At 62.0% G+C, this 57,671-nt stretch carries 47 protein-coding genes and 1 tRNA gene (1 of these 48 running past the window's edge); 27 read left to right on the forward strand and 21 right to left on the reverse strand.

Going from position 1 to position 57,671, the window contains the following annotated elements; all coding sequences use genetic code 11:
- Positions 1 to 254 precede the first annotated feature (254 nt).
- Positions 255 to 569 (forward strand): hypothetical protein, encoded by a 315-nt coding sequence (locus K0F86_RS24340; RefSeq protein ID WP_219136722.1) that lies wholly within the window; start codon positions 255 to 257, stop codon positions 567 to 569.
- Positions 570 to 731: 162 nt separating this feature from the next.
- On the opposite strand, the gene K0F86_RS24345 is transcribed toward K0F86_RS24340, so the two are convergent.
- The 5 genes from K0F86_RS24345 to K0F86_RS24365 all read right to left on the reverse strand — a co-directional run bounded on the left by K0F86_RS24345 (position 732) and on the right by K0F86_RS24365 (position 3,271).
- Positions 732 to 1,058 (reverse strand): hypothetical protein, encoded by a 327-nt coding sequence (locus K0F86_RS24345; protein WP_219136723.1) that lies wholly within the window; start codon positions 1,056 to 1,058, stop codon positions 732 to 734.
- 45 nt (positions 1,059 to 1,103) lie between these two features.
- A tRNA-Val gene (locus K0F86_RS24350) sits at positions 1,104 to 1,178 on the reverse strand.
- A gap of 82 nt (positions 1,179 to 1,260) precedes the next feature.
- Complete coding sequence (dnaQ, locus tag K0F86_RS24355) at positions 1,261 to 1,977, reverse strand: DNA polymerase III subunit epsilon (protein ID WP_219136724.1); 717 nt, start codon at positions 1,975 to 1,977, stop codon at positions 1,261 to 1,263.
- Positions 1,978 to 2,064: 87 nt separating this feature from the next.
- Positions 2,065 to 2,502: a ribonuclease HI gene (gene rnhA, locus K0F86_RS24360; protein WP_071076881.1), complete on the reverse strand. Its 438-nt coding sequence runs from the start codon at positions 2,500 to 2,502 to the stop codon at positions 2,065 to 2,067.
- Positions 2,495 to 3,271: a class I SAM-dependent methyltransferase gene (locus K0F86_RS24365; protein WP_219136725.1), complete on the reverse strand. Its 777-nt coding sequence runs from the start codon at positions 3,269 to 3,271 to the stop codon at positions 2,495 to 2,497. Before K0F86_RS24365 ends, rnhA begins: the two co-directional genes overlap by 8 nt.
- A gap of 19 nt (positions 3,272 to 3,290) precedes the next feature.
- Here K0F86_RS24365 and gloB point away from each other — a divergent pair, with 19 nt between their 5' ends.
- The gene (gloB, locus tag K0F86_RS24370; protein ID WP_219136726.1) at positions 3,291 to 4,100 is read left to right on the forward strand and encodes a hydroxyacylglutathione hydrolase; all 810 of its coding nucleotides are present in this window, start codon (positions 3,291 to 3,293) and stop codon (positions 4,098 to 4,100) included.
- A 79-nt stretch (positions 4,101 to 4,179) separates the two neighbouring features.
- Here the strand turns inward: gloB and aceB are convergent, their stop codons facing one another.
- Positions 4,180 to 5,778, reverse strand: a complete 1,599-nt coding sequence (gene aceB / locus K0F86_RS24375; protein WP_219136727.1) for a malate synthase A — start codon at positions 5,776 to 5,778, stop codon at positions 4,180 to 4,182.
- A 216-nt stretch (positions 5,779 to 5,994) separates the two neighbouring features.
- Between aceB and K0F86_RS24380 the strand changes: the two genes are divergently transcribed.
- Entirely contained in the window at positions 5,995 to 6,906 is a 912-nt protein-coding gene (locus K0F86_RS24380) for a LysR family transcriptional regulator (RefSeq protein WP_035819455.1), read from the forward strand.
- Positions 6,907 to 7,159: 253 nt separating this feature from the next.
- Here the strand turns inward: K0F86_RS24380 and K0F86_RS24385 are convergent, their stop codons facing one another.
- The 4 genes from K0F86_RS24385 to K0F86_RS24400 form a co-directional block, all read right to left on the reverse strand.
- Positions 7,160 to 7,363 (reverse strand): cold-shock protein, encoded by a 204-nt coding sequence (locus K0F86_RS24385; RefSeq protein ID WP_010398811.1) that lies wholly within the window; start codon positions 7,361 to 7,363, stop codon positions 7,160 to 7,162.
- Between the two features lie 298 nt (positions 7,364 to 7,661).
- The gene (locus K0F86_RS24390) at positions 7,662 to 8,024 is read right to left on the reverse strand and encodes an Hpt domain-containing protein (RefSeq protein WP_219136728.1); all 363 of its coding nucleotides are present in this window, start codon (positions 8,022 to 8,024) and stop codon (positions 7,662 to 7,664) included.
- A gap of 20 nt (positions 8,025 to 8,044) precedes the next feature.
- Entirely contained in the window at positions 8,045 to 8,695 is a 651-nt protein-coding gene (gene upp / locus K0F86_RS24395) for a uracil phosphoribosyltransferase (RefSeq protein ID WP_219136729.1), read from the reverse strand.
- Positions 8,696 to 8,839: 144 nt separating this feature from the next.
- The gene (locus K0F86_RS24400; RefSeq protein ID WP_219136730.1) at positions 8,840 to 10,522 is read right to left on the reverse strand and encodes an isovaleryl-CoA dehydrogenase; all 1,683 of its coding nucleotides are present in this window, start codon (positions 10,520 to 10,522) and stop codon (positions 8,840 to 8,842) included.
- Positions 10,523 to 10,918: 396 nt separating this feature from the next.
- Between K0F86_RS24400 and K0F86_RS24405 the strand changes: the two genes are divergently transcribed.
- Both K0F86_RS24405 and K0F86_RS24410 read left to right on the forward strand, forming a co-directional pair.
- Positions 10,919 to 12,658 carry a bifunctional diguanylate cyclase/phosphodiesterase gene (locus K0F86_RS24405; RefSeq protein WP_219136731.1) on the forward strand — a complete coding sequence of 580 codons (1,740 nt, stop codon included), beginning with the start codon at positions 10,919 to 10,921 and terminating at the stop codon, positions 12,656 to 12,658.
- Positions 12,655 to 14,151 carry an HDOD domain-containing protein gene (locus tag K0F86_RS24410; RefSeq protein ID WP_219136732.1) on the forward strand — a complete coding sequence of 499 codons (1,497 nt, stop codon included), beginning with the start codon at positions 12,655 to 12,657 and terminating at the stop codon, positions 14,149 to 14,151. Before K0F86_RS24405 ends, K0F86_RS24410 begins: the two co-directional genes overlap by 4 nt.
- 127 nt (positions 14,152 to 14,278) lie before the next feature.
- Here K0F86_RS24410 and aroC read toward each other — a convergent pair whose 3' ends face one another.
- Positions 14,279 to 15,373, reverse strand: a complete 1,095-nt coding sequence (gene aroC, locus K0F86_RS24415) for a chorismate synthase (protein WP_219136733.1) — start codon at positions 15,371 to 15,373, stop codon at positions 14,279 to 14,281.
- Between the two features lie 416 nt (positions 15,374 to 15,789).
- Between aroC and K0F86_RS24420 the strand changes: the two genes are divergently transcribed.
- Positions 15,790 to 18,051, forward strand: a complete 2,262-nt coding sequence (locus K0F86_RS24420; RefSeq protein ID WP_219136734.1) for a bifunctional diguanylate cyclase/phosphodiesterase — start codon at positions 15,790 to 15,792, stop codon at positions 18,049 to 18,051.
- Between the two features lie 32 nt (positions 18,052 to 18,083).
- Positions 18,084 to 20,510 (forward strand): SIR2 family protein, encoded by a 2,427-nt coding sequence (locus tag K0F86_RS24425; RefSeq protein ID WP_219136735.1) that lies wholly within the window; start codon positions 18,084 to 18,086, stop codon positions 20,508 to 20,510.
- A gap of 65 nt (positions 20,511 to 20,575) precedes the next feature.
- On the opposite strand, the gene K0F86_RS24430 is transcribed toward K0F86_RS24425, so the two are convergent.
- Positions 20,576 to 21,022, reverse strand: coding sequence for a CBS domain-containing protein (locus K0F86_RS24430; RefSeq protein WP_010398828.1), 447 nt, complete (start codon positions 21,020 to 21,022; stop codon positions 20,576 to 20,578).
- Positions 21,023 to 21,246: 224 nt separating this feature from the next.
- A complete protein-coding gene (locus K0F86_RS24435; protein WP_219136736.1) occupies positions 21,247 to 21,870 on the reverse strand; it encodes a 2OG-Fe(II) oxygenase in 624 nt (207 codons plus the stop codon).
- Between the two features lie 281 nt (positions 21,871 to 22,151).
- Between K0F86_RS24435 and K0F86_RS24440 the strand changes: the two genes are divergently transcribed.
- Genes K0F86_RS24440 through K0F86_RS24460 form a run of 5 tightly spaced genes read left to right on the forward strand, consistent with a single transcriptional unit; the run spans position 22,152 to position 28,081 of the window.
- Entirely contained in the window at positions 22,152 to 23,462 is a 1,311-nt protein-coding gene (locus tag K0F86_RS24440; protein ID WP_219136737.1) for an O-acetylhomoserine aminocarboxypropyltransferase, read from the forward strand.
- Between the two features lies 1 nt (position 23,463).
- The gene (locus tag K0F86_RS24445) at positions 23,464 to 24,276 is read left to right on the forward strand and encodes an alpha/beta fold hydrolase (RefSeq protein WP_219136738.1); all 813 of its coding nucleotides are present in this window, start codon (positions 23,464 to 23,466) and stop codon (positions 24,274 to 24,276) included.
- A 34-nt stretch (positions 24,277 to 24,310) separates the two neighbouring features.
- Positions 24,311 to 25,717: a PoNe immunity protein domain-containing protein gene (locus tag K0F86_RS24450; protein WP_219136739.1), complete on the forward strand. Its 1,407-nt coding sequence runs from the start codon at positions 24,311 to 24,313 to the stop codon at positions 25,715 to 25,717.
- Between the two features lie 30 nt (positions 25,718 to 25,747).
- Positions 25,748 to 27,745 (forward strand): WG repeat-containing protein, encoded by a 1,998-nt coding sequence (locus K0F86_RS24455; RefSeq protein WP_219136740.1) that lies wholly within the window; start codon positions 25,748 to 25,750, stop codon positions 27,743 to 27,745.
- A 21-nt stretch (positions 27,746 to 27,766) separates the two neighbouring features.
- The gene (locus tag K0F86_RS24460) at positions 27,767 to 28,081 is read left to right on the forward strand and encodes a hypothetical protein (protein WP_219136741.1); all 315 of its coding nucleotides are present in this window, start codon (positions 27,767 to 27,769) and stop codon (positions 28,079 to 28,081) included.
- 7 nt (positions 28,082 to 28,088) lie between these two features.
- On the opposite strand, the gene K0F86_RS24465 is transcribed toward K0F86_RS24460, so the two are convergent.
- Entirely contained in the window at positions 28,089 to 29,465 is a 1,377-nt protein-coding gene (locus tag K0F86_RS24465) for a YihY family inner membrane protein (RefSeq protein WP_257572343.1), read from the reverse strand.
- Between the two features lie 67 nt (positions 29,466 to 29,532).
- Between K0F86_RS24465 and wrbA the strand changes: the two genes are divergently transcribed.
- From wrbA to K0F86_RS24510, 9 genes are read left to right on the forward strand one after another with little or no spacing between them, the layout of a single operon-like run.
- On the forward strand, positions 29,533 to 30,141 hold the full coding sequence (wrbA, locus tag K0F86_RS24470; protein WP_219136742.1) for an NAD(P)H:quinone oxidoreductase: 609 nt from the start codon (positions 29,533 to 29,535) through the stop codon (positions 30,139 to 30,141).
- Complete coding sequence (locus tag K0F86_RS24475) at positions 30,141 to 30,551, forward strand: DUF2069 domain-containing protein (RefSeq protein ID WP_219136774.1); 411 nt, start codon at positions 30,141 to 30,143, stop codon at positions 30,549 to 30,551. The genes wrbA and K0F86_RS24475 overlap by 1 nt, the downstream gene beginning before the upstream one ends.
- Positions 30,548 to 31,963, forward strand: coding sequence for an FAD-binding oxidoreductase (locus K0F86_RS24480; RefSeq protein ID WP_219136743.1), 1,416 nt, complete (start codon positions 30,548 to 30,550; stop codon positions 31,961 to 31,963). The genes K0F86_RS24475 and K0F86_RS24480 overlap by 4 nt, the downstream gene beginning before the upstream one ends.
- Positions 31,960 to 32,382, forward strand: a complete 423-nt coding sequence (locus tag K0F86_RS24485; RefSeq protein ID WP_219136744.1) for a DUF4124 domain-containing protein — start codon at positions 31,960 to 31,962, stop codon at positions 32,380 to 32,382. Before K0F86_RS24480 ends, K0F86_RS24485 begins: the two co-directional genes overlap by 4 nt.
- Positions 32,370 to 34,967 (forward strand): FtsX-like permease family protein, encoded by a 2,598-nt coding sequence (locus K0F86_RS24490; protein ID WP_219136745.1) that lies wholly within the window; start codon positions 32,370 to 32,372, stop codon positions 34,965 to 34,967. Before K0F86_RS24485 ends, K0F86_RS24490 begins: the two co-directional genes overlap by 13 nt.
- A complete protein-coding gene (locus K0F86_RS24495) occupies positions 34,967 to 36,043 on the forward strand; it encodes a carotenoid 1,2-hydratase (protein ID WP_219136746.1) in 1,077 nt (358 codons plus the stop codon). Before K0F86_RS24490 ends, K0F86_RS24495 begins: the two co-directional genes overlap by 1 nt.
- 39 nt (positions 36,044 to 36,082) lie before the next feature.
- Complete coding sequence (locus K0F86_RS24500) at positions 36,083 to 37,945, forward strand: ABC transporter transmembrane domain-containing protein (RefSeq protein WP_219136747.1); 1,863 nt, start codon at positions 36,083 to 36,085, stop codon at positions 37,943 to 37,945.
- 2 nt (positions 37,946 to 37,947) lie between these two features.
- On the forward strand, positions 37,948 to 38,622 hold the full coding sequence (gene leuE, locus K0F86_RS24505) for a leucine efflux protein LeuE (protein ID WP_219136748.1): 675 nt from the start codon (positions 37,948 to 37,950) through the stop codon (positions 38,620 to 38,622).
- Between the two features lie 9 nt (positions 38,623 to 38,631).
- Positions 38,632 to 39,723 (forward strand): low specificity L-threonine aldolase, encoded by a 1,092-nt coding sequence (locus K0F86_RS24510; protein WP_219136749.1) that lies wholly within the window; start codon positions 38,632 to 38,634, stop codon positions 39,721 to 39,723.
- A gap of 138 nt (positions 39,724 to 39,861) precedes the next feature.
- On the opposite strand, the gene K0F86_RS24515 is transcribed toward K0F86_RS24510, so the two are convergent.
- Together K0F86_RS24515 and K0F86_RS24520 are read right to left on the reverse strand one after the other, a co-directional pair.
- A complete protein-coding gene (locus K0F86_RS24515) occupies positions 39,862 to 41,292 on the reverse strand; it encodes an OmpP1/FadL family transporter (protein ID WP_219136750.1) in 1,431 nt (476 codons plus the stop codon).
- Positions 41,293 to 41,480: 188 nt separating this feature from the next.
- Complete coding sequence (locus tag K0F86_RS24520) at positions 41,481 to 44,225, reverse strand: EAL domain-containing protein (RefSeq protein ID WP_257572344.1); 2,745 nt, start codon at positions 44,223 to 44,225, stop codon at positions 41,481 to 41,483.
- 175 nt (positions 44,226 to 44,400) lie between these two features.
- Between K0F86_RS24520 and K0F86_RS24525 the strand changes: the two genes are divergently transcribed.
- The gene (locus K0F86_RS24525; RefSeq protein ID WP_219136752.1) at positions 44,401 to 45,375 is read left to right on the forward strand and encodes a thymidylate synthase; all 975 of its coding nucleotides are present in this window, start codon (positions 44,401 to 44,403) and stop codon (positions 45,373 to 45,375) included.
- A complete protein-coding gene (locus K0F86_RS24530; RefSeq protein WP_219136753.1) occupies positions 45,375 to 46,418 on the forward strand; it encodes an SMI1/KNR4 family protein in 1,044 nt (347 codons plus the stop codon). Before K0F86_RS24525 ends, K0F86_RS24530 begins: the two co-directional genes overlap by 1 nt.
- On the opposite strand, the gene K0F86_RS24535 is transcribed toward K0F86_RS24530, so the two are convergent.
- From K0F86_RS24535 to K0F86_RS24550, 4 genes are all read right to left on the reverse strand, one after another.
- Complete coding sequence (locus K0F86_RS24535; RefSeq protein ID WP_219136754.1) at positions 46,415 to 48,691, reverse strand: outer membrane beta-barrel family protein; 2,277 nt, start codon at positions 48,689 to 48,691, stop codon at positions 46,415 to 46,417. The genes K0F86_RS24530 and K0F86_RS24535 overlap by 4 nt on opposite strands.
- A 187-nt stretch (positions 48,692 to 48,878) precedes the next feature.
- Positions 48,879 to 50,204, reverse strand: coding sequence for a VWA domain-containing protein (locus tag K0F86_RS24540; protein WP_219136755.1), 1,326 nt, complete (start codon positions 50,202 to 50,204; stop codon positions 48,879 to 48,881).
- Between the two features lie 9 nt (positions 50,205 to 50,213).
- A complete protein-coding gene (locus K0F86_RS24545; RefSeq protein WP_219136756.1) occupies positions 50,214 to 51,467 on the reverse strand; it encodes a TerD family protein in 1,254 nt (417 codons plus the stop codon).
- Between the two features lie 98 nt (positions 51,468 to 51,565).
- Entirely contained in the window at positions 51,566 to 52,141 is a 576-nt protein-coding gene (locus K0F86_RS24550) for a TerD family protein (protein ID WP_219136757.1), read from the reverse strand.
- Between the two features lie 220 nt (positions 52,142 to 52,361).
- On the opposite strand from K0F86_RS24550, the gene K0F86_RS24555 reads away from it, so the two are divergent.
- From K0F86_RS24555 to K0F86_RS24570, 4 genes are all read left to right on the forward strand, one after another.
- A complete protein-coding gene (locus K0F86_RS24555; RefSeq protein ID WP_257572345.1) occupies positions 52,362 to 53,114 on the forward strand; it encodes an alpha/beta fold hydrolase in 753 nt (250 codons plus the stop codon).
- Positions 53,115 to 53,122: 8 nt separating this feature from the next.
- A complete protein-coding gene (locus K0F86_RS24560) occupies positions 53,123 to 53,608 on the forward strand; it encodes a dihydrofolate reductase (RefSeq protein ID WP_219136759.1) in 486 nt (161 codons plus the stop codon).
- 243 nt (positions 53,609 to 53,851) lie between these two features.
- Complete coding sequence (locus K0F86_RS24565) at positions 53,852 to 56,116, forward strand: arginine/lysine/ornithine decarboxylase (protein ID WP_071076848.1); 2,265 nt, start codon at positions 53,852 to 53,854, stop codon at positions 56,114 to 56,116.
- 159 nt (positions 56,117 to 56,275) lie between these two features.
- Positions 56,276 to 57,664, forward strand: a complete 1,389-nt coding sequence (locus K0F86_RS24570) for a sigma-54 dependent transcriptional regulator (RefSeq protein ID WP_257572346.1) — start codon at positions 56,276 to 56,278, stop codon at positions 57,662 to 57,664.
- Here K0F86_RS24570 and K0F86_RS24575 read toward each other — a convergent pair.
- Positions 57,624 to 57,671, reverse strand: partial view of an amidohydrolase family protein gene (locus K0F86_RS24575; RefSeq protein WP_257572347.1) — the end only. Its footprint extends 687 nt past the window's final position; the window shows 48 of its 735 coding nt (coding positions 688-735); its start codon lies off the right edge, out of view; the stop codon is at positions 57,624 to 57,626. The two genes, K0F86_RS24570 and K0F86_RS24575, sit on opposite strands and share 41 nt — an antisense overlap.

The raw sequence follows: 57,671 nt of genomic DNA on the forward strand, positions 1-57,671 counted from the left end.
CTACAGAGGATTGCACGCACACGCCTATATGCTCAGCAGAAATACTCGCTATCTCGAAAAAGACATAGAAAGCAGCGCCACCCACAGGCTCCATGCCGACACCCCGGCCTTGCGGCTTACCGCGTGACGGTACAGCAGGGAGCGAGCTGGGTTGACAGCTTACTCGTCAAGCAACACCAGTCCGATCGCAGCATGACACCGCCACCAAGCGCCACCAGGCGACTCGACCGCCACAACACACTAAGGAGAACACTATGCACTCTTTGACAGCGGTACCTGCCGCCTTGCTGGTGCTGGGCTTGTGCACCCCGGCATCAGCGGATTTCCACATGGAATACGAAGACATCATTGCCTCGATCGATGCTCATGCTGTCGTTTGCAGCGAATTGGATGAGGAAAGCGTTCGTAGAACCCAGGTGACATTGGAAAAAAAACTCACCGAAGAGCAACTGCAAAACCTTCCCTGCGTCCGTAAGACAGATATCTACAAAAGAACTTTCCAGCATGAATACAACTGGCTCATGTCCCTCACCACTAAAGAGCGGCAAAAGGCCTGCCACCACGGGTGATAAAAGTAATTATCCGCGCTGGCGTCAGCAGACGGGCCACAGAAATGACATCGCCACAGTGGCCAGCGCCAAGGCTAACAAAACTGACTTATGGAGATAACAACATGAACTCGATTACAAGCATGGCAACGGTCCTATTGATGCTGGGCGTGTGCACAACCCTTATCGGCTGATTTCGAGCGCGATTATGAAGAAATCATTGCCGCCCTGGACGCTCATGTTGCCGCCTGCAGCGAACTGGAACCAGCCAGAGTAAAAATGGCCCAATTCCTGCTGGAATCGGTTATGAGCAAGGAGAAGTTGCAAGATATAGACTGCATCCGCAAGACCGAGATCTACAAGAAATACTTCGAGATAGAATACGGCATACTCAGGACAAGCAGCACCGAAGTCAGGCAACGCCTCTGCCAGCAAGAACTCAGTGACCGCAAGCCTGCGGATCAGTAAATGAGATTGCGATACGACCGGCAATAAAAAAGCCGACTTCATGATGAGTCGGCTTTAATATAAATACTTGATTGTATTGCGAATTCTTGGTGGGAAGTGCAAGTTTCGAACTTGCGACCCCTGCAGTGTGAATGCAGTGCTCTACCCCTGAGCTAACCTCCCGAAGCGAGGCGAATTATCGCATAGGTGTTGCGGCATCTGCAAGGGCTGGCGACAGGAAATTTAGCATGTCACGCTTTTTTTCTCAGGCGGCCGCTGGTGGCGCCAGGACGGCGGTCCAGATGCACTGGCCTTTGGCGGCCTTGTCGAGGCCGGCGATGGTGGCTGCGTGGGCGGCCAGTTCGTCGGCCGTGGCGCTCTGGAAGATGACTTCGGCCAGGGGCACGATTTCCAGGGCGGCGCCGTCGGCGGCCACTTCCACTTCTTCTTCCATGCTCAGGCTATTCTGGCCCCGTGTCATGGCCAGGTAGACGTCGGCCAGCAATTCCGAGTCGAGCAGCGCGCCGTGCAGCTTGCGGTGGGCGTTCGAGACGCCGTAGCGGTCGCACAGGGCGTCGAGCGAGTTGCGCTTACCCGGATGCATTTCCTTTGCCTGCACCAGGGTGTCGATCACGCCATGCACTTGCTCATGCACGGGCGGCAGGTTCAGGCGCTTGAATTCCGCGTTGAGGAAGCCGATATCGAACGGGGCGTTGTGGATGATCAATTCGGCGCCGGCGATAAATGTGCGGAATTCTTCCGCGATTTCCGCGAATTTCGGCTTGTCGCTAAGGAATTCCGTCGTCAATCCGTGGACGGCCAGCGCGCCCTCTTCCGAGTCGCGCTCGGGATTGATGTAATGGTGGAAATTATTCCCCGTCAACATGCGGTTGCTCAATTCGACCGCCCCGATCTCCAGGATGCGGTCGCCCGTGCGCGGATTCAGGCCGGTGGTTTCAGTATCGAGAACAATTTGACGCATGGCGGATTCATTCGTAAAAGCAAAAAGCGAAGGGCACAGTATAGCAAACCTGTGCCCTTCGATGACAACCGGCGACGCCAGGCATTCTTACGCGCGCACGGTTTCCACGCCCAGATTGGCCAGCTCATCGGCCCGCTCGTTGCCCGGATGGCCATTGTGGCCGCGCACCCAGCGCCATTCCACTTCATGAACGGCCTGAGCCGTATCGAGGGCTTGCCACAGGTCGACGTTTTTCACGGGCGCCTTGGCCGCCGTTTTCCAGCCGCGTGCTTTCCAGCCGTGGATCCATTCGCTGATACCCTTCTGGACATACTGGCTATCGGTATACAACACCACCTGGCACGGGCGTTTGAGCGCCGTCAAGGCTTCGATCACGGCCTTCAATTCCATGCGGTTATTCGTCGTATTCAGTTCCCCGCCGTAAATTTCTTTCTTGGCACCATCGGCCACCATCAGTGCGCCCCAGCCGCCCGTACCGGGATTGCCCTTGCATGCGCCATCGGCGTAAATCTCAACCTTATCCATCTTGCTGTTCCCGCCTTTTATTCGTGACCGGTGCGCCTGCGGGCGCCGTCGCCGGTTTCTTGGTCCACGCCGGACCGATCAAACGCATCCCTTTGACGCGCTTGATCGCCTGCACTATATACACTGCGCCCAGATATGGCCACCAGCGCGCACCGGCCTTGTCCATGAAGGCGTTGCGACGCAGCCATTTTTCTGTCTTGCAGGCAGGTGCGTAGCAGCCGAAGTGGCTTTGGCTGACGCCCATGTTCAGCAATTTTAACCAGTCTTTCATGCGCGGCATAGAGATCAGCTCGCCCGCCTGCGGCAGGTAATGGCGTCCCGTGACTCTTCCGAGGCCCTGGCGCATGCCCCACAGGCTGGCCGGATTGAAGCCGCAGACGATCACGCGCCCCTCGGGGATCAGTACGCGCTCCACTTCGCGCAAGACCTGGTGCGGCTCGGCGGCAAATTCGAGTACGTGCGGCAAGACCACCAGATCCAGGCTTTGCGAGTCGAACGGCAGCTCGTCGAAAGCCGACACCAGAGTCAGGCGGCGCTCCTGCGGTGGGCGTGGCGGCAGGCGCGCATCGAGCAGCCATTTGTTCGGCATGCGGTTGGCCGCCAGCGCATCGAGCTGCGGCAAGCCGATTTGCACGGCGTTGTAACCGAAGATATCGACGGTCAGGCTGTCGAGGCATTGCTGCTCCCAGGCGCGCACGTAGAGACCGGCCGGGGTCTGCAACCAGCCGTCAAGCGCTATAATGGATTTTTCGGATGCCACACTGTCCATTCAGTTTTCTCTTTTGCTCATGACACATTCCCCTGAACACGCTTTATCGGTACTTGCCGTGCCCGCCTTTGCCGACAACTATCTGTGGCTGATCCATGACGGCCGCCACGCCGCCGTGGTCGACCCTGGCGATGCCATGGCCATCCTCGATGCGCTGCAAGCACATCAGCTGACCTTGTCCGCCATTTTACTCACGCACCACCACGCCGACCACACGGGTGGCGTCCCTGAATTGTTGCAGCATTTCGCCGTGCCCGTCTTCGGCCCGCGCAATGAGGCTATCACAGCCATCACGCAAGCGCTTGGCGAAGGCGATGTCGCCTATGTGCCAGAGCTGGGTTTGCAGATGACCGTCATCGACGTGCCCGGCCATACCAAGGGGCATATCGCCTATGTGCGCCAGCGCTCGGAGCAAGGCGATGCACCATGGCTGTTTTCCGGCGACACCCTGTTTGCCGGCGGCTGCGGCCGCCTGTTCGAAGGCACGCCGGGCCAGATGGCCGACTCGCTGGGCAAGCTGGCCGCCCTGCCCGACGATACCGAGGTATTTTGCGCGCATGAGTACACCTTGTCCAATCTGCGCTTCGCCAACGCCGTCGAACCAGGCAACCTTGCCCTGCAGGAACGCATCGCCATCGACACGGAAAAACGCCAGCAGGGTTTATCGACCGTGCCGTCGACCATTGCTCTTGAGAAAGCCACGAACCCCTTCCTGCGTTACCGTGAACCGGCGATTCTGACCAGCCTGAAGGTGGAAGGCAAGCTGGCCAGCGATGCTTCGCCCGTGGAAGCATTTGCCGCACTACGTATGTGGAAAAACAATTTTTAAGCTTCTGTTTCTAAAAAGAAAAATCCCGGCGATACCATCAAGCATCGCCGGGATTTTTTATCGATCTATTTGATCTGGATCAGATTTCTTCGTACAGCGGCAAGGTCAGGAATTCGGCGAACGATTCCGACGTCGACATTTCCTCGAAAATCTGGCCGGCGCGCACATAGGTCGGACCGTTGCCGCCTGGCGCATCGCGCTGCACCTTGGCCAGTTCTTCCGGAATCATGGCGCGCACCATATCGGCCGTGACCTTGCGACCATCTTCCAGCACGCCCTTGCTGGAACGAATCCATTGCCACACTTGCGAGCGGCTGATCTCGGCCGTGGCCGCATCTTCCATCAGGTTGTGGATAGGCACGCAACCGTTGCCGGCCAGCCAGCTGCCCAGGTAATGGATGCCCACATTGATGTTGTAACGCAAGCCTGCTTCCGTGATCGGCGCTTCCGGCTGGAAGTTCAGCAGATCCGACGCTTTCACATCGATGTCGGGACGCTGTTTCTCGATCTGGTTCGGCTTGTCGCCCAGCACTTTGGTGAACTCGCCCATGGCCAGCTCGACCAGACCCGGATGGGCAACCCAGCCGCCGTCGTAGCCGTCGGTGGCATCGCGCGCCTTGTCGTTGCGCACGCCGCCCATGGCGATGTCGTTCTTTTCGGGATCGTTCTTGATCGGGATCAAGGCTGCCATGCCGCCGATGGCTGGCGCACCGCGTTTGTGGCAGGTTTTCAGCAGCAGCAAGGCGTAGGCGCGCATGAACGGCGCCGTCATGGTGACCTTGGCGCGGTCGGCCAGGCAGAAATCCTTGTCCAGCTTGAATTTCTTGATGCACGAGAAGATGTAATCCCAGCGGCCCGCGTTCAGGCCCGAGCTGTGTTCTTTCAGTTCGTACAGGATTTCATCCATCTCGAAGGCAGCCAGGATGGTTTCGATCAGCACGGTCGCCTTGATCGTGCCTTGTGGCAAGCCCAATTCGTTTTGCGTCATGACGAAAATATCGTTCCACAGACGCGCTTCCAGGTGCGATTCCATCTTCGGCAGGTAGAAGTACGGGCCGGCGCCGCGTGCCAGCTGTTCCTTGGCGTTATGGAACATGAACAGGGCGAAATCGAAAATGCCGCCGGAGATGCGCTTGCCGTCAACCAGCACGTGCTTTTCATCGAGGTGCCAGCCACGCGGACGCACGACGAGGGTGGCGATCTTGTCGTTCAGCTTGTACGACTTGCCATTTTGCTCCAACGAAATCGTCTTGCGCACGGCGTCGAACATATTGATCTGGCCCGTCAGCTGGTTATCCCAGTTCGGCGTGTTCGAATCCTCGAAGTCCGTCATGTAGCTATCCGCGCCGGAATTGAAGGCGTTGATGACCATCTTGCGCTCGACGGGGCCGGTGATTTCCACGCGGCGGCATTCCAGCGCCTTCGGAATCGGCGCGATCTTCCAGTCGCCGTCGCGGATATGCGCGGTTTCTGGCAGGAAATCAGGACGCTCGCCCGCGTCGAGGCGCTTGGCCCGTTCCACGCGCACGGCCAGCAACTCCTGGCGGCGCGGCTCGAATGCGCGCGTCAGCTTGGCCACCAGCGCCAGCGCTGCCGGCGTCAAAATCTGTTCGTAGCCGGGCTGGATTTCACCCGTGATTTGCATGCCTTCGGGAAGTGTGATCGTGTTCTGCGTCATGAAGTTCTCCGGTTTTTAATAAATATAAGCAAAGGTAATCTGGTGATCCAAGTATAAGCGGAATGACTGCGCGGACAAGCGGGACAAAGGCGTAAAAACACTCTGCCGGGCGGCGCGTTTGTTCTATAGTATTGCACTATAAGGCATGGAAACGAGATTAAAAATCACTTCATCTATGCGTTTTTATCACAAGTGACGAGATAGCGAGCACAGCATATGGGCCAGTTCAGACAAATATCGACCTTCGTGGAAGTGGTGGCCAAGGGCAGCCTGTCGGCGGCCGCGCGCGCGGAAGGCATCGCCCCGGCCATGATAGGCCGGCGCCTCGATGCGCTGGAGCAACGTCTGGGCGTCAAATTGCTGCAGCGCACGACGCGCAAGCTGGCCTTGACGAATGAAGGCGCCGCCTTCCTGGAAGATTGCCAGCGCATCCTGGGAGAATTGGAAGAGGCGGAAGCGGCCGTGGCCGAGCGCAGCGTGAAGGCCAGCGGCCATTTGCTCATTTCCGCACCGGCCGGCTTCGGACGCCAGCACGTGGCGCCATTGATCCCCTCGTTTGTGGCCGAGCACCGCGACGTGACGGTGTCGCTGAACCTGAACGACCGCCTCGTCGACCTGATCGGCGAAGGCATCGACGTGGCCATCCGCATCGCCAGTCTGTCCGATTCCTCGCTCGTGAGTACGAAACTGGCCGACAACCAGCGCGTGCTGGTCGGTTCGCCCGCCTATTTGAAACGGGCGGGCACGCCGCGCATCCCGGCCGACCTGGCGAAACATAATTGCCTGGCGATCAGCAGCGAAGGCAGCCAGCGCGGCTGGACCTTCCGCGAAAACGGCAAGAATGTCATTTTGAAGGTGGCCGGCAATATGGTCTGCAACGATGGCGAAGTGCTGCACGACTGGGCCTTGGCCGGCAAGGGCCTGGCGTGGCGCTCGATGTGGGAGGTCGGTGCGGAAATCGCCTCTGGCCAATTGGTGACGGTACTGGACCAGTTCGCCGCGCCGGGCAATGATATTTATGCCGTGTTCGCCCAGCGCCGCCACTTGCCGCTGCGCATACGGGCGTTCGTGGATTTTTTGCGGCATAGCTATTCGCAACCCGACTACTGGCGTGAACGGGCTATCTAGATAGCGCCCAAGCCTAGACGTGGGTGCGCAGGTCGGCGCAGGTCGGCTTAGCGCAGCGTAAGCCGACACCAGCCCATACATCTTGCCAGCACCACCATTGTCGGCTTACGCGCAAGCGCTAAGCCGACCTACCAGGCGACGCAAGCACACCAAAAAGTGCGCGCACCCACGCAAAACCCCTGCCTCACAGAAATTCAGGCGAAAAAAAATCCTCGGAGACCGAGGATTTCTTTATTTCGTTTGATCCAGCGTATTAGATTGGCTGAATGTTCGAAGCTTGCTTGCCTTTAGGGCCAGCAGTCACTTCAAAAGAAACGCGTTGGTTCTCTTGCAGGGACTTGAAGCCGTTCGACTGGATAGCCGAGAAGTGAGCGAACAGATCTTCGCCGCCTTCGTCAGGGGTAATAAAGCCGAAGCCCTTCGAATCATTGAACCATTTTACGATGCCAGTTGCCATTACAATTTCCTATTTCAGTTAAGTTGGGCTTGCGCCCGTTATATCGTTTGAAGCAAGAAAGAAATGACAGACAAACTGCACTACTACCTCGAATCCAACGATGCCCAATTATACCAACAAAACTGAGAAAAACCATTCTTTCGCAAAATAAACTTGCGAACACTACTTTAATAGCCAAATCCCCGTCTTGCGGCGCCCTGTACCAGCGGCATGCAGACACTATATCCTAATCTGCGCCGCCGACGCTTTGCGTTGCATCAAATGAATCATTGCAACCACATCTCTATGGTGCTGTCACTTACACGCTGAAATGGGTGGCGCCCGCATCGCGCGCGGCCCAGTGCAGCAGCGCCTCCACCTGCGCCCGCACGGCGGGCCATTCCGCCACCGCCTGCGCCGGCGCGTTGAGCATGGCGCGCACCTGCTGTTCGATGCGCCGGCATTCCTGGCCCAGCGCGGCAAAGCCGAAGGTGGCGGCCGAGCCGGCGACCGCGTGCAGCGCGCAGTGCAACTGCGTCAGCGGCTCCAGACGGGGGCCTTCGCTGTCGCAGCGGCCGCTGGCCTGCGTGATCGCTTGCATCAGGGCCGGCACGCTGGCCGCATATTTTTCGTTCAGGGCGCGCAAACGCGCGCGAAAATCCGGGTCGATCAAGGTTGCCATCGCAATACTCGCGGATTGGCTTACTTGGTGCCAAAGATGCGGTCGCCGGCATCGCCCAGGCCCGGTACGATGTAGGCATGCTCATCCAGGTGCGAATCGAGCGAAGCGCAGTACATCTTGACCTTCGGATGCGCGTTCTGGAACACGGTCACGCCTTCCGGTGCGGCCACCAGGGCCAGGAAGATGATCTGCTCGTCCGTCACGCCGCGTTTCTTCAGCACGTCGACGGCGTACACGGCCGAATTGCCGGTGGCGACCATCGGGTCGCACAGGATGAAGGTGCGCTCGTTCAGGTCGGGCAGGCGCACCAGGTATTCCACAGGCATGTGGGTGGTGGGATCGCGGTACACGCCGATGTGGCCCACGCGGGCCGATGGCACCAGGTTCAGCAAGCCATCGCTCATGCCGATGCCGGCGCGCAGGATGGGCACGATAGCCAGTTTCTTGCCAGCAATGACTGGCGCATCGATGGTCACCAGCGGGGTCTTGATTTCGCGCGTGGTCAGCGGCAGGTCGCGCGTGATTTCATAGCCCATCAGCAAAGTGATTTCCTTGAGCAATTCGCGGAAGGTGCGCGTCGACGTGTCGTGCTCGCGCATGTGGCTCAGTTTGTGCTGGATCAAAGGGTGATCGGTAATGAACAAATTCGGGAAGCGTGGATCTTGTTTCATATTGTTGTTCTTTCTCTGCTCTGGCGCGGCGGCAAGCCTGGGCCGCAGGCGCGCCGTGTGTCGATAAAATGATGGATTGCCGCATTATCCCAGCCCACAGCCCGCCTGTGGCCGGAATTTTCGAAATAATCGGTTTTATTGAAATCAATCCTCGCGCAAGGCGCGCGCCAGGATGGCCGCGCAATCGGTGCCGGCCGGCAAGCGGCCATACGCGCCGCCCGGCGCTTGCGCCAGCCGCGACTGCAGGAAGGCCTGCGCAACAAAGGGCGGCGCATGGCGCAGCAGCAAGGCCGCCTGCACGGCCAGCACGATGCGCTCGGATAATTTCCTGGCGCCAAACTCGTCCGTTTGCGGCCCGTCCAGGTCGGCCAGCAGGCGCGCGCGGTACTCGGCGAAAATGGCATCGGCATCGCCAGCCAGTGCCAGCTCGCCCGCCAGGGCGTCGCGCGCGGCCGGCGACTTGCCGAAGGCGCGCAAGACGTCGAGACACATGACGTTGCCCGAACCTTCCCATATCGAATTGACGGGCAGCTCGCGATATAAACGCGCCAGCGGCGCGTCCTCCACATAACCGGTGCCGCCCAGCACTTCCATGGCTTCCGCGCCGAAACCGGGACCGCGCTTGCAGATCCAGTACTTGCCGGCCGGCGTGAGCACGCGCGCCAGCATCGCTTGCCGCGGATCGTCCTTTTCATCGAAACAGCGGGCCAGGCGCAGGGCAAAGGCCGTGGCGGCTTCCGATTCGAGCGCCAGGTCGGCCAGCACGTTCTGCATCAAGGGCTGCCCGGCCAGCGGCTTGCCGAACACGGCCCGCTGGCGCGCATGGTGCAACGCCTGCGCCAGGGCGGCGCGCATGATGCCGGCGCTGCCCAGCACGCAATCGAGGCGCGTGTGGCTGGCCATTTCCAGGATGGTGGGAATGCCCCGCCCCGCCTGCCCCACGAGCCAGCCGTAGGCATTGGTAAATTCCACTTCCGACGAGGCGTTCGAGCGGTTGCCCAATTTATCTTTCAGGCGCTGCACGCGGATGGCATTGCGGCTGCCGTCGGGCAGATAGCGGGGCAGGAAGAAGCACGATAATCCGCCCTCGTCCGCCTGCGCCAGGATCAGGTGTGCGTCGCACTGCGGCGCCGAAAAAAACCATTTGTGGCCGACGATGCGCCAGGCGCCGCCGGCCTCGTCGCCGAACAGGGCCCGCGCCTCTGCCGGCGGCACGGGCACGGCGCGCGTGGTGTTGCTGCGCACATCGGAGCCGCCCTGCTTTTCCGTCATGCCCATGCCGACCAGGGCGCCGCGCTTCTGCTCCACGGGCAGGGAGCGGGGATCGTATTCGCGCGAGAGGATTTTCGGCAGCCAGCGCGCGGCGATTTGCGGCAGATCAAGGGCCTGGCGCAAGGCCGGTACCGAGGCATACGTCATCGTCACGGGACACTGCGTGCCGTTTTCCACCTGCCCCACTAATAGATAGGCGGCCGCGCGCGCCACCTGGGCACCGGGACCGGGCGACGCCCACGGCGACGCGTGCGCACCGGCGCCCACGAGGATGTCCATCAGCGCATGCCAGGCCGGGTGGAACAGCACTTCGTCGATGCGCCGGCCGGCCCGGTCGAACTGCTGCAGCTCGGGCGTGTGGATATTGGCCAGGCGCGCCAGCGCATACGTCTCGGCGCGGCCCAGTTTCTCGCCCAGCGCGTCGAGTTCCTGCCGCGCCGCGCCGCCGCCCTCGCGCAGCAGCGCTTCGATCAGCGCCGGGTCGCAGGCGAACAGATTGACGTTTTCAAACGGCGTGGCCTGGTTGAAAACTTCATGCGTGTCAAAAGCATTCATGGGAGTCTCCCGCGATTTGTTATCATGACGCCCTTGCTGTCGCTGGCGCACCGTCAACACCGTCTGCCAGCCAGACTAGCGCAAAGCGCATGGCGGGGCAAGCGCGCCAGTGGAAGCAAGTACAGAAAAATATTTCCATGTGGAACGAAAATGCCTGCGCGTGTCGCACAGCATGATTTTTTTCATGGAAGGCAGGAATATTTACAAAACCTGAAGCAATGTTGCTCTATTTCATGTAATCGAATGCTTTTCAATGATACATTTCGTGTGGATCGCATTCCGATAGTTGCCCTCCGGCCCGCTATGGCGCGCGTCACGCACGATGCACTCTTTCCGTTGGCGCCCTGCCCTGCAGCGTGCGCCGGCACTGATAACAAAAAGGTTAAAGCCCGCACGATGTTTTCCAGCACCCCATCCGCCGCCCACCGCGAGGCACGCCACGAGTTGGACAACCTCATGGAAGAGGCCGGCGACGTCGTGTTCCGGCTCGATACGGACGGCCTGATCCTGTTCGCCAGCAAGCGCGCGGCCACCCTGTTCAGCGCGCCCTCGGGCCTGTCCGGCCACTTGCTGCTGCCGCTGGCCACCGAAGCATCGCGCGCGGCGCTGCAGGCAGCGCTGGAAGATTCCCTGGAAGAGCCGGGCCGCCTGGAAGTGCGCCTGCAAACGCCGGACCAGGAAATCTGGTTCGAGCTGCGCCTGTCTTCTTATATGAACGCAGCCGGCGTGACCGAATTGCTGGTGGTCGGGCGCGACACCTCGGCCCAGCACAACACGGAAGAACGCTTGCGCCACATGGCCACGCACGATGCGCTGACCGGGCTGCCGAACCGCCTGCTGCTGTCGGACCGCATCCGCATGGTGATCGCCCAGGCGGCCCGTTCGGGCCAGGGGTTTTCGGTCGCCACCATCGGCCTCGATGGTTTTAAAAAGGTCAACGATGGCCTGGGCCACCCCGTCGGCGACGCCGTGCTGCGCCTGGCCGCCGCGCGCCTGCGCAAGACCCTGCGCGACAGCGACACCCTGGCGCGCGTGGGCGGCGATGAATTCGTCGCCGTGCTGCCGGGCAGCGCCACCGACGCGCAGATCAAGCTGGTGACGGGCCGCCTGCTGGCTACCCTGCAGGCGCCGTTCGAAGTCGATGGCCACACGATCTACGTGGGAGCGTCCGTCGGCGTATCGATCTATCCGCTGCACGCGGAAGATGAAGTGCGCCTGGTGGCGCTGGCCGATGCGGCCATGTCGCGCGCCAAGGAAACGGGCAAGGCCCGCTGCCTGGTCTACAGCCCGCGCCTGAATGGCCCGTCGGAGCACGATATTTCGCTGGAAGCGGCCATGTTCCACGCCGTGCGCGAAGGCGAATTCCTGCTGTTTTACCAGCCCATCGTCGATGCGCACACGCGGCAGATTCAGGGCTTTGAAACCCTGATGCGCTGGAAGCACCCGACCCTGGGCCTGGTGCCGCCCGTGCGCTTCATCCCGATTGCCGAAGCCAATGGCCTGATCAACCTGCTCGGTGCATGGGCGCTGAAGGCGGCCTGCGTGCAGCTCAAGCAGTTCCAGGAAGTGGCCAGGCGGCCGCTGTACATCTCCGTCAACATCAGCCCGCGCCAGTTCCGCAACGACAAATTCCTCGACGTGCTCGATGACGCCATCGCCTTTTCGGGACTCTCGGGTGAACACCTGGTGCTGGAAATTACGGAAGGCACCCTGATGATCGATCCCGTGCATGCGGAAACCATCCTCGTCAAGATGACGGAGCGCCGCGCGCGCATCGCCATCGACGATTTCGGCACCGGCTACTCTTCGCTCGCGTATCTGAAGCGCTTCCCCATTTCCGTACTGAAGATCGACCGTACCTTCATCAAGGACTTGCCCGAATCGAGCAAGGACGCGGCCATCTGCAACACCATTCTCGACCTGGCCAAGCATTTGAATTTGTCCGTGGTGGCCGAAGGCGTGGAAACGGAGGAGCAGATGCGCTTCATGGAGTCGCGAGGCTGCCAGTATGTGCAAGGCTATTTGACGGGCAAACCGATGCCGGCCCATGCCGCGCTATCGGCCTTGAGCGAAAAAACCCATGCGGCGCTGGTGCCCACGCCGTCTGCCAATGAACAGCGCGGAGGGGTGCAATGAATCCAGGTCATTTCGCGGTACCGACACAGCTCGGCAAAAACACCCTGGACCTGCTGTGGGCGCGCACGCGCCAGCAGGGCGACATGCCCGGCTTCGCGAAAGCCATCAGCGCCATCCTGGGCGCCATGCGCGGCGAGGATGACCACGAATTCGACATCACGCAAACGGTGCTGTCCGATCCTGTCCTCACGCACAAGGTGCTGCGGCTGGCCAACAGCGGCATGTATTCGGCCTTCGGCCAGCGGGTCAACACGGTCTCGAAGGCCGTGCTGGTGCTGGGCATCGACGCCATCGGCCACCTGGCGCTGGGACTGAAGCTGATCGAGGAGCTGTCGCAGGCCTCGCCCGACTCCGTCAGCGCGCACGTGGAAATGGAAAAGGCCGTGCTGGCCGGGATGGTGGCGCAACAAGTGGCCACCAGCGCCGGCAGCCTGCAGGCGGAGCAAGCCGTCGTCTGCTCGATGCTGCACACCCTGGGCCGCATGATGGTGACGTTCTACATGACGGACTTCTGGGCGCGCATGCAGGCGCATGCGGGTCCCGGCAACGAGGCGGCCGCCGCGCGCGAAATCCTCGGCCTGTCGCTGCCGGAAGTGGGCTATGCCACGGCCGCCCACTGGGGCTTGCCGCAGCACCTGATCAACGGCATGCGTCCGATGGAGCCGTCGCCCGACAATGCGCCCGTCAGCGGCGCGGACTGGATGGCAGGACTGTCGACCATGGCGGCGCGCTGCGCCGACTCGCTGTGGCATGACGATGCGGCCGGCGCGGCGCAAGTGCACGCGCTGATCGACGACTATGCGGGCACGCTGGGCATCGCTGCCACGGACCTGGTCGTGGCGGTGGACAAGGCGAAGATGATGGCGGCGGCCGACCTGTCGATCGCCCCCCTGTCGAAACCGGCCGAACGGCGCGCGCGCCAGCTGGCCTCGACGCGCATGCGCGCCGAAGGCAACCGCATCCTGATCGGCGGCCTGGCCGACCTGCGCGGCGCCATCGGCAGCGCCAGTCCGGGCCAGATGGTCTCGATGGCGCTCGAAACGCTGCACCAGGGCTTTGATTTTTCGCGCTCGGTGGCGTTCGTGCGCAACCACCGCGATCATTTGTACTCGGCGCGCATCAGCATGGGCGAAGGCATGGCCGACCTGCAGGATCTGATGGTATTTGGCGACGCGTATGAGCCGAACGTCTTCCACGCGGCCCTCAATAGCGACCGCGTGATCTTCATCGACAATGCGCGCGACCCGAAATTTGCCGCCAAGCTGCCGCAATGGTGGAAAGCGACGTTGTCGGAAGCGCGCAGCTTCGTCGTGCTGCCCCTGTCGGCCAACGGCCACCCCACGGGCTTCCTGTACGGAGACTGGGACGACAGCTTCCCGCCGATTCAATTGAACCAGACGGAATTCAACCTGATCAACGATATCCGGGCGTTACTGGTGCAGTCGGTGGAGATGCGGCACCAGCTGGAGCTGGTGGCGAACAAGGTGGCGTGACAGAAAACGCCAACCATGTTGTCGGATTACGCGGGGCGATGCCCCGCTAATCCGACCTACGCGCAACGTATGGCGTGGGTGGTAGGTCGGATTAGGGCCGCAGGCCCGTAATCCGACAACATTCAACTCACTTCAACTTCGGCGTATTCACCGACACATCGCCGCACTGCGCGCGGTGCATCAGCGCGTGGTCGATCAGGACCAGCGCCAGCATGGCTTCGGCGATCGGCGTGGCGCGGATGCCCACGCACGGGTCGTGGCGGCCGAACGTTTCCACCATCACGGGATTGCCCTCTTTATCGATCGAGCGGCGCGGCGTGCGGATCGACGACGTCGGCTTGATAGCGATCGAGACGCTGATATCCTGTCCGGTCGAGATGCCGCCGAGTACGCCGCCGGCGTTATTGCCGATAAACCCTTCCGGCGTCAGTTCGTCGCCGTGCTGGGAACCCTTTTGCGCCACCGAATCGAAACCGGCGCCGATTTCCACGCCCTTGACGGCATTGATGCCCATCATGGCGTAGGCGATGTCGGCGTCGAGCTTGTCGTAGATGGGCTGGCCCAGTCCCACCGGCACGTTTTGCGCAATCACGTCGATGCGCGCGCCGATGGAATCGCCGTCGCGGCGCAATTGATCCATCGCCTCTTCCATGCGCGCGATCAGGTCCGCGTCGCCGCTGGCGGCAAAGAAGGGGTTCGCATGCACGTGTTCCCACGACTGAAACGGCACGGCAATGTCGCCCAGCTGGCTCATGCAGCCTTTGAAGGTGGTGCCGTACTGCTGCAGCAGCCATTTCTTGGCGATCGCCGCCGCGCCCACCACGGGCGCCGTCAGGCGCGCCGAGGAACGCCCGCCGCCGCGCGGGTCGCGCACGCCGTATTTATGCCAGTAGGTGTAATCGGCGTGGCCGGGACGGAAGCTTTCCGCGATATTGCCGTAATCCTTGCTGCGCTGGTCTTCATTGCGGATCAGCAGCGCGATGGGCGTGCCCGTCGTCACGCCCTGGTACACGCCGGAGAGGATTTCCACCGTATCCGATTCCTGGCGCTGCGTCACGTGGCGCGAAGTGCCCGGCTTGCGGCGGTCGAGCTCGGGCTGGATATCGGCTTCCGACAGGATCAATCCCGGAGGACAGCCATCGATCACGCAGCCGATGGCCGGGCCATGCGATTCGCCGAAAGTGGTAACAGTAAACAGCTTGCCAAAAGAATTGCCGGACATAGTAGGAAGTGTGAGGACTGGAAAACTCAATTCTACCAGCCTGCGGGGCAGGCCATGCCGCTAATGCCGCAGCAAGGCCCGATATTCCCGCGCGTTATCCCCATTTTTAAATCCCGTGTTTTTTTTCATACAAAAAACACCAAATATGAGTTGCAATCATGCAATACAAGAAATATTGCTCTACGGAATAGGCTTAAAAAAACATTTTGCTTATTAAATCGCTATATACTTGGATCAAAGCGCGCTACACAATGCATGTTCAAGGCTGCGCCGAGAGCACGTCACAAATGCCCAGGGCTAGGCGTCGTTGCCGAAGACGGTACGCAAGTACAAGTACGGTAAGGGCAACGCAACAACGCCATGGGCTTTTGCGACGCGCTCGTAAAAAATATCGAGTCATCCTGGAGAAGCTATACATGCCCGCACCGATCATCCCCCTTGACGCCAACAAGGACGATCACGACGACCTGGTATTCCTCGATGAGCAACCAGTGCCGCCGCTGGCCGTCGCACCGCGCAGCGTCTGGCGGGTGATGATCATCGACGACGATGAAGACGTCCACTCCACCACCACTTTCGCCCTGGGCAACCTGGAAATGCAGCACCGCCCGCTGGAATTCGTGCATGCGTATTCGGCCGGCCAGGCACGCGAACTGCTCAAGCATGAAGACGACATCGCCGTCATCCTGCTCGACGTGGTGATGGAACAGGATGACGCGGGCCTGCACCTGGTGCGCTACATCCGCGAAACCCTGAAAATGACGGATGTGCGCATCATCCTGCGCACGGGCCAGCCCGGCTATGCGCCGGAAATCGACGCCATCCGCGATTTCGACATCAACGACTACAAGACCAAGTCCGAACTGACGCGCATCAAGCTGTTTACCACGGTGACGGCCGCCATCCGCTCATACGAACAGATACGCTCGATCAGCAACAGCCGACGCGGCCTGGACCAGATCGTCCACGCCAGCACGCAGCTGATGGCGCTGCACGGCGTGCAAAACTTCTCGGCCGGCGTACTGGCGCAGATCGCCGACCTGCTGGACATCCGCGCCGATGGCCTGCTGTGCGTACAGGACTTGCAGGACAGCGGCGCCAGGGAGCTGCTCGTGTCGGCCTGCACGGGCAGCTTTTCCAGCTTGCCGCACAGCGCCCTGTGCGGCCTGCAAAACCCGCGCGTGATGGCGGCCATCGAGCACACGCTGGCGCAGCGGCGCAATGTCTACGCGCACGACTACGCCACTCTGTACTTCGCGGGCAAGGCCAGCCGCGATGCGGCCGCCTACCTGGTCCTGCCGCGCCCCCTCTCGGCCATCGATGAAAGCCTGCTGGAAGTGTTTTGCAGCAACGTCGCCGTGGGCCTGGACAACGTCGAACTGGTATCGCACCTGCACAACGCCGCCTTCTATGACCAATTGTCGAAGCTGCCGAACCGCACGCGCCTGGTGGAAATCCTCGACGCCGCCCTGGCCGGGCCCGCGCGCGACGACGCCACCCTGGCGCTGGTCGACCTCGACCATTTTGCCGAGACCAACGATGCGCTGGGGCACCAGTTCGGCGACGCCCTGCTGATCGCCGTGGCGGGCCGATTGCAAACCCAGCTGGGTCCCCAGCTGACGGTGGCGCGCCTGGGCGGCGACATCTTTTGCGTGCTGGGCGACTCGTCGCAAGTCAACCCGAGCAAGATCCTGGCCCTGTTCCAGGCGCCGTTCTGCATCGACGGGCAAGATGTACAGCTGTCCGCCACCCTGGGCCTGGTGCGGCTGGGCGAACATGCGGGCACGGGCGCCGATGCGCTGAAGGATGCCGATATCGCCCTGAAACGGGCAAAAAGCCAGCAGCGCGCCGGGCACTTCTATTTTTCGCGCAGCATGGGCATCGAAATCCGCGAAAGAGTGCGCATGATGCACGCGCTGCGCACGGCCTTCAGCCAGGACCAGCTGTTTGTCGTGTATCAACCGCAGATCGACCTGACCACGCGCCGCCCCGTGGGCGCCGAAGCGCTGCTGCGCTGGCAGACGCCGGACGGCAAGTTCATCTCGCCCGACCGCTTCATCCCCATCGCCGAGTATTCGGGCATCATCATCGACCTCGGTGAATGGGTGCTGCGCACGGCGTGCCGCGAACTGGTGCTGCTGCGCGAGCAGGGCCACCGCAACTTCGTCATGTCCGTCAACGTGTCGCAAGTGCAGTTCCGCCACCCGCTGTTCCTGGAAATGCTGCGCGCCGCGCTGGAAGAGACGCAGGCGCCGCCCGAATTCATCGAGCTGGAAATCACGGAATCGATGGCCATGGAAGAGCCGGACCTGCTGATCAAGATGTTGTGGCAAATCAAGCAGACGGGCGTGAGCATCGCCATCGACGACTTCGGCACGGGCTTCTCGTCGCTGTCGTACCTGCAGCGGCTGCAAGTCGACCGCCTGAAAATCGACCGTGCGTTTGTGACGGAAATCACGGGTTCCGCGCGCGGCAGCAGCATCGCCGAAATGGTCATCCAGCTGGGCCGCAACCTGGGCCTGGCCGTGATCGCCGAAGGGGTGGAAGACGAGCGGCAAGCACAAATCCTGCAAGCGCTGGGCTGCCCCATGGCGCAGGGTTTCCTGTTCGCCCGCCCGATGACGGCCACGGCGCTGGGCACCTGGCTGAACAACGAGGCGCTGCAGGGCGCGGCGTAACTATATATTCAATTCATATATCAGGAAATAAAATGCTTCCAGCAGAAATTTTATCTGAACTTAAAACCACCCTATTTGCAGGAAATTACAATCTTTTGTTAGGTACAGGTGTTTCCTTTGATAGTTTAAATAGGCGAGGGACCGCTGTTCAAAGCACACAAAAACTAACAGAAAAACTATGTTCACTGAAAAAAGTTTCTTCGCAAACCCCGCTCTCTAGAATTTCTCTTTTGTTAAACCCAGCAGAGATCAAAGAATATCTCACCGATGAATATTTAGGCTGCAAACCCGGCGAAACAGTAACCGCCCTGACCAGATTTTTATGGAAAACCACTTTCACATTTAACATCGACGACGCGCTTGAAACAGCATACAGCAACAATCCAGATAGAGCTCAAAGCGCCGAACCAATTAATTTCGATGACCAATACAGAAGAGCAGAAACTCAATCCTCGTTGCACATTGTTCATTTACATGGATTTGTAAGAGAACCAGAAAAAGGTTATGTTTTTTCCGTAGCTGAATATGCCCGAGTAACCCGAAATCAAAATCCTTGGATGCATATACTTTCAGAACTAATTGCAAGTGAACCATTTATAATTGCTGGAACAAGCCTAAATGAATCTGATTTAGAATACTATCTATCGGGAAGGTCGACCACTTCACCAAGAAAAAATAGAGGTCCATCTATACTCGTTGAGCCTTTTCCAGATGCAGTTACCGATAGCATCTGCGAAAGACATAACTTACATTTGGTTAAATCCACAATGGCTCAATTTTTGCAATGGCTTAATAAAGAAGTGGGGAAGCCACCCACAATATCTGAATTAACTTTACCATCAGATGCTAATTTATTTTTTCCAAAACCAAGCAACTTAGAACAATTGGCATTTTTTTCATCCTTTGAACTAGTACGACCGCTCAACCCATCCAATAAAGATGAAGTAATGTCTCCTTTTTATTATGGCCGAGCAGCCTCATGGATGGATCTTTGCAATTCTGCCGATGTTCCAACACAAGATGAACTTCGCATTGGAGCAAAAGCAAGAAATTTTCTAGAATCACCGGTTGGCCCAAATAAAATTCTTTCTCTTTTAGATGAACCAGGATCTGGGAAGTCAACTTGCATTCGAAGAATAGCATACAATTTATCTTTGGAAGGAAGAATTGTCTTTAACTTAAAAAGTAATTCAAATATTCAATTTGACTCAGTAATTTCCTGCTTGAAATTTATCAACAAGCCATTCTGCCTAATTATTGACAGTGTTGCAGACCAAGCTGCAGCCTTAAAGCCGCTACTTGATTCAAACGATATAATTAAACCATTTGTCATTATTTCCGCAGATAGAAGTTATAGAAAAGATCATTTGGATCGTTTACTTGGAGACCTCAATATTGAATATTTTTCCGTATCGAACTGGCAACCCGATGCGCTATCGCAATTAATTGAGCGTTATAGAAAAGCTGGCCTCATTGGATCGTCTCTAGCAATCCACGACCCAACAGCATTTACCCGAACATTAAAAAATGACGTCGTAGCTATTGCGTCCTGCAGAATTTTAAACGATTTCAGACCATTAGAAGACATTGTTAAATCAATTTGGAATCATGCAACAGTAGCAACCAGAAGAACTTATGCTATTGCAGCGCTTGCTAATCACTGCTATTCGGAGGGATTATTTTATCCAATTTTGGAAGCTGCGCAGAATAATGAACAATTGGAAGAACAATTTACAAACACCAGCCCATTACCGCTTGCATACTCTTATGATGATGATGACTATGTAATACCTTTAAATCCAGTAATTGCTGATCGAATACTTGCAGTAATTGGAAGAGAAAAACAAACAATAATGCTTGAGATTTTCGGCAGCCTTGCTAAGGCTTTAGCGCCCTATGTAAATAGGCAGGCAACAATCGACCGAACTCCTGAAGCCAAACTCGCAGGACGACTTTTTAGTGCGGAAAAGGTTGTGCGCCCGTTACTTGGAACTCTGGCTGATGATTTTTATGAGGCGGCAAAAGATAGCTGGGAATGGAATCCAAGATATTGGGAACAGCGGGCACTCCTAATGCAAACCATAAATCTTGATGTTGCAATACAATTCGCACGCCATGCGGTTGCCATAGAAGCACATCCATTCCCATGGACCACATTAGCATCTTTGCTTATCAAGAAGATGGAATTCAAATCTACACATCGTGACATGCTTTACGATGAGGCATTTGAACTACTAAAAATGACATTGAAGAGAGAAGAGAATCATGGATGGAGGGCAACACCTCACCCTTATGTTGTACTCTTCAATGGAACCAATATATTAATAACATCAGGCGGTTCACTTTCTCAAATGAGAAAAGATTTCATTAAAAAACAAATAGAAAAGACAATTATATTTTTCCCAAGGGAAAAACAATTAATAGAAAATTGCGATAACCTATTAATCAAAATAAAATAAATGCAGGAGTAAAAACAAACGCCGGCATGTGCCGGCGTTTGTTTTTACTCCTGCATTGCGATCGCTTAATCGGTGGTTTCGGCCGGCCAGTCGCGAATATACGCTTTCAGCATCTGGTTTTCAAAGCTTTGCGCTTCGAGCACGGCGCGCGCCACGTCGTAGAAGGAGATGACGCCCAGCAAGGTTTTGGCGTTCATGACGGGCAGGTAGCGCGCATGTTTTTCCAGCATGATGCGGCGCACTTCGTTCACTTCCGTGTCGGGCGTGACGGTGATCGGGTGGTCATCCATGTGCTTGCGCACGGTGCCGCCGCCAATCTGGCCCGCGTTCTCGTGCAGCGCGTTGAGCACTTCGCGGAAGGTCAGCATGCCGACCAGGTCGCCAAATTCCATGACCACCAGCGAACCGATGTCTTTTTCAGCCATGGTATTGGCCGCGTCAAGCAGGGGCTGGTCAGGCGTGACCGTGTAGAGGATGTTGCCCTTGACTTGGAGAATTTCAGATACTTTCATATTGGCCGTCCTGTCCGCGTGATTGGTATTTTAGTTATTCTAGCCCTTACTGCGACTGTAGCCTATGCCTGCGGAAAAATCCAGCCTTGCGCGCAATCAAATCGAGGGGGATTGTCGGGCGAGAAAAACGTAGCGAGCGGATGCGCGGCGCGGCCGAGAAGCGCAGCGGTACGCGAGTACCGTGAGCATCGCCGGCCGTGCCCCGCGACGCGCAGTAGTTTTTCTCACGCTCTGCGGCGAAACCAGCCGGCGATGGATAGACGTTCACGCGCCGTCGGCAGCACCTCGTGCAGCATCTCGCCCGACAGAAACATGGCCATGCGCCCTGCTTCGGGCGCGATATCCACGCTGGGGCCGCCATCGGGGTGCAAACGCAGCGCGCCGCCGTGTTCGGGCAGCCAGTCGTCGTTCAGGTACAGCACGACGGACACGGTGCGCTTGTCGTCGTCGCGGAAACGGTCCAGATGGGCCCGGTAAAAGGCACCCGGCGCATACAGGGCGAAATGGCTTTCGTACTCTTCCAGCCCCAGGAACAGCTCGCGGTTGAGGGTCTGGCGCAACGCTTCCATATGCTGCAGATAGCTATCGCAGGCGCTTGAGCGGCCCGCTTCCAGCCATGCGATATGGTCGCCGCGGATATCCGGCTGCAGCAGCGGCGCATGGCCGCTGCCCACGCCGGCGCCCTTCATCTTGCCGCTCTGCATCGCTTGCACGCATTCGGCGGCCAGTTGGCGGCTGAGTTCAGGGGAAATGAATTGCTCTTGCATCAGCCAGCCTGCGCGGCACAGGCCGTCAACGATAGACGGTCCGGGCACGGCAAGGGCGCCGTCGAACGATATTGCGGGCATAAAGTCTTTCCTGGTGGACATACATGAGAGTGCGCCTGAAGCCCAGGATGTCGTTCGCTTGCAGCTGCTTCCCCGCGGTGCGGCGCACGCGCAATGGTCGAACAACCCGAATATCGCTGATCCGCCATCCTACCACCGCCATGCGGAGGCGGTCACTTTTTTTGACTTCAAGTGACCCGCGCCGCCCGCCAGCACGGCGCCATGCGCCCTGCACGCGAGGCCTTTTACTCAGCGCTAAATCAGGTTACGATCTTGCCACTATAAAACTTGGCGGAGACACCATGAGCGGCCCGAAATACCCCGGTTTCGACACTTTATCCCTGCATGCGGGCGCGGCGCCCGACCCGGCCACGGGCGCGCGCGCCACGCCCATCCATTTCACGTCCTCGTTTGCCTTCAAGAGTTCGGAGCACGCGGCCTCGCTGTTCAACATGGAGCGGGCCGGCCACGTGTACTCGCGCATTTCGAATCCCACCAACGCCGTGCTGGAAGAGCGCATCGCCGCGCTCGAAGGTGGCGTGGCCGGCATCGCCACGGCCAGCGGCCAGGCCGCCATGCACCTTGGTTTATGTACCATCGCCGGCGCCGGCTCGCACATCGTTGCCTCGCGCGCCCTGTACGGCGGTTCGCACAACCTGCTGGCCTATACATTGAAACGCTTCGGTATCGACACCACCTTTGTTGACCCGCGCGACCCGGACGCCTGGCGCAGCGCGATACGCCCGAACACGAAAGTGCTGTTCGGCGAAACGCTGGGCAATCCCGGCCTCGACGTGCTGAACATCCCCCAGATTGCCGCCCTGGCGCACGAACACCAGTTGCCGCTGATGCTAGATTCGACGTTTACCACGCCCTATTTGCTGCGCCCTTTCGAGCATGGCGCCGACCTGGTATTCCACTCGGCCACCAAGTTTTTATGCGGCCACGGCACGGCCATCGGCGGCTTGCTGGTCGATGGCGGCACTTTCGACTGGCAGGCGGCGTACGACAAGACGGGCCGCTTTGCCGAACTGTGCGAACCATATGACGGCTTTCACGGCATGGTCTTCGCCGAGGAATCGACGGTGGCGCCGTTCGCCCTGCGCGCGCGGCGCGAAGGCTTGCGCGATTTCGGCGCCGTCATGAGCCCGCACAATGCCTTCGCCATCCTGCAAGGCATCGAAACCCTGGGCTTGCGCATGGACCGCCACGTGGCCAACACGCGCAAAATCATCGACTTTTTGCTGGCCAATCCGGCAGTGGATGCCGTGTCCTACCCCGAACTGCCATCGCACCCCGACTACGCACTGGCAAAGACCCTGCTGCCGAAAGGCGCGGGCGGCGTCTTCACTTTCCGCCTGCGCGGCGACCGCGCGGCCGGCCAGCGCTTCGTCGACAGCCTGAAAATCTTCTCGCACCTGGCCAACGTGGGCGACGCCAAGTCGCTCGTCATCCACCCGGCCTCCACCACGCATTTCCGCGTGCCCGACGAGCAACTGGCGCAAGCGGGCATCACGCAAGGCACCATGCGCCTGTCGGTGGGCCTGGAAGACGCGGACGACTTGATCGAAGACCTGGCCCGCGGCCTGAAACTGTCGCAGAAAGGCGCCTGAGATGTTATTCACCATCGAGAACACCACGGCCTACTGCTACACCGGTGGCAAACCATACAACCCGGATCAACCCACGGCCGTCTTCATCCACGGCGCGCAGAACGACCATTGCGTGTGGGCGCTGCAGACGCGCTACTTCGCCCACCACGGCTGGAACGTGCTGGCCGTCGACTTGCCGGGCCACGGGCGCAGCCTGGGCGCGGCGAAAACAAGTGTGGAAGAACTGGCGCGCTGGATCCTGGCCGTGCTGGACGCAGCCGGCGCCGCCAGGGCCATGCTCGTCGGCCACAGCATGGGCTCATTGATCGCGCTGGAAGCTGCGTCCCTGGCGCCGGAGCGCGTCAGCCACCTGGCCATGCTCGGTTCCACCTACCCGATGAAGGTCTCGCCGGCGCTGCTGGAAACAGCGCTCCAGGACGAACAGGCGGCCATCGACATGGTCAATATCTGGTCGCACTCGTCGATCGCGCAAAAGCCCTCGTTTCCCGGCCCCGGCTTCTACGCCATGGGCGGCGCGCGGCGCCTGAAACAGCGCATCGCCGCCCTCAACCCCGCTCACGTGTTTCACACGGATTTTTATGCCTGCAATGCCTACGCGAACGGCGAAATCGCCGCCGCTTCGGTACACTGCCCCACTGTATTCATTTTCGGCGCGCGCGACATGATGACGCCGCCCAAATCGACCAGGCTGCTGACGGCGGCCATCGCGCATGGCACCGTGGTGCAGGTCGACAGCGGACATGAATTGATGGCCGAGCAACCGGACGCCGTGCTCGACGCGCTGTTTGCGTTTGCGCAAAGCACCCCGGCATGACGCCATGCCATGCACACTTTTTCAGGATCGATGAATGATGTTGTTGAATACCCTGCACGATGAACTGACTGGCCGCGGCAGCGGCACGGAAGCGGAGCGGCACGAACGCTATAAATGGCTGGAGCAACTGCGTTTCACTAACCCGCTGGCGGACGAAGGCGGCCCCATGGCCGGCATTCCGTACTACCAATGGTGCCGGCTGCCGCAGGCGCTGGTCGTGGCGGGCCAGCACACGGATCTGCTGGTCGGCACCACGAGCTCCCAGTACCTGGTCTTCGAGGGCCGCCACGCGGCAGCCTTCGCGGCCGAACTGGGCCTGCAATACGACGCCAACAACCGCATCGACCGCCCCGGTGGCCTTGACGAGCTGCTCGATGCCTATGAAGAGCAGGACGACGGCAACTGGACCACCTTGTCGAACGAAGCGCCAGCGCCACCGCTGGCCGGCTGGGACGACGTGTACTTCCGCGTGCGCGACCTGAGCGACGGCAGGACCATCCAGAGCGTGACCACCATCGCCTACGAAAGCAGCCGCTTCCCTGGCTACACCCTGCTGGGCACGACCATGGTGGGTGTCGGCGCCATCGTCCACGACGACGAGACGGCGCAATATATGCAGCAAATCTTCGCCGACTGGGCCATCCAGCGCGATTGCGCGAACGCCTGCCTGCCAGCGCAGGAAGCGTGGCCCCACGCGCCGCGCCAGACGCCGCCCGAGACGTTCGGCACTGCGTTCGACTTTGGCCGCAACCTGACTTACCAGGATGCGCTGCTGGCCGCCTACGGGCGCGCGCAGGCGCAGGCGGAAAACGACGGTGGTGACGCCGCCTACTGGGCGTGCGCGGCCGCCAGCACGGCCTACCAGGTCTTCTCGCTGCGCTACACGGCAGGCTTGCCTTTGCCTGACGTGGAAACGGCGCTGGAAGTGGCCGTCGCCGCCAGCGAAACGGCGCGCGCGGCCCTGGCCACCGCCTACGATGACGATGCCTTGCCCGCCTTTGATTTCGAACAATTGACGGACTATGCGCGCACCCTGCAGTTGCTGGGCGCGACCCTGCTGTTCGGCCGCCACGACCTGGCTGCCCGCCTGGCCGCCCTGCAGACGGCCTTCGATGGCGACGATGGCGTGTATGAGGCACTGCTGTCGACCATTGATCCGCAGCGTCCCGCCGTCGACGAATGGTATTTCGCCGAGCCCTACTCGGCCCTGTTCGAGTGCCTGGACGTGGACGATCGCGCGCAGCAACTGGAACACCTGCGGCACTACCTGGCCAGCTGGCATGGCGCGTTGGTGCGCGAAGACTGGTTCAACGGCCATTTGCGCGCGCAGGGTCTGGGCGGCTACTACGGCCTGTGGGCCTTCGAGGCGGCCGCCGTGGCCAAACACCTGGGTCTGGAGCGCAGCGCGCTGGCGCATTGGGTCATGCCGCCTACCCCCTGAACACCCCCCTTATTCTTTCAGATAGCATTCATGATCAACACCGCAGCCCTGTTCAGCACCGCCTTCCTGCCCGGCCAGGCCGGCCAGGCCGGCTTCGACACCGAGACGATCACCGGCCTGGCCGAATGGCGGCTGGACATACCTGCGCTGTTCAAGCTGCTCATCGGCGCCGGCACGCAAGCCGTGGTCTGGCCCATCTACGGCGATGGCGAAGACTGTCCCTGCGTGCTGGCCGCGCCGATGGCGCAGGCGCAGGCCAGCTGGCAAGCCTTGTCCGCGCTGATGGACAAGCCGCGCGACGCGGCCGCCATCGTCGCGCGCGCCGGCATCAGCACCTTGCTGGCGGGCGGCCAGGCGTGGCTGATCCTCGATTGCGTGCAGCTGGTCCGGCACGATATCGACACGCCGGACTACGCCGCCGCGCTCGAGGCCCTGCGCGCCGAAGCGCAAGCCCTGCACCTTGCCCTGCTGCGTGGCGACAGGGAAGCCCTGGCGCCCCTGCTGGCCGCCGGCGCCGCATCGCCGGCCACCGGCTACTGGTCGGAGTCCGCCAGCGCGCAACTGGCCGAAGTCGAGGAACTCGATACGCAAGACGTACCGTTCCTGCAAGGCCTGGAAGTGGTGGGATGGGAGGAAGAGGCGCTGTGCTATGAAGTGAGCAAGGCCGGACAGCCCGACATCCTGGGCCTGGTCACGCCGTATGGGCGCTGGATCGTGCCGCTGTCGCTGAATGTGACGGCACTGGGCGCGCGCCACGCGGACGACGGCTGGATCACGTTTGCCACGATGGCCCACCCGGACGCGCACGGCGTGCTGGATCTGAACGGCATGGTGGTGCTGCCGCCCGCGCCTGGTGCCCTGTATGTGATCAGCCCCCATCTGCTGCAGCAAATCGATGCGGACGGCGCCAGCCGCTTGCTGCGCCTGCCCGATGGCGCACTGCTGATGGACGGCGTGGACCACATCGGCCGGCGCGACGATGGCTATATCGACATCGAGCGCCAGGCGCACGATGACGAGCGCAATGTCTGCGGCGTGCTCGACGCCACCGGCAAGGTGGTGCTACCGACTGCCTACAGCTCCGTGCAGGATTTTGGCACGAAGAAGAAAATCGCCATCGTCAGCCAGCGCATCGATGGCCGCTTCCTGTTTGGCCTGGCGAACAGCCAGGGCGAGCTGCTGGCGCCATGCCAGTACGAAGCCATCGATAGCGCCACCACCTCGTCGCCGCCCAAAGTGCGCAAGAACCTGATCTTCGCCATCGACGCGCAAGGCCTGGCCTGCATGCTGACGCTGGATGGAAAACAGGCCTTCACGCCGCTGTACCCGCCCGCCCACCATTTGCGCGGCGTGGCCTTGCAAAGCGATTTTTTATATGTGGTCAAGGACAGCATGGCCTGGAGCATGGATTTCACGGGCCAGTTGCTGGAACAGTTCGACACCGTGGACAACTTCAAGGCGGCCATCACGGCGCAATTGAGCGAGGCCATGGGGCTGGGCAAGAAAAAACCCGTCAGGCGGCGCAGCTTTACGCCGTCGCAGATCCTGGCCAAGGCCGACCGCGAGCAGTTGCGCGCCATGGCCGCCCTGCTCTTGCAAGGCGATGCGGAACTGGCCACGCGCTGCGTGGACATCACTTTGGAAGAGCTGGCGGAGGACGACCCGGAAGAGGAATACGAAGGCGATACGCCCGAGGCGGCGTGCTTCTTCCTGCTCTGGTCCACGGCCGCCGATGCGCTGGGCCACGGCACCACGCTGGACTGGAAATCAGTCGATGAAGTGCCGCGCATCGCCCAGCATATCAGCCTGCCCGCGCTGCGGGATTTTTCGTGGGCGCAGCGCGAGGATGGCGACGCCATGGCCGAGGGCCTGGCCGCCATCGCCGCCCACCTGGCACCGCATCAGCTACGCCTGGTCAACCTGCACGGTGGCGAGGATACGTATTATCTGGGCGTCGTGCGCGCGCAGGATGCGGCGGCGTTCAGCAAGGTGGCGCTGCAGGCGGCCTTGCGGCCCGTGCTGCTGTGATTTTTCCAATACAAGGAATCCATGCACGCGAAAAAATTCATCGATGATGTCGTCGCATCCAATGCGTCGCTGCTGGTCTTGTATGCGCAGGGACGCCAGGGACAGACGCAACTTGGCGCCCTGCTCGACGGCCTGGCACTGGCCGAGGCCCAGCGTGTACAAGTCCTGGCCTTGATCAAGCTGGCAATCGATGACGCCACGTACCAGCTGGTGTGCGGCATCGAGGGCAGTGCGTCGCTGGGCGACAATCAGCAAGATTACACGCTGCTCGACGAAGATGGCAATACGCTGACGGGCGCGCTCGATGCGCTGCTGTACGACAGGTTGAACACCTGATCGACTGTCAGTTGCAGCGCACTTCCCCGAAATGCTGCGCCAAAGTCAGGCCCAGTCCCTGCTCCACGGCGTTTTCCACCTGCGCCGCCAGCGCGGCCGCTTCTTCCGCCGCCTTGATGTCGCGCTCGTTGGTGGAACCGGCCGGATAGCCGGAGTTCACGCGCATGCCGCCGAAGACGAACAAGCGGTAGACGTCGGCCAGGCTGATGCGGTTGACGTTGCCCAGCAAGACCCAGTGGTCGGAACTGTCAGCCACGCGCTTGCCCCACTGGACGCGCACGGCGCCTTCCACGTTGACTCTGCCCACCCAGCCCTGCTGCACCATCTTGTCGAGCAGGGTTTCCATCTCTTCGAAGCCCAGGCGCGTGCTGCGGCGAATTTCGGCCGCGCCCACCAGGGCCGAATCGGCGCAGTGACAGGCCTGGTGCAGCACCTTCAGGATGGCGACGGCGTCGACGAATTCGCTGCCCGGCGCCGCCTCGTACCACCAGCGCTCGTATTTCACGACGGGCAAGGCCGCCACCAGCAAGGCGCCCACCAGGGTGATCATCCAGCTCAGGTAAATCCATACGAGGAACAGGGGCAAGGCGGCCAGCGCGCCATAGATGCGCGAATACGTGGGGAATTCCTGGATGAATTCACCGAAGCCCCGCTTGGCCACCTCGAACGCCAGCGCCGCCAGCAAGCCGCCCCAGGCCGCGTCGCGCCAGTCCACGTCGCGGTTCGGCACGGCGATGTAGAGCAGGGTAAACGCCAGCATGGTCAGACCGATCGACACCAGCGTATAAAACACGGCGCCGAGGAAAGGCACGGCGCCCACCACGCCGCTGGTGGCCATGAAGAGGCGCGATGTCACCGTCAGCGACACGCCCACCAGCAGCGGCCCCAGGGTGACGATGGCCCAGTAGACGAGCAGGCGCTTGGTCCAGCGGCGCTCCTGGCGCACGCGCCAGATGCGGTTGAAGACGCGCTCGATCAAGCCCATCATGCCCACCGAGGTGACGATCAGGGCACCCGCACCGATGGCCGACAAACGCGTGGCCTTCGAGGCAAACGTCGTCAGATAATCGAGGATGGTGTTCGATATCCCCTTGGGCATCACGCTTTGCACGAAATAGTCTTCCAGCGCGTGGCGGAAGGTATTAAACAGAGGGAAAGTGGTGAAGATGGCCAGGGCCAGCGTGAGCAGCGGCACCAGCGCGAACACGGTGGCGAACGTCAGGCTACCGGCCACCTGCGGCAGGCTTTCCTCGCTCACGCGGCGGCGCGCGAACTGCAGCAGGTCGCGCGTTTCGGACCACGTCAGGCCGCGCACGACGGCCAGTCCCATGCTCAGGGCGCGCCACAGGTATTGAAAGATCGGGAGTATATATTTTGAAAACATGTGCAAAATCAGAACGGCGCCATGACAGCAGTCGTATCAGGCTGTAAAGCGCCCTATAATACCAATGATGAAGCCAACCAATCTGATTATTCTCGTATTGTTTTATTCACGCCATGGCGCCACGCGCCAGCTGGCCGAGCTGATAGCCCAGGGAGTGGAAAGCGTGCCTGGCTGCGACGCGCGCCTGCGCACCGTGCCCGCCGTCTCGACGGTGGCCGAGGCCACGGCGCCGGAAGTCCCGCCTGATGGCGCTCCTTATGTGGAACTGGAAGACTTGCAGGACTGCGCGGGCCTGGCCCTGGGGTCGCCCACGCGCTTCGGCAACATGGCCGCCGCCATGAAGTACTTCTGGGATGGCACGGCCAGCGACTGGCTGGCCGGCAGCCTGTCCGGCAAGCCCGCCTGCGTGTTCACGTCCACGGGCAGCCTGCACGGCGGCCAGGAATCGACCCTGCTGTCGATGATGATCCCCCTTTTTCACCACGGCATGCTGGTCATGGGCCTGCCCTACACGCATCCCGAACTGATGACGACGTCCACGGGCGGCTCGCCGTATGGCGCCACGCACTGGTCGGGCATCTCTGGCGACAAGGCCTTGAGCGACGATGAAAAGCGCCTGGCCGTCGCCCTGGGCCGGCGCCTGGCGGAAAACGCCGCGAAACTGGCAGGCGCATGATGCACGGCACACTGCACAAGTATTTTCACTGGGGCGCCATCGCCAGCCTCGTCACCCTGATCGTCTGGTGCCTGCTGTGGGAAACCGTCGTCGCGCCGCTGCAGCCGGGCGGCTCCTGGGTCGTCCTGAAGGCGGCGCCCCTGCTCATTCCCCTGTACGGCGTCATCAAGCGCGACGTGTACACCCTGCAATGGTCGTCGATGGTGATCCTGCTGTATTTTACAGAGGGCGTGGTGCGCGGTTACAGCGACACGAACGCCACCTCGGCCATCATGGCCTGGGGCGAGGCGGCCATCGTCTGCATCTATTTTGCCTGCGCCGTGCTGTATCTGCGCCCGTATAAAAAGGCCGCCAAGCGCATGGCCAAAGAGCTTCTGGAAAAAGTGAATAAAGTGAGCATCAAGAAATGACTGGCCAAACCGATTTCCTCGCCGCCTGCCGCGACCTGCTGGGCGACACCTATGTACTCACCCTGGACGCCGACACGGCGCCCTTCCTCACCGACTGGCGCGACCGTTTTACCGGCAAGGCCCTGGCCGTACTGCGCCCCGCCACGGTCGACGAAGTGGCCGGCGTGCTGCGCGCGTGCGCGCAATGGCGGATTCCCGTCGTGCCGCAAGGCGGCAACACGGGCCTGGTCCTGGGCAGCATCCCGGACGCTGCCGGCACGGCCGTCGTGCTGTCGCTGGCGCGCCTGAACAGCATCCGCGCACTCGACCCCGTCAACCGCACCATCACCGTCGACGCGGGCTGCATTTTGCAAACCATCCAGGAAGCGGCCAGCGCCGCCGGCTGTCTGTTCCCATTGTCGCTGGCGGCCGAGGGCAGTTGCACCATCGGGGGCAACCTGGCGACGAACGCGGGCGGCACGGCCGTGCTGCGCTACGGCAATACGCGCGAGCTGTGCCTGGGCCTGGAAGTGGTCACGCCGCAGGGCGAGATCTGGAGCGGCTTGCGCGGCCTGCGCAAGGACAATACCGGCTATGACTTGCGCGACCTGTACATCGGCGCCGAGGGCACCCTGGGGGTCATTACCGGCGCGGTGATGAAACTGTATCCGCAGCCGAAAGCCTGCATCACGGCGCTGGCCGCCATGCCCTCGCCCGCCCACGCCCTGCGTTTATTAAGCCTGATGCAGGACCATTGCGGCGCCAGCCTGACGGGTTTTGAACTGATGTCGCAGTATTGTCTGCAACTGGTGGCGCAGCAATTCCCGCAGCTGCCGCGTCCTTTCGCCGAGCAGCATGGCCAATATGTGCTGCTCGAACTGTCGAGCAGCCAGTCCGAGGCGCATGCCGTGGAATTGCTGGAAGCGAGCATCGGCGCGGCCCTGGAAGACGAGTTGATCGAGGATGCCGTCATCGCCAGTTCCGTGGCGCAGTCCGAAGGCCTGTGGCAGCTGCGCGAACACATTCCGCTGGCGCAGGCGCAGGCGGGCAAGAACATCAAGCACGATATATCGCTGCCCATTTCCCGCATCGCCGACTTCATCGCCGTCACGGACGTGGCCTTGGAAAGCGCTTTCCCCGGCTGCCAGCTCGTGTGCTTCGGCCACCTGGGCGACGGCAACCTGCATTACAACGTGGCGCCGCCGCCCGGCATGACGGATCAAGACTTCCTGGCCAACCAGGATGCCATCAACCGCATCGTGCACGACCAGGTGCACGCTTTTGGTGGTTCCATCTCGGCCGAACACGGCATCGGCGCCCTGAAGAAGGATGACCTGGCCCGCTACAAGTCGCCGCTGGAACTGCAGCTGATGCGCGCCGTGAAGCAGGCGCTGGACCCGCAGAACATCATGAATCCGGGGAAGATATTGTGAAGCCGTCGTATCTCCTGCTCATGGCCTTGCTGACCGGTTCCGCCAGCGCGCAAGACATCTACAAATGCGTGCAGGATGGCCAGACCAGCTACAGCGCCGCGCCCTGCACGGGCGGCCAGCTGCAGATCCTGGAAATCCCCTCGCCCCCGCCTGCCGTCGACAAGGGCGCGGCCACGCGCCAGCAACGGGTCGCCAGCCAGCTGGAGGCGGCACGCAAGAAGCAGGAAAATCTGGCAGACCAGGCGCGCGAACGGGCCGCCAGGCAGAAGGAAACGCATGACAAGCATTGCGCCCAGCTGCGGCTGGAGCAGAAATGGACGGCGCAGGACGCCGTCGGCGCGGGCGACAAGAACCGCGACGCGGCGCAACTGAAAGCGCGGCGCGCCGGCGAACGCCTGGCCGTCGAATGCCTGAATTGAGTGCGCCGCTGACCAGCCCGGCGACGACGCGCCTGCTGTCGCGCTGGCTGCTGCTGGGCGAATGGCGCGCGCATCCCGTGCGCGCCTTCGTCGCCATCCTGGCCATAGCCATCGGCGTGTCGCTGGGCTTTGCCATCCATTTGATCAACGCGGCCGCCTTCAATGAATTTTCCACGGCCGTGAAAAGCCTGTCCGGCCAGGCCGATGTGCAGGTGGCCGGGCGCGAAGCGCTGTTCGATGAAAGCATCTATCCATGGCTGGCGCAGCGCGACGGCGTGGCCATGGCCTCGCCCGTGCTGGATCTGCAAGCCGCAGTGGCCGGCCGCGCCGGCAAGGACGGCGGCCCGCTGCACATCCTGGCGCTCGACGTCTTCCGCGCCGGCTTCATCTCGCCCGACCTGATCGGCGCGCCCGCCGAAGGCCAGCCTTTCGACACACTGGCCGACGACGCCATCTTTTTATCGCCGGCCGCCTTGCGCTGGCTCGGTGTGGCGCAGGGCGACACGATTGCCCTGCAATCGGGCACGGGCCAGGTGCGGCTGCGCGTGGCCGGTTCGCTGCAGCGCGCGCGCGCCGGCCAGCGCATCGCCGTAATGGATATCGGCGCGGCGCAGTGGCGCTTCAACAAACTGGGCAAGCTGTCGCGCATCGACTTGAAACTGCGCCAGGGCGTCAACCGCGACGCCTTCCAGGCGGACCTCGCGCGCGCACTGGAAGCCCGATACCCGGGGCGTTTCCAGGTGGGCCAGCCGAATGACGAGAACCAGAATAGCCGCAACAATAACCTCAGCCGCGCCTACCGGGTCAACCTGACGGTGCTGGCCCTGGTGGCCCTGTTTACGGGCGCCTTTTTGGTGTTTTCCACGCAAGCGCTGTCCGTCATCCGCCGCCGCGGCCAGTTCGCGCTGCTGCGCGTGCTGGGCATGGAGCGGGGACAATTGCTGCGCCAGGTGCTGCTCGAAGGCGCCAGCCTGGGCGTGGTCGGCGCTGCCCTGGGCATCGCCGGCGGCTACGCCATGGCCGCTGTCGCCCTGCGCTTTTTCGGCGGCGACCTGGGCGCCGGTTATTTCGCGGGCGTGCAGCCGCAGGTGCAATTCACGCCCGTCGCCGCCTTCGTGTATTTTGCGCTCGGTCTCGGCGTGGCCTTGCTGGGCTGCGCCGCGCCCGCGCTGGAAGCGGCGCGCGCGGCCCCCGCCATCGCCCTGAAATCGGGCAGCGAGGAAGTCGTGACGACGCGCCTGGCGAAAACCTGGCCCGCGCTGGCTTGTTTGCTGCTGGCCGGCGCATTGACCCTGCTGCCGCCCGTGTTCGAGCTGCCCCTGTTCGGCTATCTGTCCATCGCGCTGCTGCTGATCGGCGCCATCGCCCTGATGCCGCAACTGGCGGCCGTGGTCTTCCGCTTGCTGCAGCGCGCCTGGCTGCGCACGGACGCGAGCCAACACGCGCCCGTGCGCAGCCTGACCCTGTCCCGCCTGGCGAACGCCTCGGGCCAGGCCGGCATCGCCTTGGGTGGCGTGCTGTCGAGCTTTAGCCTGATGGTGGCGATGGCCATCATGGTGTCGAGTTTCCGCGTCTCCGTCGACGACTGGCTGCTGCAGATCTTGCCGGCCGACGTGTATACGCGCACGACCGCCAGCGGCGGCACGGCAGGCCTGAACCCGCGCGAACAAGCCGCCATCACCGCCCTGCCCGGCGTGGCCAGGGTGGATTTCCAGCGCCTGCGCTCGCTGTCGCTGGCGCCCGACCGCCCGAACGTGATGCTGCTGGCGCGCCCCGTCAACCTGGCCGATCCGGGCAAGAGCATGGTGCTGGTAGGCGACACGCTGCCCGTGCCCGATGGCGCGAAACCCGTGTGGCTGTCCGAGGCGGCGGCCGACCTGTACAACGTCAAGCCTGGGCAGCAGATAGCGCTGCCGCTGGCGGGCGGCTTGCACCAGTTCTTTGTCGCCGGCATCTGGCGCGACTATGCGCGCTCTTCCGGCGCCATCCAGATGCCTTTGGCCGACTACCGCGCGCTGACCGGTGACATGGATGTCAGCGATGCGGCCCTGTGGCTGGCCAAGGACGCCACGGGCGAGCAGTTGCAGCAGCGCCTGAAGGCGCTACCGTTTGGCGCCAGCCTGGAAGTGTCGAACCCCTCGGCCATCCGCGCTTTGAGCCTGCAAATCTTCGACCGCAGCTTCGCCGTCACGTATTTATTGGAAGCGATCGCCATCGTCATCGGCCTGTTCGGCGTGGCCGCCACGTTTTCCGCGCAAACCCTGGCGCGCGCGCGTGAATTCGGCATGCTGCGCCACGTGGGCGTGACGCGCGGCCAGATCTTGTCCATCCTGGCGCTGGAAGGCGGCGCGCTGACGGCGCTGGGCATCGCCACCGGTTTTGTTCTGGGCCTGTTGATCAGCTTTGTGCTGGTCTTCATCGTCAACCCGCAATCGTTCCACTGGACCATGCAGCTGCACCTGCCGTGGCCCCTGATCGCCAGCGTGGCCGGCGCCCTGCTGACGGCGGCCGCCCTCACTGCCCTCATCGCGGGCCGGCAAGCGCTGTCCGCTGGACCCATCCGCGCCGTCAGGGAGGACTGGTAATGCGCCGTTTGACTTATTTACTGTTGTTCTGCAGCGCCGCCGCCATCGCCGCGCCGCCCGCCTTCGCCCCCGTCACGCCGCTGCCGGCCGGCCAGACCCTGCGCCTGCCGCACGATTTCGGCGCCCATCCCGCGTACAAAACGGAATGGTGGTACGCCACGGGATGGGTCAAAACCGCCGGCGGCGAACAACTGGGCTACCAGGTGACCTTCTTTCGCAGCGCCACGGCCGCCGATGCCGACAACCCCAGCGCCTTCGCACCGAAACAGCTGATCATCGGCCACGCGGCCCTGTCCGACCCGAAGGTGGGCAGGCTGCTGCATGACGAAAAAAGCGCGCGCGAGGGTTTCGGCCTGGCTTACGCCAAGGTGGGCGACACGGACGTGAAACTCGACGACTGGCGCATGCGGAGGCAAGCGGACGGCACTTACCAGGTCAGCCTGGCCGCGCGCGATTTCAATTTGCAGCTGGTCCTGACGCCCACGCAGGCCGTGCTGCTGCAGGGCGTTGGCGGCTACTCGCGCAAGGGCGCGCGGCCCGCGCAATCGAGCTACTACTACAGCGAGCCGCAGCTGCGTACCACGGGCACCATCACCCGCGCAGGCGGCAAGCCGGAAACCGTGACGGGCACCACCTGGCTCGATCACGAGTGGTCGAGCCAGGTGCTCGATGCGGACGCCAGCGGCTGGAACTGGATAGGCGCCAACCTCGCTGACGGCGGCGCGCTGATAGCCTTCCAGATCCGCAGCAAGACAGGTGCTAAACTATGGGCGCACGCGACATGGCGCGATGCGTCCGGCAAGATGACGCAGTTCGCGCCCGGCGAGGTCGATTTCACGCCCACGCAGCTGTGGCGCTCGCCCCGCACGCAGGCCGAATACCCGGTCGCCACCGAGATCCGCACTGGCCCGACGCGCTGGCAAATCAAGCCGCTGCAAGCCGACCAGGAACTCGATTCGCGCCGTTCGACAGGCGCCGTGTACTGGGAAGGCGCCGTGACGGTGGAGCGCGATGGCCAGCCGGTGGGCCGCGCCTACCTGGAAATGACGGGCTACGTGCAGCCGATGAAGTTATAAACAGTACCGCAAGCAAAAAGTAAATCAAAGCGAAAAACAATGACAACCAGCACAGAAACAGGCAGCACGAGTACCACCGCAACCACACCGTCCCCCGACACCGGCACCAGCCGCGAACTGAAGAAAGGCAGCCTGGCCGCCTTCAAGGGTTTGATGCCCTTTTTGACGCCGTACCGCAAGCAGTTCTTCCTGGCCGGTATCGCGCTGGTGGTGGCCGCCGCCTCGACCCTGGCCATCCCCGCCGCGTTCAAGCAGATGATCGACCTGGGCTTCGGCGGCGCGGCCGGATCGAAAAGCATCCAGCATGTCGACCTGGTCTTCCTCGCCCTGTTCGGCGTGGCGTCCATCCTGGCGCTGGCCACGGCGGCGCGCTTTTATACGGTGTCGTGGCTGGGCGAGCGCGTCACGGCCGACATCCGCAGCGCCGTGTACCGCCACGTCGTCACGCAAAGCCCCGCCTTCTTTGAAACCACGCAGACGGGCGAAGTCCTGTCGCGCATCACCACCGACACGACTTTGATCCAGGCCGTGGTCGGCACCAGCATCTCCATGGCGCTGCGCAATGTGCTGCTGTTCCTGGGCGGCCTGGTGATGCTGTTCGTCACCAGCGCCAAGCTGGCCGGCATCATCATCGGCTTGCTGATACTCGTCGTCGTGCCCATCATCGTGTTTGGCCGTCGCGTGCGCAAGCTGTCGCGCGATTCGCAGGACCGCATCGCCGACGCCTCGGCCATGGCGGGCGAAATCCTCAACGCCATGCCCACCGTGCAAGCGTTTACGCACGAAAAAATCGAATCGAAGCGCTTCGGCGACTCCGTCGAAGGCGCTTTCATGACGGCCATGCGCCGCATCCGCGCCCGCGCCCTGCTGACGATGATCGCGATTCTGCTGGTCTTCGGCACCATCGTGTTTGTCTTGTGGCTGGGCGCGCGCGCCGTGCTGGAAGGCACGATGACGGGCGGCGACCTGGGCCAGTTCATCCTGTACGCGTCCATCGTGGCCGGCGCCATCGGCGCCTTGTCTGAAGTGATGGGCGAAGCGCAGCGCGCCGCCGGCGCCACCGAGCGCCTGCTGGAATTGATGGCCGTCAAATCGGAAATCGAGTCGCCTGTCACGCCACTGCCGCTGCCCGCGCGCGCCGCGAACGGCGCTTCGCTGTCGCTGGACGACGTCATGTTCTCGTATCCGTCGCGCCCGGACACCCACGCGCTCGACCACGTCAGCCTCGATATCCGCGCCGGCGAAACGGTCGCCGTCGTGGGTCCGTCCGGCGCCGGCAAGACCACGCTGTTCCAGCTGTTTTTACGTTTTTATGACCCGCAAAGCGGCAGCATCCGCCTCGATGGCGTGGACATCAAGCAGCTCGACCTGCACACCCTGCGCGACGCCATCGGCATCGTGCCGCAAGATACCGTGATCTTCTCGGCCGACGCCATGGAAAACATCCGCTACGGCCGCGCCGGCGCCAGCGACGAGGAAGTCATCGCGGCCGCGAAAATGGCGGCCGCCCACGAATTCATCGAGCGCCTGCCGAACGGCTACAAATCCTTCCTCGGCGAACGGGGCGTGCGCCTGTCCGGCGGCCAGCGCCAGCGCATCGCCATCGCCCGCGCCCTGCTGAAAAACCCGCCGCTGCTGCTGCTCGATGAAGCGACCAGCGCGCTGGACGCGGAATCGGAACGCCTGGTGCAAAAAGCGCTGGAAGCGGCCATGGTGGGCCGCACCACGGTCATCATCGCGCACCGCCTGGCCACCGTGCAGCGGGCCGACCGCATCATCGTCATGGAAGACGGCAAGATCGTCGAGACGGGCACGCACGCCTCATTGGTTGCGCTCGGGGGCATTTATGCCAATCTGGCGGCCCTGCAATTCCATCACGTACAGCTCAATCCAGCGGAATAATCATGAACGCACTTTTCCACGCCAATCTGGGCATCACCGATTTCTGGACCTTTTTACTGGGGACCATCTTCATCGTCATCCTGCCCGGCCCCAATTCCATGTACGTGCTGTCGGTGGCCGCGCAGCGCGGCGTGCGGCCCGCCTATCAGGGCGCCTTCGGCATCTTCGCGGGCGACCTGATTTTGATGGTGCTGTCGGCCTGCGGCGTGGCCTCCCTGCTGAAAGCCAGCCCGGCCCTGTTCTATGTCGTGAAATACATCGGCGCGGCCTACCTGGGCTGGATCGGCCTGCAGATGCTGATAGGCTGCTGGCGCAAGCTGCGCGCGCCCGCTCCCGCTGAAGGAGAAGCGGCTGCCGTACCTGCCCCCGTCAAGGAAAGCGACCCGTTCCGCAAGGCCCTGATCATCAGCCTGATGAACCCGAAAGCCATTTTGTTCTTCATCTCGTTTTTCATCCAGTTCGTCGACCCGGCCTTCCCGAATCCCGTGCTGTCCTTCATCGGCCTGGGCCTGATCTGCCAGGTAATCAGCTTCAGCTATCTGACGGCCATCATCTTTGTCGGCGTGCGCCTGGCCGAGACTTTCCGCCGTCGCCGCCGCCTGTCGGCCGGCATGGGCGGCGGCGTGGGCGCCATGTTCATCGGTTTTGGCGCGAAACTGGCCACGGCCACTCTGTAAGGAACTACCGTGAACGAGCTTGAGCTGCGCCAGCGCTGCCACACCGTCCTGCCGGGCCACTGGCAGCCCACGCCAGCGGCCACCTTCGCCGCCATGGCCGCCTGGTGCGAAGCCAACGACGTTGCGCACGATACCTATGGCGAAGGCGCGCTGATCGAACGGTTCGAAAACAAGGTCGCCAGCCTGCTGGGATTCGAGGCGGCCGTGTTCTGCATCACGGGCACCATGACGCAGGTGACGGCCCTGCGCCTGGCTTGCCAGGACCGGGGTTCGCGCCTGGTGGCGCTGCATCCCACGTCGCACATCCTGCGCCACGAGCGTGGCAACCATGCATTACTCGATCACTTCAAGGGTTTGATGATCGGCGACCCGCAGCGTCCGTGGACGGTGGACGACTTGCGTGCCGTGCCCGATGCGCTGGGCGCCGTCCAGGTCGAACTGCCGATGCGCGAAATCGGCGGCCAGTGCCCGTCCTGGGAAGACTTGAACGACATCAAGCGGCACTGCCGCGACAACAATATTCACCTGCACATGGATGGCGCGCGCCTGTGGGAAGCGCAAGCGGGTTTTGGCCAGCCCCTGCCCGCCATCTGCGATGGTTTTGACTCCGTCTACGTGTCGCTGTACAAGGGCATCGGCGGCCTCGGTGGCGCCATGCTGGCCGGCAGCCGCGGCTTTGTCGAACGGGCGCGCGCGTGGTTCCACCGCCAGGGCGGCAACATCGTGCACCGCACACCCTACGTGGTGGCCGCCGCCATGCAGTTCGACGCGCGCCTCGCCGCCATGCCCCGCTATTTCGAACGCACGCAGTGGCTGTACGCGCTGCTGCGCGACTTTCCGAACATCGCCGTCAACCCCGCCCAGCCGCAGGCCAACATGCTGCACCTGCACTTGCCCGTCTCGCGCGAGCGCGCCCTCGCCATCCGCAACCAGGTGGCAGAAGACCACGGCATCTGGCTGTTTGCCCGCGCCAGCCATGCCGCCCTGCCCGGGCACAGCGTGGTGGAATGGTATGTGGGAGATAACCTGCTGGAACTGCCCGACGACAGCGTGCGGCTGGCATTGACCTTGCTGGACCAGGCCATGCGCGCCAGGACCTGAGCAGCGCAGGTCGGGTAGGTCGGGTAGGTCGGGTTAGCGCGCAGCGCGTAACCCGACGCCACCACAATCGTGCCAAAAAAAAGCGCCCGAAGGCGCTTTTTTCCTTTCATGGCGGCCGGGTCGGCCGCCACTACCTGCTTAGAACTTGTAGTTGTAAGCGAGACCGATCAACTGCATGCGGGTCTTGAACAGGCCCTTGGTGGTTTCACCGTTGCCGGTGCAGCCAGTCAGCACCGGCGAGCAGAGATTCTTGTAGTTGACGTCAGCATCCTTGAAGTCGATATAGCTGTAGGCCAGGTCGATCGAGGAATTGGCGTTCAGCTTCCAGTTCGCGCCGACCGAATACTGCATGCGGTCGCTGTCCGGCAAGGCCGGGTGGCGCAGTTCCGCGCTGGGTACCGGTGCCTGGTCGTGGGCGATACCGGCGCGCAACAGCAGGTTTTCACTGTACTTGTAGTTGGTGCCCAGCGAGACGCGGTAAGTGTCTTTCCAGTTCTGGCGAATGCGCTCGGCGCCTTCGGCCGTCGGCGGGAACTGGATGTCCAGGTTCTGCAGACGCGAAGTGCGGGTCCAGGTGACGTCGCCCATCAAGGCCCAACGATCATCCATCTGGTGGAAGGCGTTGATCGATACGGTTTCCGGCGTGCGCAATTCAACCAGCGCCTTGGAATTGACCTTGCCCGATGCACCGCTGATGAAGCCATTCACAGCCGCATTGTTCGACACTTGCGAGAAGTCCCAGATCGTGTCGCCTTTCAGCTTGTGCGAAATCGACGAACGGTAGGAAACACCGAAGCGCGTGCCCTCATTCATCTGGTACAGATAACCGAGGTTGAAGCCGAAACCCCAGTCGTTGCCATCCATCGAGGCGTGGCCATCCTTGGCGCCCTGCAGTGCAATGCCGGCCGCATTCGCGGCAGCCAGGCCTTGCGCCTTAGCTACACTCGCCAGGAAAGCCCCCGAGATGACCGGATTCGCGCTCAGGGCCTTGACCGTACCCGGTACGTCCACCGCCTGGCCCAGTTCCGCCTTCATGTATTCGGCCGTGATACCGAAACCGAACGAGTGGTGCTGGTCCAGCTTGAACGAAACGGAAGGATTCAGGGCGATGGCTTCGAGCTTGATGTTGGTGATCGCATAGCGGCCGCTCCAGCTGTTGCCGTAATCGAGCTTGGCGCCGTAGGGCACGAACAGGCCCATGCCGACGGTCCATTGCTCATCGATTTTTTTGCTGGCATACACGGCAGGCGCAAAGACCGCATTCGGCACGTAGTCCTTGGTCGTGCCACCCGTGGGCTTGCCCGTGAAATTGAAGGATCCCTTGTCCTGGAACGTCGAATGCGGTACCACCAGGGTGCCGCCGCCCACGAACTGCGTGCCCTCCAGGCGCGACAGGCCGGCCGGGTTGTAGAAAATGGTCGACGCGTCGGCCGCTTCGGCGCCGCTGGCATCGGCCGTACCCTGGGCGGAAACGCTTTGCGAACCGAAACGGTAGCCCGATGCCTGGGCGGTGGAAGCCAAGCCGGCGCATGCGACGGCGATGAGGAGGGGCAGATATTTATGTTTCAAGTTAGTCTCTCTTTATTATATGAAGTGTCTTCGTCACATGGTCTCGGGTAGCTCAACCTCACCCGTCTTGCACTGTTCTTGCCGCCGTGAACTCCAATTCACTGACGGCATGAGCGAAGCATATAATATTTTTTAAAAAAAAGCGAACGTTCGCTCTTTTTATGAAACAGCGTTGTTTTTCTCGCCCATCACGGGGCTGCAGGGGGTATGACGGGGGCTGGAAGCGGTATCAGAAAGCGCTGCTGCATCAGCCCCAGCATCTGTTCGGCCGGCACGGGGCGCGAAATGAAATAGCCCTGCACTTCGTTGCATTGCAGCGCGCGCAGGATGTCGAGCTGCTCGCGCGTCTCCACCCCTTCGGCCACCACGCTCATGCCCAGCGCATGCGCCATCGACAGGATGGCGCGCACGAAGACCTCGCCCTGCTCCGAACGGCCCAGCTCCATGGTGAAGGCGCGGTCGATCTTCAAGCCATCCATGGCGAACTTCTGCAGCTGCGACAGCGAAGAATAGCCGGTGCCGAAATCGTCGACCAGCAGACGCACGCCCAGCGCGCGGATGGCCGACAGCTGCTCCACGGCGCGGTTCTGCTCATCCATCATGGCCGATTCCGTGATTTCCACCTCGATCAGCCGCGCATCGATGCGGTGGCGCGTCAGCGCGGACGCCAGCACCTGGTGCACGTCGCCGCGGCCGAACTGGCGCGCCGAGACGTTGATCGATACGGGCACCATTTCCAGCCCGCTGGCCTGCCAGCGCGCCATTTGCAGGCAGACCTTCTCGATGACGACCTCGCCCAGCTGCGAAATCAGGCCGCTGCTCTCGGCCACGGGGATGAATTCCAGCGGCGGTACCATGCCATGCTGCGGGTGGTGCCAGCGCACCAGCGCCTCCATGCTGCACAGCTGGCCGCTCATGGCGTCGACGCGCGGCTGGTAGACGACGAGGAACTGGTCCTGCTCCAGCGCCGTCACCAGGCTTTGCTCGAGTTCGCGGCGGTTGCGTATGGTTTCGAACAATTCCGGCTGGAAGAAGCGGTGATGGCCCTTGCCCGCAACTTTCACGGCGTACATGGCGATATCGGCATTCTTCAGCAGCACTTCCGTCTCGGCGCCGTCGCGCGGATACAGGCTGATGCCGATCGAGGCGCCCATCTTGTGGCGTTCGCTGCCCAGGTAAAACGGTTCGTCGAAGGCGATGGCGATGCGCTGCGCCACCTGTTCGGCGCGGCTGTCGTCCTCCACCGGGTCGAGCACGACGACGAATTCGTCGCCGCCCAGGCGCACCACATGGTCGCCCGGCCGCAGCACGGCCTTCAGGCGCAAGGAGGCGGCGCGCAGCACCTTGTCGCCCTCGGCGTGGCCCTGTGTGTCGTTGATATCCTTGAAACCGTCGAGGTCGATGAACAGCAGCGCCAGCATCTGGCGCGCGATGGCGGCGCGGCCCAGGGCGCCGGGCAGGAATTGCTGCAGCCAGTAGCGGTTGGGCAAGCCCGTCAAGCCGTCTTCATTGGCCAGGCGGCGCAAGTCGCGCTCGTGCTCCTTGGCCGTGCTGATGTCTTGCAGGGTGACGGCCAGGCGGTCGCCGCTGCGTACCAGGCGCCGGCGTATCCAGCGCAGCTTGAACGGGTTGCCTTCCGGCAGCTCGATCTCTTCCTCGGAAAAGCCGGACTGCATGGCGGCCCGGTAGTTATGGATCAGGTCGCGGAAATACGGCTCGTGGGCGCGCGACTGCAGGCGCATGCCCAGCAACTGCTCGCGGCGCACGCCAAAGTAGCCGGCGCCCGGCTCGTTGCAGTCGACGATCTCGAAGTCGAGGATGCTGCCATCCGTGCCGCGCAGGGCGGAAATGATGTAAAAGCCGTCGCTGGTGCCTTCGGTGGCCATGCGGTAGGCATTGCGCACGCCTTCGGACTGGTGGTGGCGCCACGCCAGGCGCAGCGACAGCACCGTGGCGACGGCGGCAAAGGCCAGCAGCAGCACGGTGACGGCCAGCGCGATGCCGATGTAAATGGTGCGCGTTTCTTCATAGGGGTGCAGCATTTCGCCGTCCGACAGGCCGACCACAGCCGTAAACGGATAGGCTTTCAGCGCCTGCCAGCCTACATAACGGCTTTGCTTGTCGGAAAAAGCAATCCTGCCGCCAGAATGCATGGCGCCGCTCTCCGTTTCCAGGAAGCTGGTGTCGAGAAACGGCGTGCCTTCACCGTTCTGTGTCGGCAACACGCGCGCACCGAGGCGCGTGCTGAACAGCTCGCCCTCCTCGCCCACCATGGCGGACATGCCGAACTTGCCAAAATTGACACTGTTATAGAATTCGGAAAAATAGCTGGAATGAATGGAAATGAGCAGCACGCCGTCAAAATTGCCATCCTCGTCTTCCAGCCGGCGCGTGAAATGCACGAGGCTTTCGTCGGTGCCGGGCACTGTGGCCTCGCTGGCGGCAATGGCCTTCCCCAGCGCGATGCGCAGCGCGCTGGAATTGCTGCGCCAGTGGCGCAGCAGGAAATCGCTGCGCTCGTTGACGCGCAGCTGCTGCAGCGGCGCCGTGGCCGTCACGGGGTGGCCCTTGCGGTCGAGGATGGCGACGATGGCAAATTGCGGCAAGGCATACATGCCCTGCGTCTTCAATTGATCGAGGCGCAGCTGGCCGCGCGAATTTTCCCACTCATACTTGAGCTGCAAGGTCAGCTGGTCCATCTGTTCCAGCGTGCGCAGCAGATACTGGCCATACGCTTTCGACAGGGAAGACACGCTGTCGAGCGCCTGCTGCTGCGCCACCTTCTTTTCCGCCTCCAGCTGCAGCAAGGTGGCCGTCCACAGCACCGCGCACAGGACCAGCCCCAGCAGGGGCCAGGCCAGGATCAGGCGCAGGTTGGCCTTGAGAAAATCTGCCCTGCTCATTTCCACCACGGCGGCGTTATTACTATTCACAAATTGTCGCAAGAACATGGTGCAGCATCTGCCGTTTCTGTGTATTTCTTGAAGGACACACAAATTACCACAGAGTCATGTTTGCAGGGGAAACGGCAGCGCATTTATGTGTGCGGACGGCAGCCCGCCTGTCGCGCCTGCGTTACAATCACCATCCTTACCGTTGGAGAAATACATGCAGCAATATCAAGATTTGATCAAGACCGTGCTCGAAACGGGCAGCTGGCAAGACAACCGCACGGGCATCCGCACCCTGAGCGTGCCGGGCGCCATGATGCGTTTCGACTTGGCCAACGGCAACTTCCCTGCCGTGACGACCAAGAAACTGGCTTTCAAATCCGTGATCGGCGAATTGTGCGCCTTTTTGCGCGCCTCGCGCAACGCGGCCGAGTTCCGCGCGCTGGGCTGCAAAGTATGGGACCAGAACGCCAATGAAAACGCGCAATGGCTGGCCAATCCCTACCGCGAAGGCGAGGATGACCTGGGCCCCGTGTACGGCGTGCAATGGCGCCAGTGGCCCGCATATAAACTGCTGGCCGCCGACCAGCCCGCGCAAATTGCCGACGCGCAAGCGAACGGTTTTACCTTGATCGCCCCCCTCGTCGAGGATGGCGTGCAAAAAGTGCTGCTGTACAAGGCCGTCGACCAGTTGCGCGAGTGCCTCGATACCATCATGACGAACCCGGGCAGCCGGCGCATCCTGTTCCACGGCTGGAACCCGGCCGTGCTGGACGCCGTCGCCCTGCCCGCCTGCCACTTGCTGTACCAGTTCATCCCGAACGCCAGCACGCGCGAAATCTCGCTGTGTTTATATGTGCGCAGCAACGATATCGGCCTGGGCACGCCGTTCAACATCGCCGAAGGCGCCGCCCTGCTGCACCTGGTGGCGCGCCTGACCGGCTACACGCCGCGCTGGTTCACGTATTTCATCGGCGACGCGCACATCTATGAAAACCACCTCGACATGGTGGAAGAACAATTGAAGCGCACGCCGTTCCCGGCGCCCCGTTTCGTCATTTCCGAGCGCGTGCCCGACTACGCGAAGACGGGCAAGTACGAGCCGGAATGGCTGGAAAAGATCGAACCGTCGGATTTCTCGCTGGAAGGCTATGAACACCATGCGCCCATCAAGGCGGCGATGGCCGTCTGATGGCGGTCGCACCGCTGGCCGCCCTGCACCGCAAGCTGTTTGACGAGACGGATGGCAGCAAGTTCGCCCGGCTGAAAGAGCGGCTGCTGAAAAAGCATGCGCCCGACGACCGGCTGGCCGTGCTCGATATCCTGACGGCGTATGCGCGCGATGGGCAACTGCTGCACTGGCGCAGCTTTTTGATGACGGATATCGTGCATCTGGTGGATGGCAGTCAACATGCGGCCTTTTTCGCCTGGGCACTGGAGCAGCCCACACTGGCGTACTGGGGCATCGATGGCTTGCTGAAAAGTACAGGCGTGGAGGCGTATGCGCCACTGGTGGCGCTGGCAGCGTCCGGCGCCACGCGCCTGGAAGTGCGCGCCAAGGCGATCAAGAGCCTGGCCGTGTTCAGCCGCCAGCCGTTTGACCAGGGCTTGCCGTCCGATCCCGGCCACTGGAAGGCAGAGCAGCTGCGGCTCGATACCGTGCTGGCCTGGCAAGCGGACGGCTATCCTGACGGTGCCGGCTACAAGGCGCCCGTCACGCATGAGACGTTGACCCGGCCGCTGTCGCGCCTGGAAATGGCCGCCACCTTCCTGGAGCGAAAACTGGCGCTGCGGCGCCAGCGCGAACAGGACCTGGCGCAACCGTCGAACTGGCTGACGCTCGCCAGCGCCGCGGACATGGCCGGGATCGACGCGCACTGGGTCTTGCCGGAAATCTACCGCCGCTTCCTGGAATGGTATTCGCCGCTGCGCGTGCATGTCGACGGCAAGCGCTTCCCCCAGGGCCTGCACCTGTACGGCGCGGCCGAGCTGGTCAAGGCCCAGCACGGCTACTCCGTCCATGCCGTGAGCCTTCGCAAAATCGCGGCCTGGCCGCCGAAGCTGGTGGTGATAGCCGATGCGGGCGGCGACCCGTACTGCGTGGACCTGGAGGAAAGAAGCATCGACGGCGACTTGCCCGTGTACCGCGCCGAACATGGCACGGGCGGATGGCGCTTCGAGCTCCATACGGACGATTTCATCTACTTCCTGCACGAGATCGCGCTGGCGGCCTAGCCTGCTTCGCCTCCCGGCCCACCCGGGCCGGGGCCGCCTGCCCCCCGTCCGCCCGGCGGACCGAAACGCGGTTCGCGCTCGCCCTCTTTCGCCGCCGAGGTGGCACCGCCCAGGCGGTACGACAGCCCCACATAAATCATCCGTCCATCAAACCGGCGCGTACTCGTCTCGCGCAGGGAAGCGCTGTTGATGACGGTTTCCATCTTGTTGCTGCTGAACACATCGGTCACGTTCATGACCAGGCTCAGCTGCGGCGTCACCGTATGGCGCCAGCTCATATTCAAGGTATTGTTCGGCGAGCGATAACCCTGCCCCGACAGCATCTTGCCCTGCATTTGCAGGGCCAGCTGCAGCTGATTCGCCGCATCGAACTGGTAATTCAGGCGCGCGCGGCCGCTCAGGGCATTCGCCGTGCGCGTGCTGCGGTTGCCCAGGTCGTCGGAACTGGTCTGCTGGCTGCGCGCCAGGTTGCCGCTCGTGTTCAGGGTCAGCGATGGCGTCAGCTTGCCGCTGACGCTGAACTCCAGGCCGCTCGAATGGCTGCCTGCGCCGTTTTCGCGCGTGGTCAGCAGCACATTGTCGCTGATAAAGTAACGGTAATCGACGATGGCATCCGTGTCGCGCCGGTGGTAGGCGCGCAAGCTGCTTTCCAGGCCAAACAATTTGGTTTCATAGCCGATCTCGAATGAATCCGTCTGCGTGGGTTTCAGCTTCGGATTGCCGGCCGACACATTGAACTCGTCGCGGTAGATTACGTACGGGTTCAGGTCGCCCGCGCTGGGGCGACGCAGGCGGTGCGCATAGCTGAAGCGCAAATTGCTCTCGTCGCTGACTTTATACGTGGCGAACAGGCTGGGGATGTAGTTGACGTAGTTGTTGCCGGCCTCGACGCCGCCCGTGATCTGGCGCACGTTCAAGTCCGTATATTCGGCACGCAAGCCGGCCAGCGCGCCCCAGCGCTCGGTCAGGCGCATCTGGTAGGAGCCGTACAGCGCGATGGTGCGCTCGTCGAGCTCGAAACGGTTGCTGCGCATGGGGTTGATGGTCTCCGCCAGGCTGGCCGGGTTGATGTCTGTATATAAAGTATCGAAACTGCTCTTGTTATCGGCCACCTTGTAGCCCAGCTTGGCCGTGCCGCCCGCCAGCGGACGCTCATAGTCGCCGCTGAAGTCGACGATGCGGTTGCCCGTCTCGCTGTGCTGGCGCGCGCGGCTATCGAAGGCGTTCAAGGGCTTCACCGCGTAGGTATTGACGTAATCGCTGTCGCTCTCGTTGGTCGAGGATGACACGCGCAGGTCGATTTTGAGGGTTTCGCCCGGCAACTCGCCCTTGTGGTCGTAGCGCGCACCCCAGCTGTAATTGCGGCTGTCGCCATTGCGCACGGTACTGCGCACATAGTCGCCGATGGTGCTACCCGTGCTGTCGCCATTGATGTAGCGGTCGAGCGAACGCTGGTCGTTGCTGCGCCCGTTATACGACACGCTGGCGGCCAGGGTGTCGTTGGTGTTCAGGTTGTAATTCACCGTACCGTGCAAGCCCAGCGAGTCGTTCAAGCCATTGCTGGTGGACTGCTGGCTGCTGGGGGCGAAGGCGTCTGTGCCACGCTCCAGGCGCTCGCGGCTGACCTCGCCAACGGAATTGCGGCCGTCATGGCGCACATTGATGCCGCCCTGGTAGCCCCACGGCCCTTCGTTGTAGCTGCCGGAGACGGAACTGTTGTAGCGTCCGGCGATGCCCGCATTCGCGTTGACGGTGGCAAAGCCGCCCGGCTTGCGGTTGCGCCGCATCACCAGGTTCAGGATGGGGCCGCCACCGGCTTCGTTGCCGAACTGGGCACCGGGATTGTTGATCACTTCCACCGATTCGATATCGTCGGCCGCCATGGCGTTCAGGGTGGCGCCGCGCGCATCGCCCTGCAGCATGGCCGACGGCTTGCCATCGATCAATATCTGTACATTGCTGCTGCCGCGCAAAGACACGGAACCGTCGGGATCGACGGCCACCGATGGCACATTGTTGAGCGCATCGGCCGCCGTGCCGTTGCTGCTGCCCACGTCGGACTTGACGTCGTAGACTTGCCGGTCGATGCGGCCCGTGGGACGTTCGGCCGTCACGCTGACGGAAGGCGTAGACTCGGCGACGGGCGCCTTGGCCGACACTGGTGCTGCTGCGGGCTTGACGACGGCGTCGCCGGTGACGGTTTGCGCCTGGACAGCGGCGCCCGAGACGAGCAGGCTGCCGCCCGCCAGACAGTGAAAGAGGATTTTATGCATTTGCTTAAAAAAATAATCGAGACGCTACGGATGAGGCACTACGCCGCGGCGTGAGGGCACATGTGGGGGCACAGCTCAAGCATGCCACGACTCCATTGCGCAAAGCAAATGCGAACCATTGTTATTTACTTCAATTTACAAATCTCTTCCACTTGTGGTCGTACAGCCTCATCCGATGACCTTTACGCTACCTCAGCAAGCCATTGCTACGCGCCAGTTTCAGCCAGCCCGGATATTCCGTCATCAGCAAATCGTACAGCTCCGCATCGCTGTGCTCGTCGGGCGAGCTGACGGAAAAGTAATTGGCATTGTCGACCAGGCGTCCCTGCAATTCGTCGAGTTTTTCCAGGAAGGGAAAATCCGAATCGGCAAAGGCGGCGAGAAACTTGCTTTTCGACTTGCGCCCCTTGCCGATGCCCATGAATTGCCAGAAGATGGGTTCATTGCTGGCCCAGCGCAATTGCTTCTCCGTCGTCGCCTGGTCGCTGGTGCCGCCATCGGTGACGAACATCACATACACGGGCAGCTCGGCGGCAACGGGCCGCGTGCGCTCGCCGCCGGCCTTGTCCGGGAAATAAAACGCGCGGATCGCCTGCATGGCGGCACCATAGCGCGTGTCGCCTTCCAGCGGATGGCGCTGTATGGCCTGGCCCACGTAGGTATTGCAGTTGCTCAAGGCCATCGGCGCCGGATGGTGGACGTTCTTGCCAAACAGAAAAACGTCGATCTCGCCATCGTCGTCGAACTTGCAGCCCAAGGCCAGGATGCGCTCGGCAAAGCGCTGCACCAGCCCCTCCTTATATAGCCGTCCCATGGAGCCGGAAATATCGAGGCACAGACACACCTTGGCGCGGTGGTCAAGCAGGCCCACTTTTTGCAGCGACACGCCCGCCTGCTTGACCAGGCTGACCAGCTGCGGCGCCTCGCGTTCAACCCGCTTTTCCAGGTTGATCTTCGCTTGCTGAATTGCCGAAGCCGCCGCAGGAGCGGCCTGGTCGACTTCGCCGCCGAAGTGCTGCACCAGCGCATCGAGTCCCCCATTAAAACCCTGGCCCACGGCCATGCAGCGCCAGCCGCCATCCTTGCGGTAAATTTCTGCCAGCATGACGGCTTTTTCCTGTGCGAAATCACTGCCCGCGAACGCGAAGCGGGCCAGCTCGCGCCCGCCCGCCCGCAGGCGCACGTGGCCAGCTTGCAGCTGCGACATCACGCCGCCGCCATCGATGGACGCCGTCACGACGAGGCGGTCTATGCCGGCCGGCAAGCGCGCCAGCTGCAAGGCAAATTCAGCCGTGTCGTCAACGCTGCCGGCACGCGCTTCCACGCCGCCGCACGGCGTGCGCGGCTGGTTGAAAAAGGTCATGTAGCGCTCGTCGGACAATTTGCCCGCCGCATCGAGGCCGAAACAGGCCACGTCGAGCGCCAGGCCCTGCGCGGCGACGCCGATTTCCAGCACGCCGTCGGGAACGAGATTGGCCAGCGGCAAGCGCTGACCCTTGGACAAGGTTTCCATCAGTGTCTCCTAGGCGATGTAGCGGCGCGGATTGTCCGCGTTGAAATCATCTTCGTCTTCCTTGTCCTCGCCCTTGAAGACGACGGGACCGTTAAAGGCCAGCTGCAGGTTCTCGCCCTGCCAGCTCAGCCACGGCGTCGCTTCGCTGCCGGGCTCCGACGTCTTGCCGGACGGCTCCAGGATGATGCTGTCGGGCGTGATGCGCGCCATGCCGATCACATAGGTGTAGACCGTCTCGTCCGCGGCCGCCTTCGACAGGCGGAAGTCGAAGTCGCACTCGACGATCTGCTGGCCGTATTGCATGACCATTTTCGGGCGCATGGACGCCACCGGGACGGCGCCGTTGGCCAGCGCCGAATACACGCTGAAGACGAGGCCCACCGTGCCCCCGTAGTGCTGCGCCAGCGCAGGATTGACTTCCACCGTTTCCGTGGCCGGCTCCTTGCCCGATGCGCCCGCCACGTCGCCCAGGTGGCGCACATACGGCATGACGTCGAAGCTGCCTGCCGTGTCCGGCGCCTGGATGAAGCGCATCTGGCCATTCGGCAAGAGGATGCCGACTCTTAAATCGAGATCGTCGTTATCGTCGTCGCCATCGCCGTTATCGACCCAGGTGGCCTTGACGGTGAGTTTTGTTGGCGCGCCCGCGCCCTTTTCCAGCGACACCTTGTGCGTCTGGCCCGCCTTGGTCAGCGAAATTTTCGACAGGGAAATTTTTGATGGCGGCGCCGGTTCCGCGACCGCCTGCGCCACTACACCGCCAAAATGCGCGACCAGCGCGTCCAGGCCGCCATTGAAACCCTGGCCCACGGCCATGAAGCGCCAGCCGCCGTCCTTGCGGTAGAACTCGCCCAGCATGACGGCTTTTTCTTGCGCAAAATCAGCACCCGCATACGCGTAGCGGGCCAGTTCGCGCCCGCCGTCGAGCAGGCGCAGGTAGCCGCTGGCCAGCTGCGCCATGCTGGCCGCCCCATCGATGGCGGCCGTGACGACGAGGCGTTCAATGGACGCGGGCAAACGCTCCAGCTGGTAGCTGAAACCGGCCGCATCGCCGGACGGCGCCGAGGTTTCCACACCGCCGCACGGCGTGCGCGGCTGGTTGAAGAAAGTCATGTAGCGGTCATCGGACAATTTACCGGCGGCATCGAGGCCGAAACAGGCAAAATCGAGCGCCACGCCCGCGCTGGCGAGGCCCAGTTGCACGACATTGCCCGTGACGAGGCCGGACAGCGCCAGGCGCTGCCCCTTGATCAGGTTTTCCATGGAGTCAGGTAGATAAGAAGGGAGATACAAAGGAGAAGCAAAACCGGGCAGCGTGGCCGCCCGGCAAAGGTACGCCCTTTCAGGCGTCAACATGCTTTTTACGCATTAATACCAAAAGAACGGGCCAGTGGGCCCAGGCCGCCTTTGAAACCCTGGCCGATAGCCTTGAATTTCCATTCGCTGCCGGCGCGGTAGATTTCGCCGAAGATCATGGCCGCTTCCGTCGAGCCGTCTTCCGACAGGTCATAGCGGGCGATTTCCGCGCCGTTGTCGCCGTTCAGGCAGCGGATGTAGGCCTTGCCCACCATGCCAAAGTTTTGCTTGCGGTTTTCCGCGTCGTGGATGGTCACGGCGATGGCGATCTTGTCGATGTCGGCCGGCACGTTGGCCAGGTCGATGGCTATTTTCTCGTCATCGCCATCGCCGCCACCGGTGGTGTTGTCGCCCGCATGGACGATGGAGCCGTCAACCGACTTCAGGTTATTGTAAAAAATGAAATCGGCGTCGGAACGGGCCTTGCCATCCGTTTTCAGCAGGAAGGCGCTGCCGTCCAGATCGAATGCGGCGCCATCGGTGGCGCGCGGGTCCCAGCCCAGGCCAATCACGATTTTATTCAAGCCGGGAGCTTCCTTGCTCAGGTTGACATTGCCGCCTTTTTGCAAACTGATCGCCATGGTAATTCCTCTTTAGTAATGAGTGGGTTGCATTCGGTGTTTCAGGTCACGTCGCCGGTACCCCGGCTTGATGAGCCATGAGCCTACCATAAAGTTCCTGCTTGTCAGCCGCGCACTATTGAAAATAATGCCATGCGGAAAATACCGTACGGCTGTCCCGATGCGCAAAATGACGGATAATGCCGCTCGACAAAAATTTTACTATCCCCCAGGTTTGTCCTTGAACAAGATACGACTCGACTGCATCCCCGGCACCCTGTGCGATGAACGCCTGTGGTCGCGCCTGGCCCCAGCCCTGGGTGACGCCTTTCATCTGCAGCACGTGCCCCTGCACCAGGCGCGCACGCGCGCGCAGATGCAATCGATGATCGCCAGCCACAGCGCTTCGCAAGCCCACCTGGTGGGCTTTTCGCTGGGCGCCTACCTGGCGCTCGAACACGCGCTGGCGCACCCGCAGCATGTGAAATCCCTCACTTTGATCGCCAATTCGGCCCAAGGTTTGCCGCCGGCTGAAATTAGCGCGCGCCAGCGCATCGTCGCCATGCTTGAGCGCAATGCCTACGCGGGCATCACGCGCCAGCGCCTGCGCGAACTGCTGCATCCCGCGCACCTGCAGGACGCGGCCATCACGGGCCTGATCCAGCAGATGGGGCTGGACCTGGGCAAGGAGGTGCTGCTGGCGCAATTTCTCACCACAATCGATCGCCCCGACCTGATGGCGCGCTTGCCGGAACTCGATTTCCCCGTGCTGATCGTGGGCGCCGAAGACGACAAACTGGTCAACCCCGACGACCTGCGCGCCATGGCCGCCCGCCTGCCGCAGGCTACCTTGCATTTACTAAAAGACAATACGGGCCATATGATACCGCTGGAAGCGCCGGACGCGCTGGCGCAAGCCATGCGTGCGCATCTGGAGGCGTCCGGCAATTTCAACGATAATGACGGGCATCGGGCCATGCCCCAACTACTTTGACAGAAGCAATGAGCCATTTGACCATCATCGTCGCCACCGACCAGCAAGGCGGCATCGGCATCAACAATACCTTGCCATGGAAATTGCCGGAAGACCTCGCGCACTTCAAGCGTTTGACGACGGGCCACCCCATCCTCATGGGCCGCAAGACCTTCGATTCCATCGGCCGTCCGCTGCCGAACCGCCGCAACATCGTCATTACGCGCAATGCCGACTGGCGCCATGAGGGCGTGGAAGCGGTATCGTCGGTGCAAGCGGCCATCGCCCTGCTCGATGGCGCGCAAGGCTATGTCATCGGCGGCGCGGAAATCTACCGGCAGTCACTGGCCCTGGCGCAGCGTTTGATCATCACGGAAATCGGCCAGACGTTTGACTGCGACGCGTTTTTCCCCGCCGTGGACCATGCCGTGTGGCAAGAAACCGCGCGCGAAGCGCATGTCTCGGAGAAATCCGGCCTGCCGTACGCCTTTGTCACGCTGGAACGCAAAGCCTGATAAGGTGATAGAGATAGAGATCGCCAGAATGTTGCTGTAATACCCCTGTCACACCGTTGCGTCACGCTAGCGCATGCTGGTGACGCTTTGCTACGATATTTTTTTCCCGCAGATGCCGCATTTCTGCGAGAATCCCGTTCTTATTTTTTTTCTGCGGCTGCCGGGTTGTACTACCGCCTGACCGTCGCGCCTAGTCCGCCCCTTCACATCTGTCAGGGGCGGCTTGCTTTTTTGGAGACATGCATGAAATTTCGTTTCCCCATCGTCATCATTGACGAGGATTTCCGTTCTGAAAATACGTCCGGCCTGGGCATTCGCGCCCTTGCCGCCGCAATGGAAAAAGAAGGCATGGAAGTGCTGGGCGTGACCAGCTACGGCGATTTGTCGCAATTTGCCCAACAACAATCGCGCGCATCGGCCTTCGTGCTGTCGATCGACGATGAAGAGTTCGGTGCCGGCTCCGTCGAGGAAACCGACCACGCCTTGAAATCGCTGCGCGCCTTCGTTGAAGAAATCCGCTACAAGAACGCCGATATCCCGATTTATCTGTACGGTGAAACGCGCACCTCGCGTCACATTCCGAACGATATCCTGCGCGAACTGCATGGTTTCATCCACATGTTCGAAGATACGCCGGAATTCGTCGCGCGCCACATCATCCGCGAAGCGAAATCCTACCTCGATGGCCTGTCGCCGCCGTTCTTCCGCGCGCTGGTGCACTACGCCAATGACGGCTCCTATTCGTGGCACTGCCCCGGCCACTCGGGCGGCGTGGCGTTCCTGAAGTCGCCTATCGGCCAGATGTTCCACCAGTTCTTCGGTGAAAACATGCTGCGCGCCGACGTCTGCAACGCTGTCGAGGAACTGGGCCAGCTGCTCGACCATACGGGCCCGGTCGCCGCGTCCGAGCGCAATGCGGCGCGCATCTTCAATGCCGACCATTGCTATTTTGTCACCAATGGTACGTCCACCTCGAACAAGATGGTGTGGCACTCGACCGTGGCGCCGGGCGACATCGTCGTCGTCGACCGCAACTGCCACAAGTCGATCTTGCATTCGATCATCATGTGCGGCGCGATTCCCGTGTTCCTGATGCCGACGCGCAATCACCTGGGCATCATCGGCCCCATCCCGCTGCATGAATTCACGCCGGAAAGCATTGCCCGCAAGATCGAGGCGAACCCGTTCGCGCGCGAAGCGAAGAACAAGAAGCCGCGCATTCTGACCATCACGCAATCGACCTACGATGGCGTGATTTACAACGTGGAAACCCTGCGCGAAATGCTCGATGGCAAGATCGACACCCTGCACTTCGATGAAGCATGGCTGCCGCACGCCACCTTCCACGATTTCTACAAGAATATGCACGCCATCGGCAAGGACCGTCCACGGGCCAAGGAATCGATGATTTTCTCGACCCAGTCCACGCACAAATTGCTCGCCGGCCTGTCGCAGGCGTCGCAAATCCTCGTGCGCGAATCGGATACGGTCAAGCTGGACCAGGATGCCTTCAACGAGGCTTACCTGATGCACACCTCGACCTCGCCGCAGTATTCCATCATCGCCTCGTGCGACGTGGCCGCGGCCATGATGGAAGCGCCGGGCGGCACGGCCCTGGTGGAAGAATCGATCATGGAAGCGCTCGATTTCCGCCGCGCCATGAAGAAGATCGACCAGGAATGGGGCCAGGACTGGTGGTTCCAGGTGTGGGGTCCGGACAGCTTCAACGACGAAGGCATGGGCCAGCAGGAAGACTGGATGATACGCGCCGAGGACGACTGGCACGGCTTCGGCGACCTCGCTCCCGGCTTCAACATGCTCGACCCGATCAAGGCGACCATCGTCAACCCGGGACTGTCGCTGGACGGCCAGTTCGGCGAGACGGGCATACCCGCGTCCATCGTCACCAAATACCTGGCCGAGCACGGCGTCATCATTGAAAAATGCGGCCTGTACTCGTTCTTCATCATGTTTACCATCGGCATCACCAAGGGCCGCTGGAACACCTTGCTGACCGCGTTGCAGCAGTTCAAGGACGACTACGACAAGAACCAGCCGATGTGGCGCATCCTGCCGGAATTTGCGGCCGCCAACCCGCGCTACGAAAAAATGGGCTTGCGCGACCTGTGCCAGCAAATCCACGATTTCTACAAGGCCTATGATGTGGCGCGCTTGACGACGGAAATGTATCTGTCGGACATGATCCCCGCCATGAAGCCGTCGGACGCGTTCGCCAAGATGGCGCACCGCGAGATCGAGCGCGTGGCCATCGACGAACTGGAAGGCCGCATCACGTCCATCCTGCTGACGCCGTATCCACCGGGCATCCCGCTCTTGATCCCGGGCGAGCGCTTCAACAAGACCATCGTCGACTACCTGCGCTTCGCGCGCGACTTCAACGAGCGCTTCCCCGGCTTCGAGACGGATGTGCATGGTCTGGTGAAACGCGAAGTCGATGGCAAGCGCGGATATTTTGTTGACTGTGTGAAACTGGACGAGAACATCTAAAGACGTCGTCGTTCCATAAACTACGGTCATGAACGCCGCCTGATGCAGATCAGGCGGCGTTTTTCATTCTGGACCTCCCGCGTACGCTTGCGCCAGATCAAACGGCTGGGGTATCGGGCTTCTAAGATGGGCGACTCGTGCCCTTGTGATGGCTGGCATATGACGCTCAAGGTGTGGCTGGAAATCGTGCAGCAGGCGGCGGCTGGCAGTGGCGCCTTGCTGATGACGGCCTTGAAGCAGGCTCAGGTAACTGTAGCCCGGCGGCACGATGAAGAGGAGGACGGCGCGGGCATCGTGCTGTTTGCCGAGGCCGATAGCGCGCTGCTGCAAGCGCTGCCGGCCCTGTGCCGGCACGCCTCCGTGCTGGCCATTGCCGCCTGCAGCCAGCCCCCCAGCTGCGCGCAACAGCGCGCCCTGATGGCGGCAGGCGCGCTCGATGTGCTGCTGTGGCCGGACGGCGCCGTTGACGCGGGCCAGGTGCTGGCGCGCCTGCAGCGCTGGCAAGCCGTGGCGCAGCTGCTGGCGTCAAACGCCGTGCGCCAGCAGCTGGTGGGCGACAGCGCGGCCTGGACCGCCTTGCTGCACCAGGTGGTGGAAATGGCCGCCTTCAGCCAGGCTTCGATGCTGATCACGGGCGAAACGGGCACGGGCAAGGATTTATTGGCGCAACTGGTCCACCGCCTCGGCAACTGCCGCGGCGACTTCACCATCCTCGACTGCACCACCCTGTCACCGGAACTGGCTGGCAGCGAACTGTTCGGCCATGAACGGGGCGCGTTTACGGGGGCGGCTGGTGCGCGCGACGGCGCTTTCGCCCTCGCCGATGGCGGCGTGCTGTTTCTCGACGAAGTGGGCGAACTGCCGCTGCCCCTGCAGGCGCAGCTGCTGCGCGCCATCCAGGAACGCAAATACAAGCGCGTGGGCGGCAATACCTGGCAACCCACCCAATTCAGGCTCGTGTGCGCCACCAACCGCGAACTGGAAGACGAAGTGGCGCGCGGCGCCTTTCGCGCCGACCTGTATTACCGTATCGCCGGCTGGCGTTGCCAGACCCCGCCCCTGCGCGAACGCCAGGACGATATCCTGCCACTGGCCCGGCATTTCCTCGCCGAACTGGGGCAGCGCCCTGCGCCACCGCTGGACGCCGCCGTGCGCGAATACCTGCTGCTGCGCGACTATCCGGGCAATGTGCGCGAACTGCGCCAGACCGTCACGCGCATCTGGCACCGCCATTGCGGCCCCGGCCCCATCACCATCGGCGCCCTGCCCCCCGAAGAACGGCTGCTGGCGCCGCTCTGGCCCGACCAGCATTTCGAGGCGGCCGTGCGGCGCGCCCTGGCGCAGGGCTGCAAGCTGTCGCACATCACGCGCTGCGCCACCGACATGGCCATCCGCCTGGTGCTGGCTGAGGAACACGGCAACAACCAGCGCGCCGCCGCCCGCCTGGGCGTGACGGACCGCGCCCTGCAAATACGCCGCAAGGCGGCCGCCTGCGCGGCAAGCAGCCTCACGCCAGCCCCGCCAGCCGCAAAAAATTGCCACCCATAATCAACGA

It is taken from the genome of Janthinobacterium sp. UMAB-60 (genome assembly GCF_900095235.1).
Taxonomy (GTDB): domain Bacteria; phylum Pseudomonadota; class Gammaproteobacteria; order Burkholderiales; family Burkholderiaceae_D; genus Janthinobacterium.

What these genes read in the sequence shown, in the direction of transcription:
- rnhA (WP_071076881.1), bottom strand. Translation starts at nt 2,502, where the DNA reads ATGGATAAGGTTGAGATTTACGCCGATGGCGCATGCAAGGGCAATCCC.
- K0F86_RS24545 (WP_219136756.1), bottom strand. Translation starts at nt 51,467, where the DNA reads ATGGAAAACCTGATCAAGGGGCAGCGCCTGGCGCTGTCCGGCCTCGTC.
- upp (WP_219136729.1), bottom strand. Translation starts at nt 8,695, where the DNA reads ATGAAACAAGATCCACGCTTCCCGAATTTGTTCATTACCGATCACCCT.
- K0F86_RS24425 (WP_219136735.1), top strand. Translation starts at nt 18,084, where the DNA reads ATGCTTCCAGCAGAAATTTTATCTGAACTTAAAACCACCCTATTTGCA.
- K0F86_RS24405 (WP_219136731.1), top strand. Translation starts at nt 10,919, where the DNA reads ATGTTTTCCAGCACCCCATCCGCCGCCCACCGCGAGGCACGCCACGAG.
- K0F86_RS24540 (WP_219136755.1), bottom strand. Translation starts at nt 50,204, where the DNA reads ATGGAAACCTTGTCCAAGGGTCAGCGCTTGCCGCTGGCCAATCTCGTT.
- leuE (WP_219136748.1), top strand. Translation starts at nt 37,948, where the DNA reads ATGAACGCACTTTTCCACGCCAATCTGGGCATCACCGATTTCTGGACC.
- K0F86_RS24535 (WP_219136754.1), bottom strand. Translation starts at nt 48,691, where the DNA reads ATGCATAAAATCCTCTTTCACTGTCTGGCGGGCGGCAGCCTGCTCGTC.
- K0F86_RS24450 (WP_219136739.1), top strand. Translation starts at nt 24,311, where the DNA reads ATGATGTTGTTGAATACCCTGCACGATGAACTGACTGGCCGCGGCAGC.
- K0F86_RS24390 (WP_219136728.1), bottom strand. Translation starts at nt 8,024, where the DNA reads ATGGCAACCTTGATCGACCCGGATTTTCGCGCGCGTTTGCGCGCCCTG.
- K0F86_RS24460 (WP_219136741.1), top strand. Translation starts at nt 27,767, where the DNA reads ATGCACGCGAAAAAATTCATCGATGATGTCGTCGCATCCAATGCGTCG.
- K0F86_RS24380 (WP_035819455.1), top strand. Translation starts at nt 5,995, where the DNA reads ATGGGCCAGTTCAGACAAATATCGACCTTCGTGGAAGTGGTGGCCAAG.
- K0F86_RS24565 (WP_071076848.1), top strand. Translation starts at nt 53,852, where the DNA reads ATGAAATTTCGTTTCCCCATCGTCATCATTGACGAGGATTTCCGTTCT.
- gloB (WP_219136726.1), top strand. Translation starts at nt 3,291, where the DNA reads ATGACACATTCCCCTGAACACGCTTTATCGGTACTTGCCGTGCCCGCC.
- K0F86_RS24365 (WP_219136725.1), bottom strand. Translation starts at nt 3,271, where the DNA reads ATGGACAGTGTGGCATCCGAAAAATCCATTATAGCGCTTGACGGCTGG.
- K0F86_RS24465 (WP_257572343.1), bottom strand. Translation starts at nt 29,465, where the DNA reads ATGTTTTCAAAATATATACTCCCGATCTTTCAATACCTGTGGCGCGCC.
- K0F86_RS24500 (WP_219136747.1), top strand. Translation starts at nt 36,083, where the DNA reads ATGACAACCAGCACAGAAACAGGCAGCACGAGTACCACCGCAACCACA.
- K0F86_RS24440 (WP_219136737.1), top strand. Translation starts at nt 22,152, where the DNA reads ATGAGCGGCCCGAAATACCCCGGTTTCGACACTTTATCCCTGCATGCG.
- K0F86_RS24435 (WP_219136736.1), bottom strand. Translation starts at nt 21,870, where the DNA reads ATGCCCGCAATATCGTTCGACGGCGCCCTTGCCGTGCCCGGACCGTCT.
- aroC (WP_219136733.1), bottom strand. Translation starts at nt 15,373, where the DNA reads ATGTCCGGCAATTCTTTTGGCAAGCTGTTTACTGTTACCACTTTCGGC.
- K0F86_RS24400 (WP_219136730.1), bottom strand. Translation starts at nt 10,522, where the DNA reads ATGAATGCTTTTGACACGCATGAAGTTTTCAACCAGGCCACGCCGTTT.
- dnaQ (WP_219136724.1), bottom strand. Translation starts at nt 1,977, where the DNA reads ATGCGTCAAATTGTTCTCGATACTGAAACCACCGGCCTGAATCCGCGC.
- K0F86_RS24570 (WP_257572346.1), top strand. Translation starts at nt 56,276, where the DNA reads ATGACGCTCAAGGTGTGGCTGGAAATCGTGCAGCAGGCGGCGGCTGGC.
- K0F86_RS24525 (WP_219136752.1), top strand. Translation starts at nt 44,401, where the DNA reads ATGCAGCAATATCAAGATTTGATCAAGACCGTGCTCGAAACGGGCAGC.
- K0F86_RS24340 (WP_219136722.1), top strand. Translation starts at nt 255, where the DNA reads ATGCACTCTTTGACAGCGGTACCTGCCGCCTTGCTGGTGCTGGGCTTG.
- K0F86_RS24480 (WP_219136743.1), top strand. Translation starts at nt 30,548, where the DNA reads ATGACTGGCCAAACCGATTTCCTCGCCGCCTGCCGCGACCTGCTGGGC.
- K0F86_RS24530 (WP_219136753.1), top strand. Translation starts at nt 45,375, where the DNA reads ATGGCGGTCGCACCGCTGGCCGCCCTGCACCGCAAGCTGTTTGACGAG.
- K0F86_RS24420 (WP_219136734.1), top strand. Translation starts at nt 15,790, where the DNA reads ATGCCCGCACCGATCATCCCCCTTGACGCCAACAAGGACGATCACGAC.
- K0F86_RS24385 (WP_010398811.1), bottom strand. Translation starts at nt 7,363, where the DNA reads ATGGCAACTGGCATCGTAAAATGGTTCAATGATTCGAAGGGCTTCGGC.
- K0F86_RS24410 (WP_219136732.1), top strand. Translation starts at nt 12,655, where the DNA reads ATGAATCCAGGTCATTTCGCGGTACCGACACAGCTCGGCAAAAACACC.
- K0F86_RS24560 (WP_219136759.1), top strand. Translation starts at nt 53,123, where the DNA reads ATGAGCCATTTGACCATCATCGTCGCCACCGACCAGCAAGGCGGCATC.
- K0F86_RS24550 (WP_219136757.1), bottom strand. Translation starts at nt 52,141, where the DNA reads ATGGCGATCAGTTTGCAAAAAGGCGGCAATGTCAACCTGAGCAAGGAA.
- K0F86_RS24445 (WP_219136738.1), top strand. Translation starts at nt 23,464, where the DNA reads ATGTTATTCACCATCGAGAACACCACGGCCTACTGCTACACCGGTGGC.
- K0F86_RS24430 (WP_010398828.1), bottom strand. Translation starts at nt 21,022, where the DNA reads ATGAAAGTATCTGAAATTCTCCAAGTCAAGGGCAACATCCTCTACACG.
- K0F86_RS24490 (WP_219136745.1), top strand. Translation starts at nt 32,370, where the DNA reads ATGCCTGAATTGAGTGCGCCGCTGACCAGCCCGGCGACGACGCGCCTG.
- K0F86_RS24455 (WP_219136740.1), top strand. Translation starts at nt 25,748, where the DNA reads ATGATCAACACCGCAGCCCTGTTCAGCACCGCCTTCCTGCCCGGCCAG.
- aceB (WP_219136727.1), bottom strand. Translation starts at nt 5,778, where the DNA reads ATGACGCAGAACACGATCACACTTCCCGAAGGCATGCAAATCACGGGT.
- K0F86_RS24345 (WP_219136723.1), bottom strand. Translation starts at nt 1,058, where the DNA reads ATGAAGTCGGCTTTTTTATTGCCGGTCGTATCGCAATCTCATTTACTG.
- K0F86_RS24495 (WP_219136746.1), top strand. Translation starts at nt 34,967, where the DNA reads ATGCGCCGTTTGACTTATTTACTGTTGTTCTGCAGCGCCGCCGCCATC.
- K0F86_RS24475 (WP_219136774.1), top strand. Translation starts at nt 30,141, where the DNA reads ATGCACGGCACACTGCACAAGTATTTTCACTGGGGCGCCATCGCCAGC.
- wrbA (WP_219136742.1), top strand. Translation starts at nt 29,533, where the DNA reads ATGAAGCCAACCAATCTGATTATTCTCGTATTGTTTTATTCACGCCAT.